This is a genomic window from Variovorax sp. HJSM1_2 (assembly GCF_049316285.1).
GTDB lineage: Bacteria > Pseudomonadota > Gammaproteobacteria > Burkholderiales > Burkholderiaceae_C > Rhodoferax_B.
Genome location: NZ_JBMOXA010000018.1, coordinates 1 through 55184, shown reverse-complemented (window position 1 = coordinate 55184; position 55184 = coordinate 1). Strand labels below are relative to the sequence as shown.

Sequence of the window (55184 nt, the reverse complement as noted above, 5' to 3'; positions counted from 1 at the left end):
CCGGGCGACGCGCCGAGCCGGCCACCATGTCGAAGCGGAACAGGCGGCATTCGATAGGGCCGTTCCACATCGGCACACGCCGGCTTTCCTTCAGGCGCATGCGGCTGGGCAGCTTGAGGTTGGGGGTCAGCACCCAGGCGGTCCAGCCGGCATAGTTTTTCTTCCAATGTGTGGCCAGTTGCGGGAAGAAGTCGCCGCCGTCGTCGGTTTGTGCCTGTTCGCGGCTGACAACTTGCACGGGGGCGGCCGCGCCGCGTCCGGCATCACGGCCGGCGTTGCGCCCTTCACGGGCCACACCGGCGACGGCAATCCGGTCGCCATAAGGCGGGTTGATCATCAACACACCGCTGGCGGTGGGCGGTTGGCGTTGCAAGGCATCGCCGCCGCGGAACTGCACGCAGTCGGCGACACCTGCGCGTTCGGCGTTGCGCATGGCGAAGTCGACCATGCGGTGGGCCACGTCACTGCCAAAAATCTCGGTGCGCGGCTTGTGCTCGGCGGCGCGGGCCTGGCTCAGCAGCGAATCCCATACGTGGGGTTGAAACGGCAGCAGCTTCTCGAATGCAAAGCGGCGTCGGCTGCCTGCGGCAATGTTGCAGGCGATTTGCGCAGCCTCGATGGCAATGGTGCCGCTGCCGCAGCAGGGGTCGTACAGCGGTGTTTCACCATCCCATTCGCTCGCGGCCAGCATGGCGGCGGCCAGGGTTTCCTTGAGCGGCGCTTCGCCCTTGTCTTCGCGCCAGCCACGTTTGAACAGCGGCTCGCCCGAGGTGTCCATGTACAGCGTGGCGCGGTCGGTGGTCAGGTGGGCATAGATGCGCACGCCGGGCCAACGTGTGTCCACATCGGGGCGCACACCGTGTTTGTGGCGGAAACGGTCAGCCACGGCGTCTTTGATCTTCAGCGCCGCAAAATTGAGCGAGGTCAGTGGGCTGTGCTGCGCCGTGACTTCAATCTTGAAGCTTTGTTTGGGCGTGAACCAGATCTCCCAGGCGACCTGGCTGGCCGCTTCGTACAGGTGTTGCTCGTTGCGGTACTCGGTGTTCGACAATTCGATGAGCACACGCTGCGCCAGGCGGCTGTGCAGATTGAGCAGCATGGCATCGCGCCACGAAGCACGCACCAGCACACCGCCACGCAGCACCAGCAGGTCGTCGCCTTGCAGGTTGGTGAGCTGGTGCACCTCTTCGGCGAGAAAGTCTTCAACACCTGCGGCGCAGGGCAAAAATAGCTTGAGCTGGTTCATGGCAAATAGGTTCGCTGTTCGCGGGTTGGGGCAATGCCGTGCGCGCTAGACGCGCATCGACATTAAAGCGCTTTGCGCAGGTTTGTGGGCGCAATACGCAGCGCCTCGCGGTATTTGGCCACCGTGCGGCGGGCACATTCAATACCTTGCTCTTTGAGCATGTCGGAGAGCTGGCTGTCGCTCAGGGGCTTTTTCGGGTCTTCGGACGAGACAAACTGCTTGATCAGCGCGCGCACAGCGGTGCTGGAGGCGTTGCCACCGGTCTCGGTGCCGAGCGACGAGCCAAAGAAGTACTTCAGTTCGAAAGTGCCGTGCGGCGTGGACATGTATTTGGCCGTGGTCACGCGGCTGATGGTGGATTCGTGCAGCCCGAGTTCATCGGCAATTTCACGCAGCACCAGCGGGCGCATGGCCAGCTCACCATGGGTGAAGAAGTTCTTCTGCCGATCAACAATGGCGTTGCTCACGCGCAGTATGGTGTCAAAGCGCTGCTGGATGTTCTTGATGAACCAGCGCGCTTCTTGCAGCCGTTGCTGCAGCGCGGCATTCACCGAGGCATCGCGTCCACCACCTTTGTGCTGTTTCAGCGCGTTGGCATAGATGTCGTGCACCTTCAGGCGCGGCATCACGTCCTGGTTCAGCCGCACCCGGAAATTCGCCTGCGCGCCACGGCCTACCTTGGTCACGATGACGTCGGGTATGACGATGTTGCGCTCCACGTCAACAAAGCGGCGGCCCGGCTTGGGCTCCAGGCTGGCGATCAGGCCCAAGGCGGCTTTGATCACCGTGTCGGAGGTGCGGCACTGGCTGGCCAGGCGCTTCACATCACGCCGGGCCACCAGGTCCATGGGACAGGCGCACATGTTGATGGCGGCGACGCGGATTTGTTCCTGCTCTTCTTCTGCCTCATCATCGGCCAGGGCGCGCAGTTGCAGCGTCAGGCATTCTTCTAGGGTGCGCGCGCCCACGCCTACCGGCTCCAGGCTTTGCAGCAAGCCCAGCGCCATGGTGAAGCGGTGCTGCAGCTCTTCGATTTCTTCGAGCTCGTCGTCTGGCTCGGCCAGGCTTTGGGCCAGCTCTTCGAGGCTGTCTTCCAGGTAGCCGTCTTCGTTCAGCGACTCGATCAGGAAGCGCAGCGCCGCGCGGTCTTCTTCGCTGAGCCGGAGGGCCAGCGCCTGGCGGTGCAGGAACTCGGTGAGCGACATCTGGCTGCGCGCCAGTTCGGTGGCGTCGACTTCGCCGTCACTCTCGTTGTTGTTGGTGCGCGGCGGCGCGTCGCCGCCCCATTCGCTGTCGTCCGGGGCGATTTCCGAGGTGCCGTCGCCTTCCCAGTTCTGGTTGTCGTCCTGGGGGCTCAACGGGCTTTCAGACTCCATCTGGCTGTCTGATCCGGTGTTGTCGGTGCTGCTGGACGTGGTGCTGGTGGCGTATTCGCTTTCGCGGTCTTCGGTGCTGACCTGTGTGTCGGCATGGCTCAGGCCGAATTCTTCGCGCGGCGCCTCGTCAATGCCGACTTCCAGGAACGGGTTGTCGTCGAGCATCTGCTCGACTTCCTGGCTCAGCTCCAGCGTGGACAGCTGCAGCAGGCGAATCGACTGCTGCAGCTGCGGCGTGAGCGCCAAATGCTGCGAAACGCGTAGCGATAAACCTTGTTTCATGCGCGCGCCTCCCGCACCGCCGACAAGGCTGGCGGTAGCAGCAGGCCAAGCTGCGCCCCAAAGCTGTTACGCACGCATTCCATGGGCTTACATCCGGAAATGCTCACCGAGGTAAACCCGGCGCACTTCGGCGTTGTTGACGATTTCAGAGGGCGTTCCTTGTGCCAGCACTTGGCCATCACTGATGATGTAGGCGTGGTCACAAATGCCTAGGGTTTCGCGTACGTTGTGGTCGGTGATGAGCACACCAATGCCGCGCGATTTGAGAAAGCTGATGATGCGCTGGATCTCGATCACCGCGATCGGGTCGATACCGGCAAACGGCTCGTCCAGCAGGATGAAGCGCGGCTGGGTGGCCAGCGCCCGCGCGATTTCCACGCGGCGGCGTTCACCACCCGACAAAGCCAGCGCTGATGAACTGCGCAGATGCTCTACGCGCAAGTCTTGCAGCAGGTCGGTGAGGCGTTGTTCCAGTTCGGCTTTGCTGAAAGGTTTGTCGTCCTCACCGTGCTGCAACTCGAGCACGGCGCGTACGTTTTCTTCTACCGTGAGTTTTCGGAAGATAGAAGCTTCTTGCGGCAAATAACTCAAACCCAGGCGCGAACGGCGGTGGATGGGCATGCCTTCCACCGGCTGGTTGTCGATGAAGATCTGCCCGCTGTCTGCACGCACCAGGCCCACAATCATGTAGAACGAGGTGGTTTTACCGGCGCCGTTGGGGCCGAGCAAACCGACTACCTCACCCTTGCGGACCTTCAAACCCACATCTTTGACCACCTTGCGGCCGCCATAGGCTTTTTGCAGGTGGCGTGCTTCCAGGCAGGACGAATCGTCCACCGGGGATGTGGCGACTTGCGCCGCCGTCACTTGCGCTCCCCGCCGAGCTGCAGGCTGGGGCGCAAGGCCGGTGCCGTCGTGTTGGCGTCTGGCACAGCGGGCGCGGAGGCCGCTGATTTGGGTGTCAACATGGCGCGCACACGCCCGCCAGAGTTAGCGGTGCCCGCGCCGCCCGGCGCGCCAGCCAAGTTGCGTACGCTGCCGTCGACGGTGAACACGCCGGTGGTGTTGTGGTAATTGATTTCGGCACCCGTGGTCTCATCGCTGAGCTTGGTCCCCAAGTAACGACGCATCACCGCGCGGCGCACCAGACGCACGTTGTCGGCCTTGCTGTCGTAGTAGATTTCTTCGGCTTCGCCTTCGATGAACTCATCAACGCCTTCGCGCTTTTGCCGGAAAAACGCCAGCTTGCCGGCCGCTGCGGTAACCACGCCATATTGGTAACCTTCTGGGTCTTGACGTACATCCACCCGCGCGCCGCGCAGGATGATGGTGCCCTTGGTCATGACCACATTGCCGGTGAAGACATTGGTCTGCTTCAGGTCGTCGTAACGCATGGCGTCGGCTTCGACGTTCATGGGCTTGTCTCGGTCCGCCGTTTCGGCGTGCGCAGCCCCGGCCGTGAACGCCAATGCGGCCAGGAGGAGTGCGATGGTGTTGATTTTTTTCATAGAGGCATGAATCTTGCAGATCATTGTAGCGGCGACAACCTCCGCGCCATGAAAAATGCCCGCTGTTGCGGGCATTTAAACGGCAAATTAACGACTCAAGCAGGCATCAAGACTTGGCCGGCCCAGCCTTGCGCTCCTGGGCGACCAGGTAGTCCACGATCGCCAGGGCACGCGGCATGCCTTGCGCCAGCGAACCGTCGGTGTAGAACTTGCCGGCCACGCCCAAGGCGGGCACACCTTCCACCTTGTAGGCTTCTTGCAACTGCGAGGCCTGGCGCACCTTGGCGCTCACGGAGAACGAGTTGTACACCTCGGTGAACTTGGCTTTGTCTATGCCTTGTTTGGCAACCCATTCGATCACGGCGTCGTCGCGGTCGAGTTTTTGGTGGTCGACGTGGATGGCCTGGAACACCTTGCCGTGCATTTGTGGCAACAGGTTCATGGCTTCCAGCGTGTAGAACAGCTTTTGCGGCGGCACGAAGCTGCTCTGGAAGTTGACCGGCACGCGGCGGAAGGCCACATCCTTGGGCAACTGCTTGAGCCAGGACTCCAGCGTAGGCTCGAACGCATTGCAGTGCGGGCAGGCGTACCAGAAGAACTCCACGACCTCGATCTTGCCCTTGCTGGCACCGTCTACGGGCGCCGCGGTTTTCAGCACGTTGTAGTCGGTACCTGCCTTGGGGGCCATGCCCTGTGCTTGTGCCGCACCGAAGGGGGCGAGGGCCAGCGACGAGGCGGCGACTGCCCCAACAGAGGCCAGGGAAAATTCACGACGTTTCATTTACGATCACTCCTTGTGGCCGTTCTGACCAGGGGCGGTTGGAAAAGTTCAGCCACTGCGCAGTGCTTGCGCGAATGGCCTGGGATTTTCGGTTGAAGCCGGTTTGACCTAACGCTGCACGCGCACCAAGGCGCTTTCGTTGCCCAGGTCTTCCAGACGCGTGCGGGCTTTTTCCGCATCGTCTTTTTTGTTGTAGGGCCCCATGCGCACGCGGTAGACGGTGCGACCGGATTGCTCGCGCTCGGTCACTTTGGCCTGCAAGCCGGACATCGCCAGCTTGGCGCGTTGGGCTTCCGCGTCTTCTGGGGTGCGGTAGGCACCGGCTTGCACAAAGTACTCAAACGGATCGGCCGCGTCGTTGTCGGTCTTGGCCGAGGGGGCGGCAGCGGCCGTGGTGGTTGATACGCCTTTGGACTTGGCCCGCGCCAGGTCACCCAGCGGGTCGAAGTTCGGGTCGTTGGCCGGGTTGGGTTTTGTATCGCCCTTCACCGGAGTGGACGCCATCGCTGGCAACGTGGTCACCGGGGAAGGTGCCGCCACTGGCGCAGGTGCGGGTGCAATGCCTGCCACGGCTGGAGCGCCGGGTGTGGCGGGAACCACGGTGCCGGTGGCGGTCGCGGTGGTGGCACCCGCCTCGGCCGTGGCTGGCCGGGCCGGGTTCTTGCCCTGCAGTGGCGTGTTGGGGTCCCAGCTTTTGTTTTTTTGCTGCTCGGCCGCATCGCGCTCGGCGCCAGAGTTGACGCCCTTGCCGGCGACGAAGGGCACCGGCACCTTGGTGACGTAGACGGCCACGGCCAAAGCGGCACCCAGTCCAATCACCAGTCCCAAGATGAACCCGATGGCCGTGCCGCCGCGCTGTTTTTTCTGCTTCATGAAGGTCTTCACATTTTCTTCGGCGCACTCACCCCGAGCACGGCCAAGCCATTGTGCAACACCTGCGCTGTGGCGGCGACCAGGGCCAGGCGTGCCAGTTTCACCTGTTCGTCGTCCACCAGAATGCGCTCGGCATCGTAGTAGCTGTGGTAGCTCGCGGCCAGATCGCGCAGGTAGAAGGTGACGTCGTGCGGCGCAAAGTCGGCACAGGCGCCGGTCAGCATTTCGGGGTAACGCGCGAGTTGCATCATCAGCGCCTGGGCTTGCGGGCTGGTCAACGGCGACAGGTCGACCTTGGCCAGGCTTTCCACTCCAGCGCCGCCTTGTTCCTGCCACGCCGCCAATACCGAGCAAATGCGCGCATGTGCGTACTGCACGTAATAGACCGGGTTGTCGTTGTTCTGCGCCAGGGCCAGGTCGACGTCGAACATGTATTCGGTGTCTGGCTTGCGGCTCAGCAGGAAGAAGCGCACGGCGTCCTTGCTGGTCCAGTCGATCACATCGCGCAGCGTGACGTAGCTGCCGGCACGCTTGGAAATCTTCACTTCTTCGCCGCCGCGCATCACACGCACCATGGTGTGCAGCACGTAGTCGGGGTAGCCTTCGGGAATGCCAACACTGGCGGCTTGCAGGCCGGCGCGCACACGCGCGATGGTGCCGTGGTGGTCGGTGCCCTGGATGTTGACCACGCGGTGGAAGCCGCGCTCCCACTTGGCGATGTGGTAGGCCACGTCAGGCACAAAGTAGGTGTAGCTGCCGTCGGTCTTGCGCATCACACGGTCTTTGTCGTCGCCGTAGTCGGTGGAGCGCAGCCACAGGGCGCCGTCTTGTTCGTAGGTCTTGCCTGCGGCAATCAGCTTGTTGACGGCGGCCTCGACGCGGCCGCTGGTGTAGAGGCTGGACTCGAGGTAGAAGTTGTCGAAGCGCACCTCGAAGGCGCGCAGATCCAGATCCTGCTCGCGGCGCAGGTAGGCCACGGCAAACTCGCGGATCGAATCCATGTCGTTGATGTCGCCGCTGGCGGTGACTTCACGGTCGTCGGCCTTGACAGTCTTCTTGGCCAGGAAGTCGTTGGCGATGTCATTGATGTAGTCGCCGTTGTAGGCGGCGGCTTTTTCGCCGCTAGGCCACTCCGGGTCGCCGGGCTTGAAGCCTTGCGCGCGCAGATGTGTGCTGCTGGCCAAGGTGCCGATCTGCACACCCGCGTCGTTGTAATAAAACTCGCGGTAGACGTTCCATCCCTGGGTTTGGAACAGGTTGCAGATGGCGTCACCCAAAGCCGCTTGTCGGCCGTGGCCCACATGCAACGGGCCGGTGGGGTTGGCCGAGACAAACTCCACCAGCACACGTTCGCCCTTGTCGGGCTGGGTGCCGAAGGCCGTGCCAGCGGTCAGTACTTCGTGCACCACCGCTTGTTTGGCGGCGGGCTTGAGTTTGATGTTGATGAAGCCCGGGCCGGCGATTTCTACCGCATCCACCCACTGCTGAAACGCGGGCGTGGCCAGCAGTTCAGTGCGCAGTTGTTCCCCTAGCGCACGCGGGTTGGCTTTGAGCGGTTTGGCCAGCTGCATGGCGGCGGTGATGGCGAAATCGCCCAGCGCGGCCATCTTCGGCAGCTCGAAAGCGGCTTTTTCACCCGCACCGGGCAGAATCTTTTCCAGCCCGCCGGCCAGGGCCGCGAGCAAATCTTGTTTGACTGAGAGCATGTGGTGATTTTACGGGGCGCAATGTCAAGTCATCCGTTTGGGGACAAGCGGCGTTATAAAGACCAATCTTTCGGGGCGTGTATGACACCAACCGCAGGATCTTCCCATCCATTGGCCTTTTGCCTTGTCACGAGGAGATTCCATGAAACGTCTGATCCCTTTTCTCGCCGCCATCAGCCTGGGCTGCTCCCTGGGCCTGGCCCAAGCCGCCGACACCAAGGCCGATGCCAAGCCTGCAGCCAAGAGCGAAGCGCAGCTGGCCCAGCAAGAAAAAATGAAGTCCTGCAACACCGACGCCAAGGACAAGACCGGCGATGACCGCAAAGCCTTCATGAAACAGTGCTTGAGCGCAAAAGGCGTTACCGCCACACCGACGCAGCAAGAAAAGATGAAGACTTGTAATGCTGATGCCAAGGGCAAGACCGGCGATGACCGCAAGGCCTTCATGAAAGACTGCCTGAGCGCCAAGCCAGCAGCCTGACAAGCGCTTGCGTTCACCAGCCCCGTACGCCGAGCCGGCGGCGGGGCTTTTTTACATCCGTTAGCCCAAGCCGCGTGCGAGAAACACCGCCGCCAGCGGAATCAGCACCAGCAGGTGCGCCTCCACCATCACCAGCTTGCGGGTACTGCGGATTTCGGCTTCCTCGGGCAGGGCGCCACTGGCGTGCAGGGTTTTGCGCCAGCGGATGAAACGCAAGGTTGGCACGATGGACATCAGCCCGACGATGACAAACAGCGTCAGCTTGACGTGCAGCAGCGGTTGGCCCCAATACCAGGCCGAGCCCTTCATGCCCCACCACACCCGCGCCAGCCCGGTGGCCAGCACTGCCACGGCTGCGCCGCCGTACACCGCGTCCAGCCTGGCCAGACGTTCGACCACGGCCGCGTTGAGCCATTCGGGCCGGCACAGCGCGGCCTCGCTGGACAGGAACACCACCATTGTGAGTATGGCCAAGAAGTGGGCGTAGGCCAGCAAGGCTTCTATCGTCATGGTGTTCCTTTTCAAAACGGCTAGCCGCCTTTGGTGGTGAATTCCTTGTCCACCCAGTCGTCCACCAACTGCTTTTCATAACGCAGCGGATCGCCGGGGTAGCGGTCGATGTTGGCCATGAAAGTGTTGTCGCGCAACTGGCGCGGGCCTGAGCGCAGCACCTGACCGTCGGCCGCACGTTGGGTGTATTGCAGGTCGAGGCGCGGCGGGTAGATGTCGCGCACGATGCGCACATCGCCCACTGGCCCGGCGCGCCAGGGCTCGGTACGGCCGGCACGTTCTACATTGGTGATGGACACCTCAACCTGCTGCCCGGGCGGCAGTTTGGCCCCCACTTTGTCGGCCAGGTGTTGGGCCAGAGTGGGCAACCAGGCTTTTTGACCGTTGCCACCATCGCGGCCGAAGTCGTAGGCCGAGCTGTATTGGCTGGGGTCGCTGAAGTGCACCGTGACCGGGCCGCGCACCACGTCGTCCAGGCGTGCGGCGGCCGTGCGTTGGGCGGCGGCTTCAGGGCTGGTGTTGGTGGCGCAGGCGCTCAAAACCCCCACCAGTGTCAGCGCCGCGAGACCTCTCAATAAGACATTAAACGAACCGCTCAACATAAACACTCCCAGAATTCAGTGCGGAAGAATGCCACGCGCCGCGATCACGGTAAATCGCGGCTGAAGAAGCCGGGCTGGCCATAGTGGTGTTTTAAGTAGTCGATCCACAGGCGTACGCGCAGCGGCATGTGTTTGCGTTGCGGAAAGACGGCGTAGATGCCATTCGGCGGCGCGGCAAAGTCTTCCAGCACCGCCACCAGTTGACCGGAGGCGATCCCGGCCTCCACTTCCCAGGTGCTGCGCCAGGCGATGCCCCAGCCACCCAGGCACCAGTCGTGCAGTACCTGGCCGTCGGAGCAATCCAGCCGGCCGGCCACGCGCAGGTGTGTCACACCCGTGCCGCCATCGTCTCGCGGCAGTTGAAACGCCCAGCCGCGTGTTTGCGAGGCTTCGCTGGAAAGTGTCAGGCAGGTGTGCTGTGCCAGCTCACTCGGGTGGCGCGGTGTGCCATGGCGTTGCAGATAGGCCGGGGTGGCGACACACAGGCGGCGGTTGTCGCCAATGCGGGCGCTCACCAGTGTGGAGTCGGGCAGGTCGCCCACCCGCACGGCGCAGTCGTAGCCTTCGCCGGTCAGGTCGACCAGCCGGTCTGACAGGTTGAGCGACACCGCCACGTCCGGGTGGATCTCGCCGAACAAGGGCACCAGCGGCGCGACGTGGCGGCGGCCAAAACCAGCGGGCGCGGTGACGCGCAAATGCCCGCTGACCTTGACGCCGCCGGCGCTGACGCTGGCCTCGGCATTTGCCGCATCGGCCAGCACGCGCTGGCAGTCTTCCAGAAAAGCCGTGCCTTCGTGGGTGAGCGTGAGGCGCCGCGTGGTGCGCACCAGCAGCTTGACGCCCAGGCGTTCTTCCAGTGTGTCGAGCCGGCGGCCAATGATGGCCGGTGCCACACCTTCGGCGCGCGCAGCCGCGGTCAGGCTGCCTTTGGTGGCGACGGAGACAAAGGTTTCGAACTGTTTGAATTTATCCATGGAGCGCTAAGCAAAAAAGGCGTTCTGCGCTTGATGGATCAGCCCAGACAGCTATCTAATTTACAGCAGTTGCGCCCGCCGCCAACATCGCTTCCACCTGCGCTTCGCTGTAACCCACCTCGCGCAGCAAGGCACGCGTGTGTTCGCCCTTGAGCGGCGGCTGCAGGCGAATGCCCGGGCGCTCGCCGCCAATGGTCAGCGGCATCAGCGGCACCTTGGACTGCGAGCCGTCGTTCATGCGCACCGGGGCCAGGCCACCGGTGGCGTTGAGGTGCGGGTCGTCAAACAATTCCTGCGGTTTGGTGATGGGCGCAAACGGCAACTCGTTTTTCTCGAACACCGAGCTCAACTCGGCCGCGCTGTAGGCGGCCAGGCGCTCGCGCAGCACCGGCATCAGCCACTCGCGCGCCAGCACGCGGTCGTTGTTGCTGCGCAGGCGCTCGTCGGCCTGCAGGTCTTGCAGACTCAGTGCCTGGCAGAAGATGGCCCACTGCTTGTCGCTCACCACAGCCAGGAAGATCTGCGCGTCGTCCTTCACGCTGAACACGTCGTAAATGCCCCAGGCCGAAATGCGGCTGGGCATGGGCGCGGCGGCTTTGCCGGTGGCGGCAAACTGCATCATGTGTTGTGCCACCAGGAACACGTTGTTCTCAAACAGTGCGGACTGCACCTCACAGCCCTTGCCGGTCAACTCGCGCTGGCGCAGCGCGGCCATGGCGCCAATGGCGCCGAACATGCCACCCATGATGTCGTTCACGCTGGTGCCCGCGCGCAGCGGGTCGCCGGGGCGGCCGGTCATATAGGCCAGGCCGCCCATCATCTGCACCACTTCGTCGAGCGCGGTGCGGTGGTCGTAGGGGCCGGGCAGAAAACCCTTGTGGCTGACGTAGATCAGGCGCGGGTCTACTTTGGACAAGGTGGCGTAGTCCAGTCCGAGCTTTTGCATGGTGCCGGGTTTGAAGTTTTCGCTCACGATGTCGGCCGTGGCGATGAGTTTGCGCGCGGCCTCTACGCCGTCGGGCGATTTCAAATCCAGCGCAATGCTTTTCTTGTTGCGGTTGAAGGTCGGGAAGAAGCCCGCGCCCGAGCCCAGCAGGCGGCGCGTGGCGTCACCCTCTATGGGCTCGACCTTGATGACCTCGGCCCCCAGGTCGCCCAGCAACAGGCCGCAGGTCGGGCCCATCACCATGTGGGTGAATTCAACAACACGCACACCGGCGTAGGGCAGGGCTTGAGGGGAGGTGGCGGTGGTGGGCATGGGTTAACTTAAAAATTAGATTATCAAAAATGATAGCTACTTGCGCAGATGCAGAAAGCGCTAGAGCACGGGTTGGCCCAAACCCTTGGGCAAGCCCGCCTCGGGCGTCATGCCGTACACCGGCTCGCCCGGCAGCCCGGCCATCAGCGGCGCGCGTGCGGCGATCAGGCGGTTGATGTCGACGCCGGTGCGCACACCCATGGCCTCCAGCATGAACACCAGATCTTCGGTGACCACGTTGCCCGAGGCACCCGGTGCGTAGGGGCAGCCACCCAGGCCGCCCAAAGAGGCATCAAACGTGGTCACACCTTCTTCCAGCGCGGCCAGGCAATTGGCCAGCCCCAGGCCGCGGGTGTTGTGCATGTGGGCGGCGCCGGCCTTGTCGCCTAATTCGGCGCGCAGGCGTTTGAACAGGCGGCGCACCTGGGCCGGGTTGGCGTAGCCCACGGTGTCCGACAGGCCGGACTCATCCGCGCCCGCCGCCACACATTGCACGGCCAGCGCGATGACTTCGTCCTCCGGCACCAGGCCCTGCAGCGTGCAACCAAACGCGGTGGAGATGCCGGCTTCCAGCAAAACCTGGGGTGCCATTTGGCGGCGCAGCTCGGAAATGGCGCGCACCTCGTCCACCATTTCTTCTGGTGTTTTGCGCACGTTGGCCAGCGAGTGGGCGCGGCTGGCCGACACCGGCATGGTGAGCTTGTGTACCCCAGCCTCCAGCGCGGCCTGCGCGCCCTTGCGGTTGGGCACCAGCGCCATCACCACCAGGCCCGGCAGCGTGATGGCGTGGCGCACCACCTCGGCGGCATCGGCCATTTGCGGCAGCAGCTTGGCAGGCACGAAGGATGCGACCTCGATCTCACGCAGGCCGGCGGCATAAAGTGCATCTATCCAGCGCAGCTTGGCAGCCGTGGGCATGCTGGCTTTGACCGATTGCAGGCCGTCGCGCGGGCCAACTTCGCTGATCAGGACTTGGGGGGGTGTGGCTGAAGACATGCAGAGCTTTAAAAAGGGACTGTTCTATCTTATAGAACCATGTTCTAATAAATAGAACGTCGCCCGAATTACACCAGAGCACCGTTCTGCCGTCAATCTTGGCGCCAATCTCCCTGCCTAGCCACTTCAATGCCGCGTAAAGCCCTCACCGCCTCCGTTGCCGACGACCATGCCGCCCCCGGCGGCGCCGCCGCAGTCGATCGCGCCTTGACGCTGCTGGCCGCATTCCGCGCCGGCGACCAGGCGTTGAGCCTGGCCGAATTGGCGGCGCGCACGCAGCTTTATAAAAGCACGGCCTTGCGTTTGCTCGCCTCGCTTGAACATGCGCGCTTCATTCAGCGGCTGGAGGATGGGCGCTACGCGCTGGGTGTGGAAGTTGCCCGGCTGCACGCCATCTACGCCAGGGCAGGCACCGCGCAACTCGACCACCTGGTGCTGCCGGTGTTGCAAGACCTGGTGGCCGCCACCGGCGAAAGCGCGGCGTATCACGTGTTGCGCGGCGACGCGGCCCACCGTAGCCGCCTATGCCTTTACCGCGTCGATTCACCACACCCGATTCGCGACCACGTGAAAGCCGGTGATTTGCTGCCGGCCGACCGCGGGGCTGGCGCGCGGGTGCTGATGGCTTTTGCCGGCCCACAAGCCAAAGTGCCCGCATCCGACCGTGCGCTTTTGGCCCAGGTTAGGGTTGACGGTTACTGCGCCTTGGTGGGCGACCGCAGTGCGGAACTCGCCGGCATCTCCGCCCCGGTGTTTAAATCCGATGGCACGTTAGCTGCTGCGCTCACACTCACCATGCCAGCCCACCGCTACACACTGGACCATCTGGCGCCGGTATTGGCGGCAGCACGCCGGTTGACGGGGCAGATTTAGTATCTTTTTGTCACTTATTAATGGCAATTTCCATCATTAATACGTGTTCAAGGTTCGAATAAAGTAGCACATGCCGCCTGAGCAAGGTGCAGTGCACCGGCTTTGTGCCAGAACAGATTTGTTTTTCTACTTTCGGAAGGTCCTTTCATGAGCACCCGCACCCCCACCGGCGATCTGCAAGTTGCCAGCAACCTCTACAACTTTGTCGAAGAACAAGTGCTGCCCGGCACCGGTGTGGCCAGCGCCACCTTCTGGCAAGGTTTCGACGCCATCGTGCGTGACCTGGCGCCGAAAAACATCGCCCTGCTGGCCGAGCGCGACCGCCTGCAAACCGAGCTGGATGCCTGGCACACGGCGCACCCCGGCCCGATTGCCGACATGCCGGCCTACCGCGCTTTCCTGGAGAAAATTGGCTACCTGGTGCCGCCGCCTGCCTCGTTTACCGCCACCACGGCAAATGTTGATGCCGAATTGGCCGTGCAAGCCGGCCCGCAACTGGTGGTGCCGGTACTGAATGCGCGCTACGCGCTGAACGCCGCCAACGCCCGCTGGGGCTCGCTGTACGACGCGCTTTACGGCACCGACGCCATCTCCGAAGCCAATGGTGCAGAAAAAGGCAGCGGCTACAACCCGGTGCGCGGTGCCAACGTCATCGCCTTCGCGCGCGACGTGCTCGACCAGGCCACGCCCTTGGCCGATGGCTCGCACAAATACTCCACCGCCTACAAAGTGGTCGACGGCCAACTGCTGGTGTCGCTGGGCGACAAAGATGTGGCACTGGCCAACCCGGCGCAGTTCATAGCTTATCTGGGCGATGCGGCGCAGCCCACGTCCATCTTGCTGGTGCATAACGGCTTGCACCTGGACATCCAGATCAACCGCAGCACGCCGATTGGCAAAAGCGACGCGGCCGGTGTCAGCGACATCGTGCTGGAAGCCGCACTCTCGACCATTCTTGACCTCGAAGACTCCGTGGCCGTGGTTGATGCCGATGACAAGGTGCTGGCCTACAGCAACTGGCTGGGTATCCAAAAGGGCACGTTGACCGAGAGCGTGAGCAAGGGCGGCAAAACCTTCACGCGCAGCTTGAACCCGGACCGCGTCTACACGGCAGCCAAGGGCGGCGAGGTCAAGCTGCATGGCCGCTCGCTCATGTTTGTGCGCAACGTCGGCCACCTGATGACCAACCCCGCCGTGTTGTACGGCAACGGCAAGGAAATCCCCGAAGGCATTCTGGACGCCATGGTCACCGTGACCATCGCCATGCACGACCTGCAGCGCAAGGGCAACTCGCGCACGGGCTCGGTCTATATCGTCAAACCCAAGATGCACGGCCCGGCCGAAGTGGCATTTGCCTGCGAACTGTTCACGCGTGTGGAACAAGTGCTGGGCCTGCCCGCCAACACCGTGAAGCTGGGCATCATGGACGAAGAGCGCCGCACCAGCGTCAACCTCAAGGCCTGTATTGCGGCGGCCAGCGCACGTGTGGCCTTCATCAACACCGGCTTCCTGGACCGCACCGGCGACGAGATGCACACCGCCATGTTGGCCGGCCCCATGATCCGCAAGGGTGACATGAAGTCCAGCGCCTGGATTGCCGCCTACGAGAAGAACAATGTGCTGGTGGGCCTGAACTGCGGCCTGCGTGGCCGTGCACAAATTGGCAAGGGCATGTGGGCCATGCCTGATCTGATGGCGGCCATGCTGGAGCAAAAGATTGCCCACCCCAAGGCCGGTGCCAACACCGCCTGGGTGCCCAGCCCCACGGCCGCCACGCTGCACGCCTTGCACTACCACCGCGTGAACGTGGCCGAGGTGCAGAAAGAGCTGGAAAAGACCAACGCCGATGCCGAGCGCGACAACATCTTGAACGCGCTGCTGCAAATTCCGGTGACGGCCGTGCCGACCTGGAGCGACGCCGCCAAGCAGGAAGAGCTGGAGAACAACGCCCAAGGCATTCTGGGCTATGTGGTGCGCTGGATCGACCAGGGCGTGGGCTGCTCCAAGGTGCCCGACATCCACAACGTCGGCCTGATGGAAGACCGCGCCACGCTGCGCATCAGCAGCCAGCACATGGCCAACTGGCTGCACCACGGCGTGGTCAGCGCCGAGCAGGTCAAGGCCACGTTTGAACGCATGGCTGCCGTTGTGGACGAGCAGAATGCCGACGATCCGCTGTACCAAAAAATGGCCGGTCGTTTCGACCAGTCCGCAGCCTACAAGGCCGCCACCGACCTGGTGTTCAAGGGCATGGCCCAGCCTAGCGGCTACACCGAGCCGCTGCTGCACGCCTGGCGCCTCAAGGTCAAGGCCGGGCAGCCGTCATAAGGCTTTAAACGGCGCTTCCAAAAGAACAGCGGCAGCTATTGAATTAATAGCTGCCGCTGCTTTTATGTAGAGCGCTTGAAGTGTTTTAGGCGTGAGATTTTTCAGTGCTGCGTGGGTGTGCCACGTGAGCTGGCGGGAGCCTGGCTGCGGCGGCGTTCATGTTGCCGACGGCGCTCACGTTTTTCGGCCTTGCTGCGGCGGCGAAAAGCCAGCAACAGGCGCAGCGTGTAAAACAACACATACAGCACGCCGGCCGCTACTACCCAGGGGGCCACTTCGTGGAGCAAGGCCTGCAAGAGAAACGCGACCTTGACCTTGTCGCTCGCCATCTCTGCTTCGGTGCGTGGGCGGCCGCCATTTTCCAACTCTGAGGAGCCTTGTGGGCCCTCCCAACTGCGGCGCCGGCCCGCAGCCTCATCACCGGTAGTGCCTTCATCGATCTGATCGTCAGTGGCAAGACCACGCACGGCTTCACCTACAGCTGAGCGCGCCAACTCTTCCCGTAAAGGCTTGGTGGCGTCGCGCACCGCACGGCCAAGGTCCAGATCTACGGGTTTTGCCGGGGTGGCTGCGCTGGCGGTTTCTTTGCTCGCGGGCGAGGTGGGGGTGCTGCTGTTACTCGGCTTGTTGGCGGTGGCAGGGCGGGGGGTGGACATGGCCTCCGTGATGCCATGGGCCGCGGCTGCTGCGTTAGCCGCTTCCTGTGCCGCTTCGTCTCCGGTTTTGAGGTCTAGGGTGCCGGCTGGCGAGTAAACATTGCCTTGTGTGACATCAACGGTGGCGGCCAGGGCCGGACTGGCGAGCGCCGCCATGACCGTTATGGCGGCACACAAAAGTCTTGGTCTCCTCACCGGCTGCAAAAAAAACACGAATTCCTCATTTCGAATCGGCAGGCTACGCTATGTTGCTCACTTGTAACTGGATGCACAAGTCATTGAGTTTAAAGAATGACAAAACAGATCTTGGGATCAGGGAAACTACGCAGGCCTGCGTTGCCCCGTGCGACCGTTTTCTGTCCGGTTTTGGCTTTTTTTTGGGGCCCGTATGTCCACTTACCTTCCAACGCCGCCCGCCGCGCTGTGCCCTATCTGCGGCGAGCAAAACCTCTGTGCACAGGTGAAAGCCCAGGCTACTGGCGAGCCGGCCGAGCCTTGCTGGTGCTTTAGCCAGATCATTTCGGCCGCCGCGCTGGCCCAGGTGCCCGCATCCAAGCGTGGGCTGCAGTGTATTTGCCAGCGTTGTGCCAGCGCGCAGGGCATTACACCAAAAGCGGATGAGTGAACGCGTGGATGCGGTTTGGGCATGAGCGCACCGAAACCTGTGGACTGCTCCTATCATCTGTAAACATGCATCTGCATCCATTTTTGTCACCATCTCTACATCAAGGAGTTAGTCCATGCCCACCTACCACGTCGAAATGATGGAAGGCCGTACCGTCGAGCAGAAGAAAAAGCTGGTCGAAGAAATCACCCGTGTCTCGGTGGAAATTCTCGGCGGCTCGCCCGAGTCGGTAGACATCATCATCACCGACATCCAACGCCACAACTGGGCCACCGGCGGCAAGCTGTGGTCTGAACCGCGCAGCTGAAAAAGCTCTCGCGCTCACTTCATCGGTTTGACTGACACATCACGCGGAAGCTTTGATGCCAGACGCCAGCCAAGCACTCGTTCGTTCGGAACTGCTGTGGTTGGCCGGCATGGCCACGTTGCTGGCTTTGGCCTTGCAGGTGTGGCGCCCCGCATTGCGCAGCGGCCTGCGCGCGAGTTGGGTTTTGTTGCTGCTCACGGTGCTGCTGCAATCCGTGGCCGTGACCGCCGCTGCCTTTAATGCGCCGCTGGCCGCAGAATTGTTGCGCAACGCGAGCACCTTGCTGACGGTGTGGGCGGTCATACAGATCGCCACGCTGGCCCTGTTCCGCTGGATGCTGCCGGGCCTTGGTTTGCAGGTGCCGCGTATCGCGCACGACCTGAGCATGATGGGCCTGTCCCTTGGTTGGCTGCTGCTCTGGTTGCGCCTGCTGGGGGTGGACGCCTCGCAGCTCTTCGCCACCTCGGCCGTGTTAACGGCGGTGCTCGCCTTTGCCATGCAGGACACACTGGGCAACATCATGGGCGGCGTGATGCTGCAGCTCGACCACTCGCTGCGTGTCGGTGAGTGGGTCTACCTGGACGAACTCAGCGGCCGCGTGGTCGATGTGCGCTGGCGCTATACCGAAATCCTGACGCGCAACCGCGAGACCGTGGTGGTGCCCAATAGTTGGCTCATGAAAAACCGCTTTCGTGTGCTGCGCCGCACCGCCGAAGCGCCCTTGGTGTGGCGCCGCTGGGTGTATTTCAACGTGGATAGCCATGCCGCACCCAGCCAGGTGCTGCAAACGCTGGAGAACGCCGTGGTGGACGCTGGCCTGCAGCGCGTGGCCACACAGCCGCCACCGAACGCGGTATTGCTGGACATGTCGCCCGGCTTCGGCCGTTACGGCCTGCGTTATTGGCTGACCGACCCGCAGTTCGATGACCCTAGCGATTCCGCCGTGCGCATACACGCGCTGGCCGCGTTGGCCCGCGAAGGCATACGCCTGGGCATGCCGCTGGAAGAGCGGCTGATGATGAACGAAGACGACAACTGGCGCAGCGCCGGCGAGCGCCGAGAGAACGCCAAACGGCTCGCCGCCATCCGCAGCGTGGCACTGTTTGCCAGCCTGAGCGAAGCCGAACACGCCATGCTGGCCAGCCACCTGGTGCACGCACCGTTTGCTGCGGGTGGCACGATCACGCGCCAGGGCGCGGTGGCGCACTGGCTCTACCTCATCGTGCGCGGCGAGGCCGAAGTGGTGATCGATGGCCCGCAAGGCCGAACCGTGGTGGCGGAATTGCGCGACGGTAACTTCTTCGGTGAAATGGGGCTGCTCACCGGCGCCCCGCGCAGCGCCACGGTGATTGCGCGTACCGATGTGGAGTGTTACCGGCTCGACAAAGAAGGCTTTGCCGAGGTGCTTAATGCCCGCCCCGACCTGGCGCAGGAAGTGGCCCAGGTGCTGGCCCAACGCAAAGCAGCCACTGACGCGCGCCTGGAGCAGAGTGCCGCCAGCAATGGCCAAACACGTCCCGCAGACCTGCTACAGCGCATGCGCGCGTTTTTTGCGTTGAAGGGATGATGCCCGTGACCAGCAGCCTTCGGCCGAAAGTCCTATCATCAGTGCTTTAGCTTTCAGTCTCCTCGCGCCGGCTGGGCCCATGCCGCCGAATACGCCACGCCGCGAGAGCCGCCATTTTTGAGCTCCGTCACCTCATCCACCGCGTCGTCCTCTGTCGAAGCCCTGCGCGCCCGCTACGGCGAGCGTTACCGCTGGCTGCTGTTGATCTCGGTGATGATTGGCACCATGGCGTCCATCATGTCGTCGACCATCGTCAACGTGGCCATTCCCGACATGAGCCATCACTTTTCGTTGGGCCAGTCACGCGCGCAGTGGGTCACCTCGGGTTTCATGGTGGCGATGACGGTGTCCATGCTCACCACACCCTGGTTGTTGGGACGTTTCGGTTATCGCCGCACCTATGTGGGGTGTATGTGGCTGCTGCTCGGGGGTGGCGTGCTCGGCGGCTTGACCAACCATTACGGCATTGTGCTGTTCGCGCGTGTGGCCGAAGGGCTGGCGGCGGGGGTGGTGCAACCGATACCAGCGATCATCATTCTGCGCGCCTTCCAGCCCCACGAGCAGGGGCGCGCCAGCGGCCTGTTTGGCATGGGGGTGGTGCTGGCGCCGGCCATTGGGCCGAGCATTGGGGGCGTGCTGGTGGATTTGTTTGGCTGGCGCTCTATCTTCTTCATGGTGGTGCCGTTTTGCCTGGCGTCTTTCTGGCTGGCCTACAAGTTCGTGCCCACGACCACACCAGGCGGCACTGCCGCCAACCGTGATGGCGCGGGGTTGGACTGGCGCGGCATGCTGCTGGCCACGGCGGGCACCCTGTGTTTGCTCAACGGCATGGTGGCGCTGCGCGACAGTGGTGGCTGGACGGCCGGTCTGCTATTGGCCGGTGCCGTCTGCGCAGTGGTCGGGTTCATCGCCTGGCAGCGCCGCTTGGCAGCACTTGGCGGCACCGCGCTGATGAACCTGCACCTCTTCAGTTACCGCCAGTTCAGCATGGGCAGCATCGTGGCGGTGATCTACGGCACGGCGCTGTTTGGCTCCACCTACCTGCTGCCGGTGTACATGCAGGTGGGCCTGCATTTATCGGCGTCTTATGTGGGCACCACGCTGCTGCCAGCCGGCATCGTGCTGGCCTTCACCATTGCGGGCGTGGGCCGCCTGGCCGACCGTCATCCCACTTATCTGCTGGTGAGTATTGGTGTGGCGCTGTTGGCGTTATCGTTTGCGCTCATGGCCACGGTGACGCTGACCAGTGCCGCCTGGTGGCTGGTGGTTTGGGTGACCTTGGGGCGCATTGGCCTGGGCTTCATCCTGCCATCGCTCAACCTGGGCGCCATGCGGCCGCTGGACAAAGCGCTGATTCCGCAGGCGTCCAGCACCATCAACTTCTTGCGCATGCTGGGTGGCGCCAGCGGGGTGAGCCTTTGCGGCATCGTGCTGGAGTGGCGCCTGGCGGCCCATGGCGATTCGTTTGCCAACCCAGTCACCAGTCCCGAACGCCTGGCCGCCTTCAACGAGACTTTCATGCTACTGGCCGGGCTGTGTGTGGTGGCGCTGGTGGCGGCATTGCAACTGCGTGAAACGGCGCCGGTGGCCAAGAGTTCCACGGGTTAAAGTCGGCGTATGTGTCAACTTCTTGGAATGAACTGCAACACGCCAACCGACGTGATGTTCAGCTTTGCCGGTTTTGCCGAACGCGGCGGCCGTACCGACCACCATGCCGACGGCTGGGGCATCGCCTTCTACGAGGGCAAAGGTGTGCGCCATTTTGTGGACCACGAGGCGGCGTGCAGTTCGCCGGTGGCCGAGCTGATTCGCCGCTACCCGATCAAGAGCCGCAACGTCATCTCGCACATCCGCAAGGCCACGCAAGGTGTGGTGAGCCTGGAGAACTGCCACCCGTTTGTGCGCGAGTTGTGGGGCCGCCATTGGGTGTTTGCGCACAACGGTGACCTCAAGGATTACCAGCCGCGCCTGCATGGCAATTTTCGTCCGGTGGGCAATACCGACAGCGAGCGCGCCTTTTGCTGGATCATGCAGGAGCTGGCCAAATCACATGCCGACGTGCCCAGCGTGGCCGAGCTGACGCTGACATTACGCGAGCTGGCGCCGCAAATCGCCCGCCACGGCACTTTTAACTTCATGCTGACCAATGGCCAAGCCTTGTGGGCGCACGCTTCGACGCTGCTGCACTACGTGGAGCGCAAACATCCGTTTGTACGCGCCCATCTGGCCGATGAAGACCTGAGTGTGGACTTTGCCGAGGCGACCACGCCGAACGACCGTGTGGCCGTCGTTGTGACCACGCCGCTGACCACCAACGAGCAGTGGACGGCGTTTGCGCCGGGTGAGCTGCGGGTGTTTGTTGATGGTGTCGCGCTACCCGCTTGAGGGCCGTTTGGCGGGGCGGGCCGGGCGCTTAGGTTCTCAATTTTGAGAGCTGCGGGCGCTTGCCAGATCAGCGTAAAAGGCTTATCGGGCTGATGAAGCCAAGTTGCTACGCTTCGGCCAGCAGCTTTTCGATCAGCCGATGCAACTCGGCAAAATCGGGTTCGCCGACAAAGCGTTTGACGATTTCGCCGCGTTTGTTCACCAGGAAGGTGGTGGGTGTGAGTTGGATGTCGCCCCAGGCTTTGGCGGCAGCGCCTGTGTTGTCTATGGCGACGTTGAACGGCAACTTGCGTGTTTGCGCGTAGTTCACCACGTAGGCCGGGGGGTCATACGACATGGCCACGGCCAAGGTGTCGAAGCCACGGCTGTTGTACTTGGCATAGGTGTCGATGATGCGCGGCATTTCGGCCACGCAGGTCACGCAGCTGGTTGCCCAGAAGTTCACCAGCGTGACCTTGCCTTTGAAGTCCTGGGTGGTTTTGCGGCTACCGTCCAACAAAACGTAACTTGCAGGCGGTGCGGTCTCGGCTGCGGCGCTCACATAATAGGCAGCACCGCCCACTGCGAGCAGCGCGGCGACAGCCAGGGGAACGTAAGTTTTTTTCATTACAGGAGCGCCTTATGAACCACTCGAACCACTCAAGGGACCGCCGAAATTTTAGTCTGGCCACGGCCGGTCTGCTGGGCCTGCCTTTGCTGGCCGTTTGGCAGCCAGCACAGGCGTTGTCGATTGCCGATCTGACCGACCAGGAAGCCTCGCAGGGACTGCGCACCGCGCTGACACAAGGCGCGCAAGTGGCTGTGGACCTGCTGGGCAAGTCTGGTGGATTCCTGGACAACGAAAAAGTTCGCATAGGTTTGCCCGGCGGGCTGGACAGCGCGGCCAAGCTGATGCGCAAACTCGGCCAGGGCCAGAAGGTGGATGAACTCATCACCAGCATGAACCGCGCCGCCGAAGCCGCCGTGCCCATGGCCAAAGACCTGCTTATCAACGCTGTGAAAAACATGAGTGTGCAGGACGCCAAAGGCATACTCACGGGCGGCGACACCTCGGTCACCGACTTTTTCTCGTCCAAAACCCGGGCGCCGCTGTCGGCGCAGTTTTTGCCCGTGGTGAGCAAGGCGGTTGAAAAAGTAGGCCTAGTAGAGCAATACAACCAGATCGCCGGCAAGGCCTCAGGCATGGGGCTGATGAAAAAGGAAGACGCCAATATTCAGCAGTACGTGACAGGCAAAACTTTGGACGGGCTGTACTTCACCATAGGCGAACAAGAGCGCCAGCTGCGGCAAAACCCCGCAGGTGCGGCCAGCGCCATCGTCAAAAAGGTGTTCGGCGCCATTTGAGTCGCCGCAGCCCAGCCTGTGCTGCGCGATGGGGCGAGCCGGCGCCCCGTGTTGTCAAACCGGGCTACGTTTGCGTGACAGCCCGGTCATCAAGGCGCGTGGCAGCATGGTGCGCAGGTTTTCGGTGTTGACGCGGGTGATGGTGTCGCTCATCCAGGTGGACATCATCAGTGTTTTTGACTCGTCGACGATTTCAATGAACGGAAAGTTCGGGTCGTGCCGGGTGAGCTCGCTTTGCAGCGTCTCCAGCACTTCGTCATTGCAGCGCTCGTCGTAAATCATCAGCGGCGGCCGCTCCTGGGCGCAGTAACGTGCGGCGCGTGTGGAGTTGGCGGCACAGTTCAACTCCAGGCCCATGTTCAGGCAGATGGTTTCCACCGTGCGACGCAGCTTGGGGTCGTCGGTCACCAGCAGCGGTGCCGTGCCATTGATGGCGGATGAGCCGCCCATTTGCCAGGAATCCACGCGCGAACGGGTCTCGGCGTGGTCCAGTGCTTCGAGTGGCGGCGGGGTGCTGCGCTGAAATTCAAGGCTGAGCACGGTTTCTGTGGCCGACACGGTGCGCGTGATCTTCACGCCCATGGTGCGTGTGACTTCCATCAGCAAGTACCAAGAGAGTTTTTCAAACTCGGGCGGTGTTTCTGGCTTGAGTGCAGATTCCGCACGCGGGTTGGCGGTGAAGCGCAACAGGCTGAATTCGGGTGGGTTTTGCAGATTCAGCGCAACATTCAGATGATGCCCACGCAGCGAGATCCAGTCTATGCTGGCATCGATCAGGCTCATCAACAGGCCTGGGTCGAAGATCACGTCTACGGGCTGAATGTGCTGCTGCAGCAGGATGTCTTGCGCTTGCAAACGCGGCAGGTTTTCTGCCAAGGCCTGGGTCAGCAAAATGTCCAGCCGCAGCTTTTCATGAGATTGCCGCAAGCGGCCGTTGGCCAGGCGCGCCAACTGCTGGCTTTGCATGGCGGTTTTGCGCGCGCCCTCGATCATGTAGCCCAATTGCTTGATGTGTCGGCGCGAGATCTTGCCCGACTCCAGAATGCCCGCAACGATTTGCTGCATATGCGACAGCGGGTCGGCTAATTCCGCGCCTATGACGCCAGCGATATCGAGGTGAGCGTAGCCGTTGTTGGTTGGGGCTTGGTCTGTGGGCGACGAGAGCGCGTTGATGAGAGGTGCGGATGGCATCGAAGGTTCTGGGGCCGTGGCGTCTGTGGGGCGTCTAAATGGCTTAAGTGGCGCGTATTCTGAGGCTTGGTAGAGTGAGAGTATCCAAGAATGTATCTTAGTGTTACAGCATTTGCAGTGTATAGGGCGTCGTATGAATGGGACGCCAAAACACTGGATAGTCGATGCGATGACACCAAGACTACCGTTAGGATCAACGCGCGCCATCATCGCCGCTTTGGCTGTTGATAATGCTTGTATGAACGGCATTTTCAAGCCCTTGTTTTCACTACTGCTGTTGGCGCTGGCAGCCTGTCAGCCCGCGCTGAACTGGCGTGAGTCGCGCAGCGACGCCAGTCCGCTGAGTGCGCTATTGCCCTGCAAACCAGACCGAGCCACCCGTGAAGTGCCCATGGCCGGGCAGACGGTGACGCTGGATATGCTGGGCTGCGATGCCGCAGGCGCCACATTTGCGATCTCGCATACGCAGCTCAGCGACCCCATGCAGGCCGGTCCGGCGTTAGCCGGCTGGCGCACGGCGGTGTTGGCAAACATACGAGCGGCTGAGGTGGTTGAAACCCCGTTCGCACTGCCTGGTTCTCTGGGGCTGCCGCAAGCGGTGCGGCTGCGCATGCAGGGCCAGCGGACCGACGGGCGTGCCGTTTCGGCCCAGGCCGTGTGGTTTGCATATGTAAACCGTGGTGCCGTCGATGTTTTTCACGCCGTTGTTTATGCTGATCACCCTGACGAAACGGTGGTGAACACTTTCTTTGATGGCTTGCGGCTACCATGAGGGTCGATGTACCGCTTACTCCTCCAAGCAGGTCGATGTTTCTTGCATGTAAAACCGGAACGCTTTGCCTGGGTTGCGGCTGGCAAACCCCATAATTGCCTTCAATGAATAGTATCCTCATCATTGCCCACGCGCCGTTGGCCCATGCCCTGCGGCAATGTGCATTGCATGTCTTTCCCGATTGCGAGCAAGGGGTGGTGGCGCTGGATGTGCAGCCGAATGTGTCGCCGGAGGAGACCACCGCCACGGCTCGTATCGTGCTGGAGCAGTTGGATACCTCGCATACGCTGATTCTTACCGATGTATTTGGCGCAACCCCGTGCAACGTGGCGCAGCGCCTGGCCGACGGTGTGAAGTGCCGGCTCATCAGTGGCGTCAATCTGCCCATGTTGCTGCGCACCGTGACCTACCGCCACGAACCACTCGATGCCTTGGTGCAGCGGGCGCTGATTGGTGGCACGCAAGGGATCATGCAGGTGGCGATCACCGCACCGCAAAATCAAGTCAGAAAAAAGAATGATTCAAACTACTACGACCATCAGCAATAAGTTGGGTCTGCATGCCCGCGCCTCGGCCAAGTTGACCAAGTTGGCGGGCAGCTTCCCGTGTGAGGTCTGGATGAGCAAGGGTGAGCGGCGCGTCAATGCCAAGAGCATCATGGGTGTGATGATGCTGGCCGCCGGCATTGGTTCCGAAGTCACCATCGACACCGATGGCCCTCAGGAGCAAGAAGCCATGCAGGCTTTGCTCGCCCTGATCGCCGACAAATTTGGCGAAGGTGAATGAAACCCCAGCGGCGCTACTGCGCGCGACCTTTTGAGGGGCTTGGCGCATGACGTTTTCGGTGCACGGCCTTCCCGTCGCCCGTGGCATTGCCATTGGGCGCGCGGTATTGGTGGCGTCCAGCCGGGTGGACGTTGCGCACTATTTCATCGAGTCTGACCAGGTTGCTGCCGAGATTGACCGCGTGCGCATGGGGCGTAATGCGGTGGTTGATGAGATCCAGCGGCTGCAGCAGGATATGCCCAAGGATGCGCCGCACGAGCTCACGGCCTTGCTGGATGTGCATCTGATGCTGCTGGAGGATGAGACGCTGACGCTTGGTGTGAAGCACTGGATCACCGACCGGCTGTACAACGCCGAATGGGCTCTCACCACGCAGCTGGAAATCATCGCACGCCAGTTTGACGAGATGGAAGACGAGTACTTGCGTGAGCGCAAGGCCGATCTTGAGCAGGTGGTGGAGCGCATACTGCGCTACATGAAGGGTGTGGCGTCGCCGGTATCGCCGCCCTCACGGGCACGCGAGGCACAGCGTCAGCAAGACTTGCTTCTGGACGATACGGTGGACGTGCCGCTGGTGCTGATCGCACACGATCTGTCGCCAGCCGACATGCTGCAGTTCAAGCAAAGTGTGTTTGCCGGATTTGTCACCGACGTCGGGGGTAAGACCTCGCACACCGCCATCGTGGCGCGCAGCCTGGATATCCCGGCGGTGGTGGGGGCCCGCAACGCCAGCCAATTGGTGCGCCAGGATGACTGGGTCATCATCGACGGCGATGCGGGTGTGGTCATTGTCGACCCCTCGGCCATCATCCTGGCCGAGTACGGCTTCAAGCAACGCCAGGTCCAGCTGGAGCGCCAGCGCCTGACGCGTCTGCTGCACACTCCGGCAACAACCTTGGATGGCCAGAAAGTTGAGCTGCTGGCCAATATTGAACTCCCAGAAGATGCCGACGAAGCCGTCAAAGCTGGCGCCGTGGGTGTGGGTTTGTTCCGCAGTGAGTTTTTGTTCATGGGGCGCAAGGCCCTGCCGGACGAAGAAGAGCAATACAAGGCCTACCGTCGCGCCGTTGAAGGCATGAAGGGGCTGCCTGTGACCATTCGCACGGTCGATGTGGGCGCAGACAAACCGCTAGAAAAAGGGCTCAAGGAAGACGCGCATCTGAATCCCGCACTCGGACTGCGCGCGATTCGCTGGAGCCTCGCCGACCCGGCGATGTTCCGCACCCAGTTGCGCGCCATCCTGCGCGCCGCAGCGCACGGACCCGTGAACCTGTTGATCCCCATGCTGGCGCACGGCAGCGAAATCCGCCAGACCTTGTCGCTGCTGGACTTTGCGCGGGTTGAACTCGACAACCGCGGAATCCCTTATGGCGATCTGAAGGTCGGCGCCATGATAGAAATTCCAGCGGCTGCCCTCAGCGTCAAGATGTTCTTGCGCTACTTTGACTTCCTGTCTATCGGTACCAACGACCTGATCCAGTACACATTGGCGATCGACCGTGCCGACGAATCGGTGGCCCACCTTTACGACCCCTTGCATCCAGCGGTGCTGATGTTATTGGCCAGCACCATTGCGGAATGCCGCGCACAAGGCAAGGGGGTGAGTGTTTGTGGCGAAATGGCCGGTGATGTCGCCATGACCCGGTTGCTGCTGGGCCTGGGGCTGCGCAGCTTTTCCATGCATCCCACGCAGATTCTTGCGGTCAAGCAGGAAGTGCTGCGAGCCGACGCCGTTCGCTTGACCACCTGGTCGGAAGAAGTTCTGGCCGCCGATGATCCGTCCTTGGTGTTGTCTCTCGTCAGACCCTGAGCGCTAGAGACAACCGCTGTGGCGCGACGCATTGCCTGATTTCCTGGCGAGTACGGTGCGGCGGCTGAAGCCACGCGGTAGCGTGGTGGTCAGTGGCAAGAGGCAAGGACGTGCCATCCACCAGCGTAAAAAAGCCCCCGCCGCAGGATGCTGTGGCGGGGGCTTTTCGGTGGCGCGTAGCGGCCGGCGTTATCCGTACGAGGTTGTTTACACCCCTGCGGCGTGGGCCTGCTGGTCGGCGTGGTAGCTGGAACGCACCATGGCGCCTACTGCGGCGTGGCTGAAGCCCATTTTGTAGGCTTCTTCTTCAAACATCTTGAAGGTGTCGGGGTGCACGTAGCGGCGCACGGGCAAATGGCTGTTGCTGGGCGACAGGTACTGGCCTATGGTCAGCATGTCGATGTTGTGCTCACGCATGTCGCGCATCACTTGCAGGATTTCTTCATCGGTCTCGCCCAGGCCGACCATGATGCCGCTCTTGGTTGGCACATTGGGGTGCAGGGCCTTGAACTTTTTCAGCAGGTTCAGGCTGAACTGGTAGTCGCTGCCGGGGCGGGCTTCTTTGTAGAGGCGCGGCGCGGTTTCCAGGTTGTGGTTCATCACGTCTGGTGGCGCGGCCTTCAGGATTTCGAGTGCGCGGTCGTCGCGGCCACGGAAGTCGGGCACCAGGATTTCGATCTGGGTTTGTGGCGACAGTTCGCGGATGTTCTGAATACACGACACAAAGTGGCCGCTGCCACCGTCGCGCAGATCGTCGCGGTCCACGCTGGTGATCACCACATACTTGAGCTTGAGCTTGGCGATGGTCTTGGCCAGATTTAGCGGCTCATCGGCGTCCAGAGGGTCAGGGCGGCCATGGCCCACGTCGCAGAACGGGCAGCGGCGGGTGCACTTGTCGCCCATGATCATGAACGTGGCCGTGCCCTTGCCGAAACATTCGCCGATGTTGGGGCAGCTGGCTTCCTCACACACGGTGTGCAGGTTGCTCTCGCGCAGGATCTGCTTGATCTCGTAAAAACGTGTGGTCGGGCTGCCGGCTTTGACGCGGATCCAGTCGGGCTTCTTCAGCACTTCGGCCTGAACCACTTTCACGGGGATGCGCGACAGCTTGGCCCCCGCCTTCTGTTTGGCCAGGGGGTTGTAATCTTCAACGGATTGCGCGTCGCGCACAACTTCTACAGTGCTCATGTTCTTTCACGGCGCGAGCTGGGCCGCCAGCTTGTGGGCCAGCAGGTTCGCGACTTCGTCCCAAGTGGTTTGAATGCCGATTGTAGAAAGGTCTACGGTCTTCAGTCCTGCATAACCGCAAGGGTTGATGCGGGAGTAGGGTTCCAGGTCCATGGCCACGTTCAAAGCGAGGCCGTGGTAGGTGCAGTGCCGGCTGACCTTGATGCCCAGCGCGGCGATCTTGCCCAGGCCGATAAACGGGTCAACACCGGGCAGTGCGGGCGCCAGGCGATGATGCGCAAACGGGTCGTCCAGCCGCACGTAAATGCCCGGAGCGCCGCCCACACGGTGGCCGGTCACGCCCAGGTGCGCCAGGCTGCGTATCACCGCTTCTTCGATGCGGTAAACGTATTCCTTGACGAAGTAGCCAGCGCGCTTCAGGTCGATCAGCGGGTAGGCCACCACCTGGCCCGGGCCGTGGTAGGTGACCTGGCCGCCGCGGTTGGTGGAGACGACGGGAATGTCGCCGGGCAGCAGCAAATGCTCTTGTTTGCCCGCCAGGCCTTGGGTGAAAACCGGCGAATGCTCGCAAATCCATAGCTGATCAGGCTCATCTGCTGTGCGCTGAGCCGTGAAATCTTGCATGGCCTGGTAGGTGGGCAGGTAGTCCACCCGGCCCAAGGCCCGGACTTGAAGCGGCATGCTGGCCGCCAGTGTGGCAGCCGTCACAGCACCATCTTCACCATGGGGTGGGTGCTGAGGGTGCGGTACAGCTCGTCGAGCTGCTCGCGCGACGTGGCGGTGATGGTGACCGTCACACCCAGGTAGTTGCCGCCCTTGCTCTCGCGCAGCTCCACCGTGCTGGCGTCATACGTGGGGTCAAACTGTTTGGCGATGGTGGTGATGGCGTTCACAAAGCCGTCGACATGCACACCCATCACCTTGATGGGAAACAGCGAGGGATACTCGATCAGCGAATCTTTGCGCGGATCGACCGGTGCGTCGGCGGGACTGTTGGGGGTATCGGGTGTAGACATGGCTGGCTCCTGTTTAGGCTGTAGGCGTACGCTCAATGGCGTCTTGGTAGGCCGCGTACAAGCTTTGGTAGATGGGGCCGGGTTGGCCGTTTCCAACCGCCAGGCCGTCCAGCTTGGTGACGGCGGTCACCTCCTTGCCAGCGCTGGAGAGCAAGACTTCATCTGCGGTGCGCAGTTCTTCGCTGGCAATGCGGCGCAGGCTGAAGGGAATGCCATGGGCTTGGCACAGCTCTTCAATCAGGCCAAAACGAATGCCTTCCAGCACCAGATTGTCCTTGGGCACGCCGATGACGGCGCCATCTTTCACGATCCACACATTGCTGTGCGAGGCTTCGCTCAGGAAGCCGTTGCGGAACATGATGGTTTCGGCTGCGCCCACGTCAAAACTGATCTGCCGTGCGATCACCGCGCCCAGCAGGCTGGTGGCCTTGATGTGCGCCTTTTCCCAGCGGAAGTCGTCGGCCGTCACGGCGGCCACGCCTGCTGCACGCTGTTCTGCGCTGGCCGGCTTGACGGTCGTGGCCATGACAAACACCGTCGGCGTCAGGCCCGCGGGCATGGGGTGGTCGCGCAGGGCCACGCCACGGCTGATCTGGATGTAGACCGACTGCAGGTGTGTGGCCGGGTCGGCGCCCACGTGTTCGGTGTGGGCCTTCAGCACTTTGCGGATGATGGCCTTCCACTCTTCACGGGTGTGCGGGTTGGCGATGCGTAATTCGGCCAGGCTGCGCTCCAGGCGCGCCATGTGCTGGTCGAAACGGAACAGGCGGCCAGCGGCGTAGACCGGCACCACTTCGTAGATGCCGTCACCAAAGATGAAGCCACGGTCCATGACGCTGATCTTGGCGTCGCACAACGGGGTGTAGGCGCCGTTGAGGTAGCAGGGGAAGTCGGGCAGAACGCTGGGCTGAGAGGAAGAAGTCATGCGGTAATTATCGGACGGTTGTTTTTGTTTGGGTTTTTACGGCTGCGGTTTCAGGAAGCGCGTTTCACCGATGGCGAGCAAAAAGAACTGGTCATCGGTGACGCCTTGCGCTGCGCGGGCCTTGGCCAGATCGTTTGGAGGCTGGTCGAGTGGCTCGTCGGTCAGATTAAAGGTACCCCAGTGCACACCGACACTTTGTTTGGCGCCCAGGTCGCGTTGCACTTGCAGGGCCTGGGTCGGGTTCATGTGCTGGGGTTGCATAAACCATTCGGGTTCATAGGCGCCCACCGGTATCAGCGCCAGATCAAAGCCGCCGCGCGTGGCCAGGCGCGGCGCGAGCCGCGTGGCGGTATCTTTGAAGTCCGCGCTGTAGCCCGAGTCGCCGCCAAAATACCAGTTGAATGCTGGCCCCATCACGGCCCAGCCGCCCCATAGGGTTTTGTGGCGGTCGTTGATGCCGCGTGCCGACCAGTGCTGCACCGGCGTGAGCATGAAATCGACACCCGCCACCGCGTGCGACTGCCACCAGTCCAGCTCCACCACGTTCTGGATGCCTTCATCGGCAAACCAGGCCTTCAGGCCCTGGGGCACGATGAAGAGTGTTTTGCCGGCGGAGCGGGTGTTTAACGCCCGCACGCTGGCCACGTCCAGGTGGTCGTAATGGTTGTGCGAAATCACCACCACGTCGATGGGCGGCAGGTCGGCCAAGGCGACGCCTGGCGCCTGGTTACGCTTGGGGCCAATCCATTGCACCGGCGAGGCGCGCTCACTGAAGATCGGGTCGGTCAACACATTCAGGCCATTGGCCTGCACCAGCATGCTGGCGTGGCCCACCCAGGTGATGGCGGGCCGCATGGCGCTGCCGGCCACAGCGTTGGCGCTGATGGCGGGCAGGTCGGGGGCCACGACCGGAATCGGCGTGCGCGGTGGTGGAGGCAGGTTGTTGCGCCAGGCGTTCCATTGCCAACGCAGCAGGTCGGACAGCGGGCCCGGAAGGGTGTCAACGTAGTTGTTGTGGAACTTGCCGTCTTGGAAATGGGTTGGGGTGTTGCCGCCGGCCTGCGTCGCGCTGGTTTGAGGAGGCTGCGGCGCACAGCCTGCCAAAGACAGGAAAACCGCGCAAAACGCCCAAGCAAGACTCAGCCTCACGGGCTTGCATGGCGTGTGCATGGCTTAGGCGCGCAACAGCAGAATCGCCAGCACGGCGGCCCAGCCCAGGCCCAGGTTCGCCAGCACCCACGGGTGCATGCGGGCCAGTTGCCGACCAGCTGAGGCCCAGTCGCTCGCGGCGATGGCGCGGCGCAGCTTTTGGTAGGGACCAAAAAACAGATGCGCAAAGATCAGCGTCATCATCACGCCCAAGGCGGCCATGACGTGCCAGCCAGGGGGCGCGGCCGCCATGCCGACCCGGGCCAAGGTGACAAAGCCGCTCAGCAGCAGTGCGGCAATGCAGATCCAGACGATGGGAAAAAATTTGTTCAGGACCGCTGCCATCAAGGGAAGACGCTCTGGCGGGGCAAGCAGTCGTGCCGCCGCGGGGCGCAGCATGTAAACCAGAAATGTCATGCCGCCCAGCCAAACAATGGCTGCAACCAGGTGAAACAACTTAAGCCAAGGTGTCATGAATAGCCCGATATGGAGGCTGGAATTGTTTCCAGCAGGTAAAGTGCGTCCGGCGCGTGCGGGACACACTTGCGCCCGAGCATTATGGATGCTCTGGGTTTCTACGTATAATCAAGAGCTTTGCTGAATTGTCGAGGGTGTAGCCCGGTTGTAATTTGACGGGGACACAATGGCTTACCAAGCTGAAGATAGCGCTGAAGAAAACGATTTCAAGCCCCTTACCGCCGAAGAAGCGCGGCAGTGGAGGGCCAAGAATCCGCCGCTGTCGCTTTGGTGGGTTTGGCGATGGCAACTGGTAGTGGGCGGGCTGGTGGCTTTGGCTGCGGGCCTGGTGTCCGGGCAGGTCGCCATGGCCATGTCGGCAGGATACGGAGCGCTGGCAGTGGTGATACCGGGGGCTGTTTACGCTCGCGGGCTCTCCAGTCGCATGATGCGCCTCTTTCCCGGTGCTGCCATGTTGGGGTTTTTTGTATGGGAGTTGGTCAAGATCATCTTGACGGTGGCCATTTTGTTTGCGGCACCGCGGATGGTTCAGGGGCTGAGCTGGCTGGTATTGCTGCTTGGCTTTGTGCTGACCATGAAAGTTTATTGGGTGATGTTGGTGCTGCATTCTCGGCGCCAGCATTCGGTTAAGTGAATAAGGCACAGGTAGATATGGCGACTGAAAACGTTGGTGCAGAAGGTCCAAACGCAGGCGACTACATTGTTCACCACTTGCAGCATTTGCAACGAGACTTCTCGTTCGGATCTGTCAAGCAAACCAGCATTGTGGATTTCAGCCTCTTTAACCTGGACTCGCTGATCTATTCCGTGATTTTGGGTGTGGTGGGTTGCTTCTTGCTTTGGCGCGCTGCGCGCAAGGCCACCTCCGGCGTTCCTGGTCGCTTCCAGGCTGCGGTGGAGATCATGGCTGAAATGGTCGAGAACCAGGCCAAGGGCGTGATCCATAACGCCACCAGCCGCAAGCTGGTGTCGCCGCTGGCGCTCACCGTGTTCTTCTGGATTTTTGCCATGAACGCCATGGACATGCTGCCCGTGGACTTGCTGCCCAATCTGTGGCAACTGGCTTACGGCGCTGCTGGTCATGATCCACACCACGCTTACATGCGTGTGGTGCCTACTGCCGACCTGTCCACCACTCTGGGTTTGTCGGTCAGCGTCTTGTTTGTTTGCTTGGTGTACAACGTCAAGATCAAGGGCGTTGGCGGCTGGGCGCACGAAATGGTGGCGGCACCGTTTGGTGACCACTGGTTCCTGTATCCGATCAACTTCCTGATGCAAGTGATCGAATACCTGGCCAAAACAATTTCCCACGGCATGCGACTCTTCGGCAACATGTTTGCCGGTGAGCTGGTGTTCATGCTGATCGCCCTGATGGGCGGCGTGTGGGCCTGGCAGTTCAACCCCCTTGAAGGTGGTTTCTGGCTGGGCGTCGGGCACGTTATCGCTGGATCTGTGTGGAGTATCTTCCACATTCTGGTGATCACCTTGCAAGCCTTCATCTTCATGATGTTGACATTGATCTACGTGGGACAGGCTCACGAGTCTCACTAAGTTTCGTTTCTCTTTTTTCTTTTTTCTTTACCTGTAATCTCTAGGAGCAATCATGGAAAACATTCTCGGTCTCGTCGCTCTGGCTTGTGGTTTGATCGTCGGTCTGGGCGCAATGGGCGCATCTATCGGTATCGCTTTGATGGGCGGCAAGTTCCTGGAATCGTCGGCTCGTCAACCTGAGTTGATGAACGAACTGCAAACCAAGATGTTCATCTTGGCTGGTCTGATCGATGCGGCCTTCCTGATCGGCGTGGCTATTGCTCTGCTGTTCGCTTTTGCCAAGCCCTTCGCAATCTAATTTCTGGCGACCTTTCACGACCGAAAGGAAATAAGCCGTGAACATTAATTCGACCCTGTTCCTGCAAGCCGTCGTTTTTGCGATTTTGGTTTGGTTCACGATGAAGTTCGTGTGGCCACCCATCACCAAAGCACTCGACGAGCGGGCACAGAAGATCTCTGATGGCCTGGCGGCCGCAGACAAAGCTAAGACCGAGTTGGCCGTGGCCAACAAGCGTGTGGAAGCCGAGCTGACCAGCTCGCGCAACGAAACCGCTTCTCGTCTGGCCGATGCTGAGCGCCGTGCCCAAGCCATCATTGAAGAAGCTAAAACCCGCGCAAGCGAAGAGGCCGCCAAGATCGTTGCTGCTGCGCAAGCAGAAGCCGCGCAGCAGGTTGTCAAGGCCCGTGAAGCCCTGCGTGAGCAGGTGGCTACGTTGGCCGTGAAGGGTGCAGAGCAGATTCTCCGCAAGGAAGTCAATGCTGGTGTCCACGCCGATTTGCTGAACCGTCTCAAAACCGAACTCTAGGCTGTAAGAACACGACCATGGCTGAAATAGCAACCATTGCCCGTCCGTATGCTGATGCCTTGTTCAAGGCGTCGGCCAACGATGTCGCCGGTGCTGCGGCATGGCTCGATGAGCTGGCTGCGATCGCGGCCAATGCACAACTTCAGCAGTTTGCTGGCAATCCAAATGCTGGCGTTGACCAGGTGTTTGATGTGATCGCGGGCGTCGCTAAAACGGCGCTCCCCGATGCAGCCAAAAACTTCTTGCGCACCGTGCTCGAAAACGGTCGCCTGCAAGCTTTGCCTGAGATCGCCAACCAGTTCCGTGCGCTGAAAAACGCACAGGGCGGGTTGTCCGACGCCACCGTCTTCAGCGCGTTCCCTATGGATGCGTCTGCGCTGGCCGATGTGTCCTCAATGCTCGAAAAGCGTTTTGGCCGCAAGCTGAATTTTGTCATTGCATTACAGCCAGAGCTGATCGGTGGCATTCGCGTTGTGGTGGGTGATGAGGTGCTCGACACCTCCATCAAAGCCCGCCTGGAACAAATGAAATTGGCATTGACCGCTTAAGGTTGGGCCTGTGTCTTCAGCCTGAGCCCATGGCTCTGGTTGTTTGCTAACCAAAGAAAGAGAAGGAAAGAGTCATGCAACTCAATCCCGCAGAAATTTCTGAGCTGATCAAGAGCCGTATTGAGGGCTTGGCAGCCAGCGCCGACATTCGCAACCAAGGTACCGTGGTCTCCGTGACCGACGGTATCGTGCGCATCCACGGCTTGTCCGATGTGATGCAGGGCGAAATGCTTGAATTCCCGTCCACCGCCGATGGCACGCCAACCTTTGGCCTGGCATTGAACCTCGAGCGCGACTCCGTCGGCGCCGTGATTCTGGGTGAATACGAACATATATCCGAAGGCGATACCGTGAAGTGCACGGGCCGCATTCTGGAAGTGCCAGTTGGTCCCGAACTGATTGGCCGCGTGGTGAACGCCTTAGGTCAGCCTATCGACGGCAAGGGCCCGATCAACGCCAAGATGACCGACGTGATCGAAAAGGTCGCTCCCGGCGTGATCGCGCGTAAGTCTGTTGACCAACCCGTGCAAACCGGCCTGAAGTCTATCGACTCCATGGTGCCCGTGGGCCGTGGTCAGCGCGAACTGATCATTGGTGACCGCCAGACCGGTAAGACGGCCGTGGCCATCGACGCGATCATCAACCAAAAGGGTCAGAACATGACCTGCGTTTACGTCGCGATTGGCCAAAAGGCTTCGTCGATCAAGAACGTGGTGCGCGCCCTGGAACAAGCTGGCGCGATGGAATACACCATCGTTGTCGCAGCTTCGGCTTCCGAATCCGCTGCGATGCAATACGTGTCGGCCTACTCTGGCTGCACCATGGGCGAATACTTCCGTGACCGCGGCGAAGACGCGCTGATCGTCTATGACGATCTGTCCAAGCAAGCCGTGGCTTACCGCCAAGTGTCGTTGCTGCTGCGCCGTCCACCAGGCCGTGAAGCCTACCCTGGCGACGTGTTCTATCTGCACAGCCGTCTGCTGGAACGTGCCGCGCGTGTGAACGCCGAGTACGTTGAAGCCTTCACCAAGGGTGAAGTCAAGGGTAAGACCGGTTCGTTGACCGCATTGCCTATCATCGAAACGCAAGCTGGCGACGTGTCTGCTTTCGTGCCAACCAACGTGATTTCGATCACCGACGGCCAGATCTTCCTGGAAACCAGCCTGTTCAACGCCGGTATCCGTCCTGCGATCAACGCTGGTATTTCCGTGTCCCGCGTGGGTAGCTCGGCGCAAACCAAGATCATCAAGGGCCAGTCCGGCGGTATCCGTACCGACTTGGCACAGTACCGTGAATTGGCGGCTTTCGCCCAGTTCGCATCTGACCTCGACGAATCGACCCGCAAGCAACTCGACCGCGGCGCACGTGTGACCGAACTGTTGAAGCAAGCGCAATACAGCCCACTGCCTATCAGCTTGATGGGTGCGACGCTGTTTGCCGTCAACAAGGGTTTCATGGACGACGTCGAAGTCAAGAAGATCCTGGCTTTCGAACACGGCCTGCACGGTTACCTGAAGGACAAGCACGCTGCGCTGCTGTCCAAGCTCGAAACCACCAAGGCTTTGGACAAGGACGCTGAGGCTGAATTGACTGCCGCTGTGGGCGCGTTCAAAAAGACCTTTGCTTAATTTCTACCTGATCACAAGGAGCCACTGATGGCATCAGGCAAGGAACTACGCACCAAGATCAAATCGGTGGAAAACACCAAGAAGATCACCAAGGCGATGGAGATGATTTCCGTATCCAAGATGCGTAAGGCGCAGGACCGCATGCGGGCTGCTCGTCCTTACAGCGAAAAGGTACGCAACATCGCCAGCCACCTTGGCCAAGCGAACCCAGAGTACGTGCACAGCTTCATGAAGTCCAACGACGGTAAGTCCGTGGGCTACATCGTGGTGAGCACCGACAAGGGCTTGTGCGGTGGGTTGAACACGAACTTGTTCCGTGCATTGACAACCCAGTTGCGCGACAACCAGGCCGCTGGCAAGTCGGCGCAAGCTGTGGCTGTCGGCGGTAAGGGGCTTGGTTTCCTGAACCGTATTGGCGCCAAGGTGGTGTCGCACGTCACGCAACTCGGCGACAAGCCGCACCTCGACAAGCTCATCGGCCCGGTCAAGGTGTTGTTGGATGCTTTCACCGCTGGTGAAGTCAGCGCTGTGTACGTCTGCTACAACAAGTTTGTCAGCACGATGAGCCAGACGCCTGTCGTCGAGCAGCTGCTGCCCCTGGTTGCGACCAAGATGGACGCAGAAACCAAGGCCAGCAACACGCAACACGCCTGGGACTACATCTATGAGCCAGACGCGCAAACCGTGATCGACGACTTGCTGGTTCGCTATGTGGAAGCACTGGTGTACCAGGCTGTTGTTGAAAACATGGCCTCCGAGCATGCAGCCCGTATGGTGGCGATGAAGGCCGCAACGGACAACGCCGGCAACGTGATTGGTGAACTGAAGCTGGTCTACAACAAGACCCGCCAAGCAGCGATCACCAAAGAGTTGTCGGAAATCGTTTCCGGTGCAGCGGCCATCAGCGGCTAAGGCCTGCTTCATCGCACATCGGCACAGCAAGATTCAAATTTATTGGAGCAAAAGATAATGGCTCAAGAAAATACCCAAGGGAACGTTGGCGTTCAGGGCAAGATTGTTCAGTGTATTGGCGCCGTGGTGGACGTGGAGTTTCCACGTGACCGCATGCCTCGCGTGTACGACGCGCTCAAGATGGAAGGCTCTGCGCTGACCCTCGAAGTGCAACAACAGTTGGGCGATGGCGTGGTGCGTACCATTGCGCTGGGCTCCTCCGACGGTCTGCGTCGTGGCCTGATGGTGACCAACACCGGTCTGCCTATCACCGTGCCAGTTGGCAAGGCGACGCTGGGCCGCATCATGGACGTGCTGGGTGCGCCTATCGACGAGCGCGGCCCGGTTGCCCAAGACCTGACGGCTTCCATCCACCGTAAAGCGCCTGCTTACGACGAACTCAACCCATCTCAAGACCTGCTGGAAACCGGCATCAAGGTGATTGACTTGGTTTGCCCGTTTGCCAAGGGCGGTAAGGTTGGCCTGTTCGGCGGCGCCGGCGTGGGCAAGACCGTGAACATGATGGAACTCATCAACAACATTGCCAAGGCGCACAGCGGCTTGTCCGTGTTTGCTGGTGTGGGTGAGCGTACCCGTGAAGGGAACGACTTCTATCACGAAATGGCCGACTCCGGCGTGGTGAACCTCGAGAAGCTCGAAGACTCGAAGGTGGCCATGGTCTACGGTCAGATGAACGAGCCTCCAGGCAACCGTTTGCGCGTGGCGCTGACCGGCCTGACCATTGCCGAGTCGTTCCGCGACGAAGGCAAGGACGTGCTGTTCTTCGTGGACAACATCTACCGCTACACGCTGGCCGGTACCGAAGTGTCCGCTCTGCTGGGCCGTATGCCTTCCGCCGTGGGCTACCAGCCTACACTGGCCGAAGAAATGGGCCGTCTGCAAGAGCGTATTACGTCGACCAAGGTTGGTTCCATCACCTCCATCCAGGCCGTTTACGTGCCAGCGGATGACTTGACCGATCCATCGCCTGCGACCACCTTCGCTCACTTGGACTCCACCGTGGTGTTGAGCCGTGACATCGCTTCGCTGGGTATCTACCCTGCGATCGATCCACTCGACTCCACCAGCCGCCAGCTGGATCCGCTGGTCGTGGGCCAAGACCACTACGAAACCGCGCGCGCCGTGCAAGGCACGCTGCAACGCTACCGTGAACTGCGTGACATCATCGCGATCATGGGCATGGACGACCTGGCACCTGAAGACAAGCTGGCCGTGGCCCGCGCGCGGAAGATCCAGCGTTTCCTGAGCCAGCCTTTCCACGTGGCTGAAGTGTTTACCGGCAGCCCTGGCAAGTACGTGCCTCTGGCCGAAACCATCCGTGGTTTCAAGATGATTGTGTCCGGCGAATGCGACCACCTGCCAGAACAAGCGTTCTACATGGTTGGCGGCATTGACGAAGCCTTCGAGAAGGCCAAGAAGGTCTAAACCCCATGGACACCACACACACCATGCACGTTGATGTGGTCAGTGCCGAGGCGTCCATCTTCTCGGGCGAAGCCAAGTTTGTGGCTTTGCCTGGTGAAGCTGGTGAACTGGGCATTTACCCACGTCACACGCCGCTGATCACGCGCATCAAACCCGGTTCGGTGCGCATCGAGCTGGCCGACGGCAAGGAAGAGTTCGTCTTTGTGGCGGGTGGCATTCTGGAAGTTCAGCCCACGGGCGTCACCGTTCTGTCCGATACCGCGATCCGCGGCAAGGACCTGGACGATGAAAAGGCCAACGCTGCCAAACTCGCTGCTGAGGAAGCCGTGAAGAACGCCAAGAGCGATCTGGACCTGTCCAAGGCGCAGTCGGAATTGGCCGTGATGGCTGCCCAACTGGCCGCACTGCGCAAGTTCCGCCAACAGAAGTAAGCCTCGAACTGATTGTTCATGCTGCCAAAAATAGCCACCCTGGGGTGGCTATTTTTTTGCCCGGCGCGCGGCGCCAGCTGCGCGGCTTCACGCCCTCGTTAGCTTTGTCACCAAGGGCTGCGCGGGACGCCGGACGCAGGTTGCAAATGCGGCGTCGACTGCGCGTCATGGTTTGCGTTGTAAAAACAGCTCGGCGCAGATGCTGCGCAACCAGCGGTTGGCCGCATCGTGGTGGTAGCGGGCATGCCAGTACTGCTTCACGGAGAACGAAGGAATGTTCAGCGGGCATGGCAGGATGCGCAGGCCCGCCGCCTCTGCCAGGCTGCTGCCGATATGCCGTGGCAATGTGGCCACCAGGTCACTGCTAGACAGAATCGCCGGCAGGCCCAGAAAACCGGGCAGTTCGAGCAAGACGCGGCGTGCGGCATCCAGGTGTTTTAGGGTCGCGTCCAGCAATTGGTAGCCGGTGCCAGAGACGATGGCCACGTGGGCTTCGGCCAGGTAGTGGTCCAAGCTGAAGTTGTCGGGCGCGGCCTTGCCGCCGAGCCGCGGGTGGCGCGGGTTGCACAGGCAGATCCAGTCCTGGTCGAACAGCGTCTGCTGGTAGAAGCCCGCCTCGGCGCCGGTTTCCAGGCCACGCACCAAACCCAGGGCCAAATCGGCTTCGCCGGTTTGCAAGGCTGGCACCAGCCTGGCGTCCATGGTGGCGGCTTCGAGTCGAATCGATGGCGCCAGTGCGCGTACGTGGGCGTAAAGCCGGGGTAGCAGGGTGACATGGCTGGCGTCTGTCATGAAGATGCGGAACTCGCGTTTCGACGCTGCGGGCTCAAACACCGCCTGTGATTCAGACAGCCGCTTCATGCCCTCCAGAACCTCGCGCACCGTGCCGATCAACGCGTCGGTGCGTGGCGTGGGTTGCATGCCCTCGGGGGTACGCACAAACAAGGGGTCGCTGAGTGTCAGCCGCAGGCGCCCCAGCCAGATGCTGACGGTAGGTTGGCTTTGCCCCAGCAGTTCGGCGGCACGTGTGACGCTGCGGGTGGTGTAGAGCAGATCCAGCAGGCGCAGCAGCTTGGGGTCGAGCAGGGGGGTATCGAGGTCGGTCATGTGCGCAGCCACATAAGAAAATTAAATAAAGTGTATTGCGCGCATTGCCTTTTCGAAATGAGGACGACTCACTAGGATGCGCCGCTATGTCCACCCATCAGGAAACCACATGAGCAAAACCATTCGCTGGGGCGTGTTAGGTGCCGCAGCCATCGCCACGCAGCGCACCATGCCGGCGCTGAACCTGGCGCCCAGCGCCACGCTGCTGGCCTTGGCTTCGCGTGACGCAGCCAAGGGCCAAGCGGCTGCACAGGCGGCCGCTGTGCCACGTGTCTACAACAGTTATGCGGCGCTGCTGGCCGATGCCGACATCGACGCGGTTTATATCCCGCTGCCGAACCAGCTGCACTTTGAGTGGGCGGTGCGCGCCATGGAGGCCGGCAAACACGTGTTGTGTGAAAAGCCGCTATGCCTCACGGCCGCCCAGGTGGCCGAGCTGTGTCTGGTGCGCGAGCGCACCGGCCGCCACATCGAAGAAGGTTTTGCATTTCGCAACCACCCGCAGTGGGCGGAGTTTGATGCCTTGATGGCGGCCAACAGCATAGGCCCGGTGCGCGCAGCACATGTCACGCTGGCCAAGCAGTTTCTCGACCCGGCAGACGTGCGCAACAACCCCGCAGCCGGCGGCGGTGCGCTGTACGACCTGGGTTCGTATGCCATCAGTGCCTGCAATCTGGTCTTTAAACGCAGGCCGCAGCGGGTGGTGGCGGCGCTTGAATTCGACCCGGTGTTTGGCATTGACCGCCTCTCCAGCGCGCTGCTCGATTATGGCGAAGCCCATGCCGCCTTCACCGTGGCCACGCAGGGCGGCCCTTCGGGCTGGGGCACACACCAGCATTTGTCGGTGCTGGGTGGCAACGGTTGGCTGCGCTTTGACTTTCCCTGCGCCCATGCGCGCCCCACCGAATGCCATATCCATGTGGGCGACGCCAGCAGCGTGGGCGCCTTTGCCACCACCCAGCACAGCTTTGAACCCGTGAACCAATACGTGCTGCAGGTCGAACGTTTCTCGCGCCTGCTGCTGGGCGAGGCCGTGCCGAGCTGGCCGATAGAAGACGCGCTGGGCACACTGCAAACCATAGAGGCGTTGTTCGCCTCGGGCCGTAGCGGCAGCTGGGTGGCGTTGCCCTGAGTCCAACAGCCTGTCTGCGATCTATTGGGGCCCCTCATGGATCGTGAACAGGCCCCTACACAAAACCGAACAAGCGTTTTGGCGTGTCCCAAAGGATCGCCTGGCGCGCGCCGGTGTCGGGCACCAGTTGGCCAAACAGATCCAGCAGGGGGCCGTAGTCTATACGTGCGGGCGCGCGCAGAAACGGCCAGTCCGAGCCCCACATCAGCTGCTGCGGGCCAAAGGCGGCTATCAGCGCCTGGACGTAGGGCCAGGCATCACGGTGAGGAAAGGCCTGGGCAGAAGACTTCACCAGGCTGGAAAGTTTGACCGAGACCCGCCCGGTTTGCGCCAGGTCCAACAGGGCCGCAAAGCCTGGCTGATCCACACCTGCGGCGGGGTTGGGACGAGCGCAATGGTCAACAACGATCTGCACGCCGCTGTCGAGCAGCATAGGTTTCACGGTCAGCAACTCGTCAAACTGCACCTGCACACAGGCCCACATGCCAAGCTCGCGCAGATGTGCCAGCAAGGGTGCTGCGTCACGGTAATAGTCGGTGCCCAGCAGCGCCACATTCAGCGTGACACCCACCACGCCGCTGGCTTGCAGCGCTTGCAGTTCCTCTCGGCCGGTGTGGTTGGGCACCACGGCCGCACCCTTGAAGCGGCCCTTGCCGCGTTGCAGCGCATCGAGCAGGCAACGGTTGTCAAAGCCATAACCCGAGTTGGGCCCAACGATCAGCGCGTGTTGAACACCGTGGGCATCCATTAGTGCGCCGAGCTGCTCGGTGGTGGCGATCTCATGCCCGGTCGGGCGGTAGAAGGTGTCGTCGGCGTAGGGAAAGCGCAACGGGTCGAACACATGCACATGGCAGTCGATCTTGGGCTGCGTTTTCGGAATCGGTGGCGCGGTAAAGAGAGCTTGCATCAAGCGTATTCCTGGGAACGAAGTTTGAAGTGGGGGCGCAATGGTGTGGGTTTTGGCGCGAGCTGTCCATGTTGCACAAGCCATAACTGGTATTGCCATCTGCAATGTAACTATTAAGACCATTGCATTTACGACATGGCCCTGGGTTTCTACGATTCGGCTCCAACCAGCAAGGAGACGAATTGAAGATTTGCATACTGGGCGCGGGAGCCTTGGGCAGTGCCATCGGTGGGGTGTTGAGCGAGGGCGGGCACGAGGTCTGGCTCGTCAACCGTGGCCAGGCGCATGTGGATGCGATACGCCAACACGGCTTGCTGCTGCGCGAAGACGGCGTGGACCGCAAGGTGCGGGTGCATGCGGCCACACACAGCCAAGGCATTGGGGTGGTCGACCTGGTGCTGGTGTTGGTGAAGTCCTTCCACACCCGCGAAGTGATGTTGTCCGCGAAGAACATCGTGGGGCCAGATACGGTGGTGCTGTCGCTGCAAAACGGCCTGGGCCACGAAGACGTGTTGGCCGAGGTGGTGGGGGCTGGGCAGGTGATTGCGGGCAAGACCTACGCCGGCGGTGTGCTGCTTGCGCCGGGCCACATTCTGGCCGGCACCAAGGGCAAGGAAACGCTGATCGGTGAGCTGGATGGCCGCGTCTCGTCACGCGTGCTGGCCATTGCCCAAGCCTTTAATGCCGCCGGACTGAGCACCCAGGTCAGCCGCAACATGCTGAGCGAGATGTGGGACAAGCTGCTGGTCAACGTGGCCACCGGCGCCCTGGGCGCCATCACACACCTGAGTTATGGCGACCTTTATGCCGTGCCCGAAATCGAGGCCTGCGCACTGGCCGCCGTGTATGAGGCCATGGCGGTGGCGCAGGCGGCCGGCATCAGGCTTGGCACCACCGAGCCACGCCAGGCCTGGGACAAGGCTGCGGCCGGTTTGCCACCCGAGTTCAAGGTGTCGATGCTGCAGAGCCTGGAGAAAGGCTCGATCACGGAAATCGATTACGTCAACGGCGCCGTCGTGCGCTGGGGGCAGAAATACGGCGTGCCCACACCCACCAACCTGGCCCTGGTGGCCTGTGTGAAAGGGGTGGAGCGTGCACTCCTGAAGCAAACACAAACGAGACAAAGCGCATGAAACAAGACAAGACACCTTACGTGCAAAAGGCCTACGTGGAGCACGTGGCGGTACGCGTGAAAGACATCCAGTGGCACATCGATTTCTTCTACGAAGTGCTGGGCATGGATGTGCGCGAGATCGATGGCCCCACCGATGCGCCGCGCCAGTACTGGACCATAGGCGGCATGCAGCTCATGAGCACGCCCGACTTCGAGGCGCCGCCCAGCAACGACGCTGGCTGGCTGGCGCACCTGGGCATCATGGTGCAAGACCTGTCGAGCGCGCTGGAGGCCGCGCGCGCCTGGGGTGTGAAGCCCCTGCCGCAGGGCAGCAACTGGCTGCAATTGCCCGACGGCCTGGCGATAGAACTCATACAGGCCAGCGGCAACAGCGTGGCCCAAGTGCTGGCCATCAACCCGCGCGCCTGAACCACATCACGACCGAACGGAGACAAACCTGTGAGCTATTCCAAACCGCACTTCACCACCCCCGAGAAATACTGGGACGACGCCCAGATCGGCGACGAGGCCGTGAGTCCGAGCTATACCGTGACGGCCGAGCGCATAGACGCCTATGCCGAACTCACCGGTGATTTCACGCCCGTGCACGTGGACGAGGCGTATGCCAAGGCCTCGCACTTCGGCTGCCGCGTGGCGCATGGTTTGATGGGCCTGTCGGTGGCCGACGGGCTGAAGACCCAAACCGAATACCGCTTCCTGCCCGGCATGTCGCTGGGCTGGACCTGGGACTTCCTGTTGCCCATCAAGATCGGTGACGTGTTGCACGTGAAGTTTCGCGTGGGCAGCATGCGTGCGAGCCAAAGCAAGCCCGGCTGGGGCATTGTGGTGCTGCCGTCGGAGCTGTTCAATCAGCACGGTGAAGTGGTGCAAAAGGGTGAACATCGACTGATGATTCCGCGCCGTCCCGGCCACTTTTGAGCCCGCGTCGCGGTGCCGACCTGGGGCGCCTAGCCCTAGAGATAACCCTTAAAACGTTCGTTAATCGCTCGAATTCGGCTAATTAACGAACTGGTTAGTTTTGAAAAACGTTGTTTTCGCGCTGGCGATCGCTACAGTGCCGTCTGATTTCAACAGTTTGAGCGATCAGCGATCGTAAAACCGCTCCAGAGCTTGCACACCATGGCCTTTGGCTGCGGCGCGGGTGAGGGGGCTGCTACGACGCACAAACTGCTGCAAAAAATATAGCTGCTCTCGCTGCAAACGTGAGCGCTTGAAGGGCATTTGATGCAAACCAAGAACGACAAGAATAACCAGCCGCTGCCGCTGCAGGGTATTCGCGTCATCGATTACAGCCACTTTCTCGCCGGCCCCTACATGGGGCGGTGTTTGGCTGCGCTCGGCGCCGAAGTGATCAAAGTCGAACGCCCCACGGCGGGCGACGCCGGGCGTGCCCACGCCTTCATGGTCGACGGCCAAAGCGGCTACTTCCTGCAGCAGAACATGGGCAAGAAAGGCCTGTGTATCAACCTCAAAGACCCGCGTGGTCTGGCCCTGATGCACAAGCTCACCGACAGCGCGGACGTGTTCCTGGAGAACTACCGCCCCGGTGCACTCGACAAACTGGGTCTGGGCTACAAGGCGCTGGCCGAGCGCAACCCCGGCCTGGTGTACTGCTCGGTCTCGGCCTACGGCCATACCGGGCCGGACGCGCGCCGCGCCGGTTTCGGCCTGATCGCCGAGGCCAAGAGCGGCATCATGGCCATGGTTGGCACACCCGGCGAGCCGCCGCCGCTGTTACGCATTGCATTGGGTGACATGTACACCGGCATCCACGGTGTGGCCGCCATCTGCGCCGCATTGTTCGGCCGCGTGCGCAGCGGGCAAGGCCAGCACATCGACATGGCGCTATACGACTGCCTGGTGTCCATGCACGAATATGCGGTACAGAGCTACACCCTCTCGGGCGGAGCCGAGCTGCCGGTGCAGACCGGCCATGATCTGCCGCAGTCCACGCTGTACGGCGTGTTTACCGCCACCGATGGTTATGTGGTGATCGCAGCGCAAGTGGACGACGCCTGGAAACGCCTGGCGCTGCGCATAGGCACCGACCTCGGCCAACCCGGACTGGAAGACGATAGCCGCTTCCACAGCCTGGCCGGGCGCAATACCCACCGCCTGGAGTTGCTCCAGCCGGTGCGGGCCTGGGTGGCCAGCCGCAGTGTTGCGGATTGCCTGGCAGCGCTGGATGCGATCGACGTGCCCGCTGCCAAGGTGCAGAACATAGACGAGGTGCTGGCCGACCCGCAGATCCAGGCGCGCGGCATGCTGATCGAGCAAGACCACCCGGTGCTGGGCAAGGTGCGTCTGCCCAATCTGCCGTTCCATTTCTCGGCCTACAACACCACGGTGCTGCAAGCCGCACCGCTGATGGGCCAACACAACCGCAGCATTGCCCAAAGCCTGGGCTACGGCGCCGACGACATCGCCCAACTGGAGCGTGACGGGGTGTTGTACGCCGAAGCCGCCGTGGCGACCGCCGAGGCTTGAGGAGACACCAACATGACCGACCGTTATGCCGTCATCGGCAACCCCATTCAGCAGAGTAAGTCGCCGTTGATCCACGGCATGTTCGCCGAGGCCACAGGGCAAGACATCGCATACAGCAAGATCGAAGGACCGCTAGGTGGTTTTGCCGGCGCGGTGGACGTGTTCCGTGCCGCCGGTGGCCGCGGCATGAACATTACCGCACCCTTCAAGCTCGACGCCTTTGCCTATGCCACCGAACGCTCCGAGCGTGCACAACTGGCCGGTGCGGTCAACGCCATGAAGTTCGAGGGCGCGCGCATCATGGCGGAGAACTTTGATGGCGTGGGCCTGGTGCGCGACGTGGTGCACAACCTGGGCTGCGCACTCGCCGGCAAACGGGTATTGATTCTGGGCGCGGGCGGCGCCACACGGGGTGCGCTGTTGCCCTTCCTGGCTGAGAAGCCTGCGCTGCTGTGCATCGCCAACCGCACGCTGGACAAGGCCCATGCCCTGGCCGCGGCGGTGGCGCCACACGGCGCGGTGCAGGCGGGCGGTTATGCCGAGCTCGAAGGGCAGTCGTTTGACGTGGTTTTCAATGCCACCTCTGCCAGCCTGTATGCCGAGTTGCCGCCGGTGCCTGCCAGCGCCTTCAGCCAAGCGGTATTGGCCTATGAGCTGGCTTACGGCAAGGGCTTGACACCATTTCTGCGCCTGGCGCAAAACGCCGGTGTGCAGCAACTCGCGGATGGTGTGGGCATGCTGGCCGAGCAGGCTGCCGAAGCTTTTGAGTGGTGGCGCGGGGTGCGCCCGGACACCCGTGGGGTGATTGAGAAGCTGACGGTGCCCTTGGTCTAGCTCGCATCTTTCCACCCGCTTTTTTTCATTCGGTCATTTGGTATTGAGTGCACGTCAGCCCAGCCGACCACCAGACGCAAACAACAACATAAGGAGGTCCTTAAAAATGCAAAAAGTACTCGATGGATATTGCCGCTTGCTCGGCATCATCATGGTGGCCTTCCTGGCCATCATGGTGGTGCTGGTGTTCGGCAACGTGGTGCTACGTTACGGCTTCAACTCGGGCATTACCGTGTCCGAAGAGCTGTCGCGCTGGCTTTTCGTCTGGATCACTTTTCTGGGGGCGGTTGTGGCGCTGAACGAGGGCTCGCATCTGGGCACCGACATGCTGGTGTCGCGCCTGCCTGTTTTTGGCAAGAAGGTGTGCCTGGGGCTGACCCATCTGCTGATGCTGTTCATCTGCTGGCTGTTGTTCAAGGGCTCGCTTGATCAAGTCAAGGTCAACATCGACAGCACCAGTGCCGTCATGGAAGTCTCTATGGCGGTGTTCTACAGCGCCGGCATGGTGTGTGCGATCTCGGCTGCGGTGATTTTGCTGAACCAGTTGTGGCGTCTCGTCACCGGCCAACTCACGGAGGAGCAGTTGATCGCCATCCGCGAGTCGGAAGAAGAACCGATCGACGTTCCCCAACCTTTGCGCTGAGACTCTCATGACCATCTTTGTATTCCTGGGCTCCTTGCTGGCCGCCATGGCGTTGGGCGTGCCCATCGCGTTCTCCCTGCTGCTGTGTGGTGCCGCGCTGATGTGGCACATGAACATGTTCGATGGCCAGATCCTGGCGCAGAACATCCTGGAAGGCGCCAACAGCTTTCCGCTGCTGGCCGTGCCGTTTTTCATGCTGGCCGGCGAGGTGATGAACACCGGCGGCCTGTCGCGCCGGATTGTCGACTTCGCGCTGGCGCTGGTTGGCCATATCCGTGGCGGCCTGGGTTATGTGACCATCGTGGCGGCGTGTATTTTGTCGGCACTGTCGGGCTCGGCCGTGGCCGATGCGGCGGCGTTGACTGCGCTGCTGCTGCCCATGATGGTCAAGGCCGGTCACGACAAGGCGCGCAGCGGTGGCCTGATCGCAGCGTGCGGCGTCATCGGTCCCATCATTCCGCCGTCGATTGGCTTTGTGATTTTTGGTGTGTCGGCCAACGTGTCGATCACCAAGCTGTTCCTGGCCGGCATCTTCCCCGGCATCTTGCTCGCCGGTGGCCTGTGGGCCACCTGGTGGTGGACCACACGCCGCGAAAAGCTGGAGCCGCCACCACGCAAAACAAAGGCTGAAGTGTGGCAGGCGTTCCGCAAAGCCGGCTGGGCGCTGGCGCTGCCACTGATCATCCTGGTCGGCCTGCGCATGGGTGTGTTCACACCAACCGAAGCCGCTGTGGTGGCCGCCGTGTTTGCGCTGTTTGTGGCCTCGGTGATCTACCGCGAGCTGAGCTGGAAGCAGCTCTACGAAGTGTTCCACGCCGCCGCCAAAACCACCGCCGTGGTGATGTTCCTGGTGGCCGCCGCCATGGTCTCGGCCTGGCTCATCACCGTGGCGCAACTGCCCGACCAGGTGGTGCAACTGCTGAAGCCGCTGCTCGACAGCCCGGTGCTGCTGATGGCCGCCATCATGGTGCTGGTGATGGTGGTGGGCACGGCCATGGACATGACGCCGACCATCCTGATCCTGACGCCGGTGCTGATGCCACTGGTCAAGGCCGCAGGCATTGACCCGGTCTACTTCGGCGTGCTGTTCATCATCAACAACTCGATTGGCCTGGTGACCCCGCCCGTGGGCACGGTGCTTAACGTGGTGGCGGGTGTGGGCCGCATGAAGATGGACGACGTCACGCGCGGCGTGATGCCTTTCATGATCGTGCAGTTCGTCGTGATGTTCCTGATGGTGCTGTTCCCGTCCCTGGTGATGGTGCCGGCGAAGTTGCTCTACGGTTAAAGCTAAAACAAAAAACCAATGCGAGGGTGACTGGTGCGCCACGCCTCGTATTCAGAAAAGCGTGCCTTTCAATTCTTTTTTATTCTGAGGAGACATTCATGAAACGTCTGATGATCAAGTCCATCGTTGCCGCCATCGCGCTGACGTCCTTTGGTTTTGCCACCGCGCAAGACATCAAGGACCGCACCATCAAGATGAATTTGAACGGCCCCGAGAACCATCCCGCAGGTCCCGGCATGCGCAAGTTCGCCGAAGTGGTGGCCGCCAAGTCGGGTGGCAAGATGAAGGTCAACCTGTTCTACAACAGCACGCTGGGCAGCGACCAGGCCGTGGTCTCGTCCATGAAGGGCGGCACGGTGGAAGCCGCTGTGATGAACACCGGCATCCTGGCCACCGAAGCCAAGGAACTGGCGATCTTCGACTTCCCATTCCTGTTCGGCAACGAGAAAGAAGCCGATGCGCTGGTGGATGGCCCCGTTGGCAAAAAAATGCACGCCAAGCTGGAAGAAAAAGGCCTGGTCGGCATCACCTACTTTGAACTCGGCTTCCGTCAAATCACCAACAGCAAGCGCCCGCTGCTGAAGGTGGAAGACATCGACGGCCTGAAGCTGCGCGTCATCCCCAACCCGATCAACGTCGCCTGGGTGAAGGCCTTGGGCGCCAACCCCACACCCATGCCTTTCCCCGAGGTGTACGGTGGCCTGGAGCAAAAGGCCATTGACGGTCAGGAAAACCCGGTCTCGGTGATCGCGGCGAACAAGTTCTGGGAAGTGCAGAAGAACATCGCGCTGACCAACCACCAGTACAACCCGCAGTCGGTGATCTTCAGCAAGAAGGTCTGGGACAGCTACAGCGCCGCCGAGAAGAAGATCATTGAGGAAGCTGCCGCCGAAGCCACCGTGGTGCAGCGCAAGGAAGCGCGTGCCTCGGTTGCCGCCAACCTCGAACTGCTGAAGAAAAACGGCATGGCGGTGAGCGAGTTCTCGCCGGCTGAAGTGGCCAAGCTGCGCGACAAGATGAAGCCAGTGATCGCCCAGTTCAGCGCCAGCGTGGGCCAACCCACGGTGGACGAAGTGATGGCCGAACTGGCCAAGGCGCGCAAGTAAGCAGACTGCTGTAGGCACACACCGCGACACGGACACGCAGCGCTGGCCGCGTCCCGGTGAGTGCATCGCCCCAGGCTTCAAAATCAAACACATGACCAAGCTCCGTATCGCTGTTGCAGGCGCTGGCTACATCGGCCAGGCGCACATGCAGGCCGCCCGCGCCAGCGCGAGCTGCAGCTTGTGCGCCGTCATCGATCCCTCGCCCGCTGCCGTGCCGCTGGCGGCGGCTGCGGGTGTGCCGCTGTACCCCTCGCTCGAGGCCTTGCTGGCCGCGGATAGGCCTGACGGCGTGATCCTGGCAACACCAAACCAGTTGCATGTGCCCCACGCCATGGCCTGTATCGCGGCCGGTTTGCCGATGTTGCTGGAGAAGCCCATCGCGCCCACCGTGGCCGAAGCCCAGGCTTTGGCCGATGCGGTGGAGCGCAGCGGCGCCAGGATGTTGATCGGCCACCACCGCGCGCACAGCCCCATCATGGCCAAGGCACGCGAAGTGGTGGCGTCGGGCCAGCTCGGCCGGGTGGTGGCGGTGGTGGGCAGCGCCACGTTTTTCAAGCCGAGTGAGTATTTTGACGATGCGCCCTGGCGGCGTGAAATCGGCGGCGGCCCCATCCTCATCAACATGATCCACGAGGTGCACAACCTGCGCATGTTGTGCGGCGACATCGTGGCCGTGCAAGCCTTTGCCTCGAACGCGGTGCGTGGCCATGTGGTCGAAGACACGGTGGCCATCAACCTGCGATTTGCCAGCGGCGCGTTGGGCACCTTCATGTTGTCCGACACCGCCGCCAGCCCACGCAGCTGGGAACAGACTTCACAAGAGAACAAGGCTTACGCCACGGCAGACGACGAAGACTGCTACGTCATCTCGGGCACCAACGGCAGCTTGTCGGTGCCCACCATGCGGCTCAAGACCTACCCGCGCCCGCAAGACCGCTCGTGGTGGAAACCCTTTGAATCGGGTGTGGTCGGTTTGGTGCGCGACGACCCCATCCAGCACCAGATGACACATTTCGGCGCGGTGATTCGCGGCGAAGTGGCGCCCCTGGTCAGCGCCCGCGACGGCCTGCAAAATCTGCGCGTGACCGAGGCCATTGCCAACGCCGCCAAGAGCGGCCGGATCGTTGAGATCTAGGCCGCACCCAATCGTTTCTACACCCTCCTTTCAAAGAGAACTGCATATGAAAATCCTCGTCCTGCACGGCATCAACCTGAACATGTTCGGCAAACGTGACCCCAAGCAATACGGTACCGCCACACTGGCGCAAATCAACAGCAGCGTGATCGCCCTGGGTGAAGAGCTGGGCGCGGAAGTCGAGGCTTTCCAGACCAACCACGAAGGTGAGATGGTGGAGCGCATCCACAAGGCGCACATCGAAGGCATAGACGCCATCATCATCAACGCCGGCGCGTGGACACACTACAGCTATGGCATACGCGATGCATTGGCGATTCTGAGCGCGCCCATCATAGAAGTGCATATGTCCAACATCCATGCGCGTGAACAGTTCCGCCACCTGTCGGTGCTGGCCGAAATCGCCAAGGGCCAGATCGCTGGTTTTGGTGTGGACAGCTACCTGCTGGGCCTGCGCGCCGCCGTATCGGCTGTTCATGCCGCCAAGGCCTGATTCACCACCTGACCGGAGTTTTTGGATGCGCCGTTGTATCGCCACTGTTTCGTTGTCTGGCATGTTGCGCGAAAAGCTGCAGGCCGCGGCAGCGGCGCGCTTTGATGGCGTGGAGATCTTTGAGAACGACTTGCTGCAGTTCCCCGGTTCGCCGCGCGAGGTGCGCCGTATCGCCGAAGACCTGGGCCTGACGATAGACCTGTTCCAGCCGTTCCGTGATTTTGATGGTGTGAGCCCGGAGCAACTGGCGCGCAACCTGGAGCGTGCCGAGCGCAAGTTCGACGTGATGCAGGAGTTGGGCGCGCCGCTGATTCTGGTGTGTACCAACGCCCAGCCCTCGGCCTCGGGCGACATCGAGCTGCTGGCCGACCAGATGCACCAGCTGGCCGAACGCGCGGCGGCACGCGGCCTGCGTGTGGGCTACGAAGCCTTGGCTTGGGCGCCGAAAATCAGCCGCTACCGCCAGGCCTGGCAAGTCGTGGAAAAAGTCAACCATCCACACCTGGGCCTGGTGCTCGACAGCTTTCACACGCTGGCGTTGCGTGACGACCCTTTGCCGATTGCCGACCTGCCGGGCGAGAAGATCTTCTTCCTGCAACTGGCCGATGCGCCATGGGTTGACATCGACGTGCTGAGTCACAGCCGCCACTACCGTTGCTTCCCCGGTCAGGGCGAGTTCGAGATGGCCAAGTTCACCGCCGCCGTGCTCGATGCGGGCTACACCGGCCCGCTGTCGCTGGAGATTTTCAACGACGAGTTCCGCGCCGCACCGGCCCGTCCCACGGCCGCCGACGCCATGCGTTCGCTGTTGTGGCTGGAAGAGCAGATGCGCAGCGTGCCCTCGCTCAAGACCGGTATTCCCCATGGCGAAAGCCGCCGCGTGCCGCTGTTCGATCCGCCGGCACCGCCCAAGCTGCAAGGCTGGTCGTTTGTCGAGTTTGCGGTGGATGCGGGCAGCGCCGCACGCCTGGCCAGCTTCTTGAAGACGATTGGTTTCCAACGCATTGGCCGCCACCGCTCCAAAGCGGTAGACCTCTATGGCCAAGGCGAGGTGCGCGTGATCCTGAACCTCGAAGAAGACTCCTTTGCACGCGCCTACTTCGAGGCGCATGGTGTCTCGGCCTGCGCCACGGCCTTGGCGACGACGGATGCACTGGCCGCACTCGGCCGTGCCGAAGCTTTGGGCTGCACCCGCATGGCTGGCCGCGTGGGGCAAAACGAGCTGACTATTCCCGCCGTGCGCGCGCCTGACGGCAGCCTGCTGTATTTCTTCGATGTGCACAGTGGCGGCGAACACGGCTTCGAGGCCGACTTCATCCTCGACACCCCTGTGGACGCGGGGGCCAGCGCCGGCACCGCCTTTGGCGACAAGGCCCGCATCGACCACCTGGTGCAGGTATTGCCCACCGGCCAGGTGGAGCCGTGGACACTGTTCTACCGCGCCGTGCTGGGCCTGAAGCCGGCCTCCAGCCCGGTGGTGATGCACGACCCCTACGGCATCATCAAGAGCCGCGTGATGGAATCCAGCCAGCGCGAAGTGCGTTATGCCTTGAATGTTTCTGAGCGCGCCAGCACCTCGACGGCGCGCACCGTGTCACGCTTTGGCGGTGCCGGTGTGCAGCAAATCGCTGTGGCCGTGCCCGACCTGGTGGCCACCGCGCGCAAGCTGCAACGCCTGGGGGCCAGCCTGCTGCCGGTGCCCGGCAACTACTACGACGACCTGGCCGCCAAATACGACATAGCGCCCGCGTTGCTGGCCACGCTGCGGGAGTGCAATATCTTCTACGACCGCACGGCCGACGGCGAGCTGCTGCAGCTCTACACCACGCCATTTGAAGACCGTTTTTTCTTCGGCCTTGTCGAGCGCCGCGGCAACTACCAGGACTACGGCGTGGTCAACGCGCCATTTCATTTGGCCGCTCTGGCCCAGTGGCGGGATTTGTGAGCACCCCCAGTCTTCGCGCACTGCCCCGACATTGGTGTTTGACGCCGATGGCGCAAGTCGCTTCGCCAACCCCCTTGCAGGGGGCGCTGCCAGCGGTCTGGCAAAGCCAGTCCCGCGGCAGCTTGGCTTAAAACCGATCGCAGTATTCCATTCAGATTTAGACAGAGGACCCCACACCATGATTCGCGGCACTACCACCGTCATCGCCCACATCGGTTTTCCCACTTTCGCCTTCAAGGCGCCGATGATCTACAACCCGTACTTTGAACACGCCGGCATCGACGCCGTGGTCGTGCCCATGGGCAGCAAGCCGGAAGACTTCCCGACGTTTTTGCGTGCGGTGTTCAAGCTGTCGAACATAGGCGGCGCCTTGATCACCATGCCACACAAGGTCAGCACCGTGGCCCTGCTGGATGAGGCCTCGCCCACGGTGCAGATTGCCGGCTCGTGCAATGCCGTGCGTGTGAGCGCCGACGGCGAGCTGCAAGGCGATATGTTCGACGGTGAAGGTTTTGTGCGTGGTGTGCAGCGCAAGGGGCTCAATCTCAAGGGCAAACGCGCGCTGGTGGTGGGCAGTGGCGGTGTGGGTTCGGCGATTGCCGCATCGCTGGCGGCAGCGGGCCTGGGCGGCATTGCACTGTTCGACTCGCATGAAGCCTCGGCCACGGCGCTGGGCGGCCGGCTGAAGAAGCATTACCCGAATCTTGAAGTGCTCACCGGCTCCAACGACCCTGCTGGCTTCGACCTGGTGGTCAACGCCACACCCATGGGCATGAACGAAGGCGACCCGCTGCCGGTCGACGTGTCGCGCATCGCCTCCAGCACTTTTGTCGGCGAAGTGGTGATGAAGAGCGAAACCACCGCCTTCCTCGCCGCTGCCCAGGCGCGTGGCTGCCAAACACAGGTGGGCACCGACATGTTGTTCGAGCAGATCCCGGCCTACCTCGAATTCTTCGGCCTGCCGACGACCACGCCCGAAACACTGCGTTCCTTGGCCAAGCTGAGTTACTAAGTAACCGTTCGGCCCGGTCAGGGTTGGCGCGCCCCTCACGCGCCAAATGGGCACCGGCCTCACACTCTGCGCATGCTGCACATCCTGAACATCACCGCCCCGATCTACCTGATCATTGCCGCCGGTTTTCTGGCCGTGCGCCTGGGGCTGTTCAGCAAAGACGACACGCGGGTGCTGGGCCGCTTCGTAATCCAGTTCTGTGTGCCGGCGCTGATCTTCCATGCGCTGTCGCAGCGTTCGTTTGGCGAAATCCTCAACGCGTCTTTTCTCATTGCTTACGCCGGGGCGGCGGTCGCCTTGTCGCTCGGCATGATGTTTTACGCGCGCCGCGTGCGCGGCCACGGCATGCCCATGGCCGCGCTGCATGGGTTGGGGGTATCGGCTTCCAACAGCGCCTTCATCGGCTACCCCATACTGGCGCAAACCATTGGCCCCGCAGCGGCCGGTGTGGGCCTGGCGCTGGCCATGATTGTGGAGAACCTGATCGCGCTGCCGCTGGCATTGGTGATGGCCGACAGCGGTGCGGGCGGCGCAGCCCAGCGCTGGCATTCCACCTTGCTGCGCAACCTGCGCGGGCTGCTGAAGAACCCGATGATCGCCGCCATCT

General features: G+C 61.8%; 59 protein-coding genes (1 of these 59 running past the window's edge). 36 read left to right on the top strand and 23 right to left on the bottom strand.

The window, feature by feature from the left end; translation table 11 throughout:
* The 7 genes from ACFQ95_RS18355 to argS all read right to left on the bottom strand — a co-directional run.
* On the bottom strand, window positions 1–1246 hold the 5' portion of the coding sequence (locus tag ACFQ95_RS18355; protein WP_422833268.1) for a THUMP domain-containing class I SAM-dependent RNA methyltransferase. It extends 23 nt beyond the left edge of the window; the window shows 1246 of its 1269 coding nt (coding positions 1–1246); its start codon is at window positions 1244–1246; its stop codon lies beyond the left edge, outside the window.
* A 62-nt stretch (window positions 1247–1308) separates the two neighbouring features.
* Window positions 1309–2904: an RNA polymerase factor sigma-54 gene (locus tag ACFQ95_RS18350; protein WP_422833266.1), complete on the bottom strand. Its 1596-nt coding sequence runs from the start codon at window positions 2902–2904 to the stop codon at window positions 1309–1311.
* Between the two features lie 87 nt (window positions 2905–2991).
* Window positions 2992–3771, bottom strand: a complete 780-nt coding sequence (gene lptB / locus ACFQ95_RS18345; RefSeq protein WP_422833264.1) for an LPS export ABC transporter ATP-binding protein — start codon at window positions 3769–3771, stop codon at window positions 2992–2994.
* Complete coding sequence (gene lptA / locus ACFQ95_RS18340; RefSeq protein WP_422833262.1) at window positions 3768–4412, bottom strand: lipopolysaccharide transport periplasmic protein LptA; 645 nt, start codon at window positions 4410–4412, stop codon at window positions 3768–3770. The genes lptB and lptA overlap by 4 nt, the downstream gene beginning before the upstream one ends.
* A gap of 106 nt (window positions 4413–4518) precedes the next feature.
* Window positions 4519–5193: a thiol:disulfide interchange protein DsbA/DsbL gene (locus tag ACFQ95_RS18335; RefSeq protein ID WP_422833261.1), complete on the bottom strand. Its 675-nt coding sequence runs from the start codon at window positions 5191–5193 to the stop codon at window positions 4519–4521.
* Window positions 5194–5301: 108 nt separating this feature from the next.
* Window positions 5302–6066: an SPOR domain-containing protein gene (locus ACFQ95_RS18330; protein WP_422833260.1), complete on the bottom strand. Its 765-nt coding sequence runs from the start codon at window positions 6064–6066 to the stop codon at window positions 5302–5304.
* A gap of 8 nt (window positions 6067–6074) precedes the next feature.
* Window positions 6075–7772 carry an arginine--tRNA ligase gene (gene argS / locus ACFQ95_RS18325; RefSeq protein WP_422833258.1) on the bottom strand — a complete coding sequence of 566 codons (1698 nt, stop codon included), beginning with the start codon at window positions 7770–7772 and terminating at the stop codon, window positions 6075–6077.
* A gap of 142 nt (window positions 7773–7914) precedes the next feature.
* Between argS and ACFQ95_RS18320 the strand changes: the two genes are divergently transcribed.
* A complete protein-coding gene (locus ACFQ95_RS18320; protein ID WP_422833257.1) occupies window positions 7915–8253 on the top strand; it encodes a PsiF family protein in 339 nt (112 codons plus the stop codon).
* Between the two features lie 60 nt (window positions 8254–8313).
* On the opposite strand, the gene ACFQ95_RS18315 is transcribed toward ACFQ95_RS18320, so the two are convergent.
* Genes ACFQ95_RS18315 through ACFQ95_RS18295 form a run of 5 tightly spaced genes read right to left on the bottom strand, consistent with a single transcriptional unit; the run spans window position 8314 to window position 12593 of the window.
* Window positions 8314–8763, bottom strand: coding sequence for a DUF2214 family protein (locus ACFQ95_RS18315; protein WP_422833255.1), 450 nt, complete (start codon window positions 8761–8763; stop codon window positions 8314–8316).
* A 20-nt stretch (window positions 8764–8783) separates the two neighbouring features.
* Window positions 8784–9365 (bottom strand): DUF3016 domain-containing protein, encoded by a 582-nt coding sequence (locus tag ACFQ95_RS18310; RefSeq protein WP_422833253.1) that lies wholly within the window; start codon window positions 9363–9365, stop codon window positions 8784–8786.
* Between the two features lie 44 nt (window positions 9366–9409).
* Window positions 9410–10339 (bottom strand): LysR family transcriptional regulator, encoded by a 930-nt coding sequence (locus ACFQ95_RS18305; protein WP_422833251.1) that lies wholly within the window; start codon window positions 10337–10339, stop codon window positions 9410–9412.
* 55 nt (window positions 10340–10394) lie between these two features.
* Window positions 10395–11597, bottom strand: coding sequence for a CaiB/BaiF CoA transferase family protein (locus ACFQ95_RS18300; RefSeq protein WP_422833249.1), 1203 nt, complete (start codon window positions 11595–11597; stop codon window positions 10395–10397).
* A gap of 60 nt (window positions 11598–11657) precedes the next feature.
* Window positions 11658–12593, bottom strand: a complete 936-nt coding sequence (locus tag ACFQ95_RS18295) for a hydroxymethylglutaryl-CoA lyase (RefSeq protein WP_422833248.1) — start codon at window positions 12591–12593, stop codon at window positions 11658–11660.
* Window positions 12594–12722: 129 nt separating this feature from the next.
* Here ACFQ95_RS18295 and ACFQ95_RS18290 point away from each other — a divergent pair, with 129 nt between their 5' ends.
* Both ACFQ95_RS18290 and ACFQ95_RS18285 read left to right on the top strand, forming a co-directional pair.
* The gene (locus ACFQ95_RS18290; RefSeq protein ID WP_422833246.1) at window positions 12723–13466 is read left to right on the top strand and encodes an IclR family transcriptional regulator; all 744 of its coding nucleotides are present in this window, start codon (window positions 12723–12725) and stop codon (window positions 13464–13466) included.
* Between the two features lie 147 nt (window positions 13467–13613).
* Window positions 13614–15794 carry a malate synthase G gene (locus ACFQ95_RS18285; protein ID WP_422833245.1) on the top strand — a complete coding sequence of 727 codons (2181 nt, stop codon included), beginning with the start codon at window positions 13614–13616 and terminating at the stop codon, window positions 15792–15794.
* Window positions 15795–15895: 101 nt separating this feature from the next.
* Here ACFQ95_RS18285 and ACFQ95_RS18280 read toward each other — a convergent pair whose 3' ends face one another.
* Entirely contained in the window at window positions 15896–16627 is a 732-nt protein-coding gene (locus tag ACFQ95_RS18280) for a hypothetical protein (protein ID WP_422833243.1), read from the bottom strand.
* Between the two features lie 211 nt (window positions 16628–16838).
* Between ACFQ95_RS18280 and ACFQ95_RS18275 the strand changes: the two genes are divergently transcribed.
* The 5 genes from ACFQ95_RS18275 (at window position 16839) to ACFQ95_RS18255 (ending at window position 21334) form a co-directional block, all read left to right on the top strand.
* A complete protein-coding gene (locus tag ACFQ95_RS18275; RefSeq protein WP_422833241.1) occupies window positions 16839–17075 on the top strand; it encodes a cysteine-rich CWC family protein in 237 nt (78 codons plus the stop codon).
* Window positions 17076–17190: 115 nt separating this feature from the next.
* A complete protein-coding gene (locus ACFQ95_RS18270) occupies window positions 17191–17382 on the top strand; it encodes a 4-oxalocrotonate tautomerase (RefSeq protein ID WP_422833239.1) in 192 nt (63 codons plus the stop codon).
* Window positions 17383–17437: 55 nt separating this feature from the next.
* The gene (locus tag ACFQ95_RS18265) at window positions 17438–18949 is read left to right on the top strand and encodes a cyclic nucleotide-binding domain-containing protein (protein WP_422833237.1); all 1512 of its coding nucleotides are present in this window, start codon (window positions 17438–17440) and stop codon (window positions 18947–18949) included.
* A gap of 117 nt (window positions 18950–19066) precedes the next feature.
* The gene (locus tag ACFQ95_RS18260) at window positions 19067–20557 is read left to right on the top strand and encodes an MFS transporter (protein WP_422833235.1); all 1491 of its coding nucleotides are present in this window, start codon (window positions 19067–19069) and stop codon (window positions 20555–20557) included.
* A 9-nt stretch (window positions 20558–20566) separates the two neighbouring features.
* Window positions 20567–21334, top strand: coding sequence for a class II glutamine amidotransferase (locus tag ACFQ95_RS18255; protein ID WP_422833234.1), 768 nt, complete (start codon window positions 20567–20569; stop codon window positions 21332–21334).
* A gap of 106 nt (window positions 21335–21440) precedes the next feature.
* Here ACFQ95_RS18255 and ACFQ95_RS18250 read toward each other — a convergent pair whose 3' ends face one another.
* Window positions 21441–21941 (bottom strand): TlpA family protein disulfide reductase, encoded by a 501-nt coding sequence (locus ACFQ95_RS18250; protein WP_422833232.1) that lies wholly within the window; start codon window positions 21939–21941, stop codon window positions 21441–21443.
* A gap of 14 nt (window positions 21942–21955) precedes the next feature.
* Between ACFQ95_RS18250 and ACFQ95_RS18245 the strand changes: the two genes are divergently transcribed.
* A complete protein-coding gene (locus tag ACFQ95_RS18245) occupies window positions 21956–22678 on the top strand; it encodes a DUF4197 domain-containing protein (protein ID WP_422833230.1) in 723 nt (240 codons plus the stop codon).
* 54 nt (window positions 22679–22732) lie between these two features.
* On the opposite strand, the gene ACFQ95_RS18240 is transcribed toward ACFQ95_RS18245, so the two are convergent.
* A complete protein-coding gene (locus ACFQ95_RS18240) occupies window positions 22733–23869 on the bottom strand; it encodes a hypothetical protein (RefSeq protein WP_422833228.1) in 1137 nt (378 codons plus the stop codon).
* A 238-nt stretch (window positions 23870–24107) separates the two neighbouring features.
* Between ACFQ95_RS18240 and ACFQ95_RS18235 the strand changes: the two genes are divergently transcribed.
* The 4 genes from ACFQ95_RS18235 to ptsP all read left to right on the top strand — a co-directional run bounded on the left by ACFQ95_RS18235 (window position 24108) and on the right by ptsP (window position 27237).
* Complete coding sequence (locus ACFQ95_RS18235; protein WP_422833227.1) at window positions 24108–24641, top strand: hypothetical protein; 534 nt, start codon at window positions 24108–24110, stop codon at window positions 24639–24641.
* 104 nt (window positions 24642–24745) lie between these two features.
* Window positions 24746–25189: a PTS sugar transporter subunit IIA gene (locus ACFQ95_RS18230; RefSeq protein WP_422833226.1), complete on the top strand. Its 444-nt coding sequence runs from the start codon at window positions 24746–24748 to the stop codon at window positions 25187–25189.
* A complete protein-coding gene (locus ACFQ95_RS18225) occupies window positions 25158–25427 on the top strand; it encodes an HPr family phosphocarrier protein (RefSeq protein ID WP_422833225.1) in 270 nt (89 codons plus the stop codon). Before ACFQ95_RS18230 ends, ACFQ95_RS18225 begins: the two co-directional genes overlap by 32 nt.
* Window positions 25428–25473: 46 nt before the next feature.
* Entirely contained in the window at window positions 25474–27237 is a 1764-nt protein-coding gene (gene ptsP, locus ACFQ95_RS18220) for a phosphoenolpyruvate--protein phosphotransferase (RefSeq protein ID WP_422833224.1), read from the top strand.
* 207 nt (window positions 27238–27444) lie between these two features.
* Here the strand turns inward: ptsP and lipA are convergent, their stop codons facing one another.
* Genes lipA through ACFQ95_RS18190 form a run of 6 tightly spaced genes read right to left on the bottom strand, consistent with a single transcriptional unit; the run spans window position 27445 to window position 31932 of the window.
* Window positions 27445–28425 (bottom strand): lipoyl synthase, encoded by a 981-nt coding sequence (lipA, locus tag ACFQ95_RS18215; protein ID WP_422833223.1) that lies wholly within the window; start codon window positions 28423–28425, stop codon window positions 27445–27447.
* A gap of 6 nt (window positions 28426–28431) precedes the next feature.
* The gene (lipB, locus tag ACFQ95_RS18210) at window positions 28432–29118 is read right to left on the bottom strand and encodes a lipoyl(octanoyl) transferase LipB (RefSeq protein WP_422833328.1); all 687 of its coding nucleotides are present in this window, start codon (window positions 29116–29118) and stop codon (window positions 28432–28434) included.
* An 11-nt stretch (window positions 29119–29129) separates the two neighbouring features.
* A complete protein-coding gene (locus ACFQ95_RS18205) occupies window positions 29130–29441 on the bottom strand; it encodes a YbeD family protein (protein ID WP_422833222.1) in 312 nt (103 codons plus the stop codon).
* Window positions 29442–29454: 13 nt separating this feature from the next.
* The gene (locus tag ACFQ95_RS18200) at window positions 29455–30366 is read right to left on the bottom strand and encodes a D-amino acid aminotransferase (RefSeq protein ID WP_422833221.1); all 912 of its coding nucleotides are present in this window, start codon (window positions 30364–30366) and stop codon (window positions 29455–29457) included.
* A 36-nt stretch (window positions 30367–30402) separates the two neighbouring features.
* Complete coding sequence (locus tag ACFQ95_RS18195) at window positions 30403–31536, bottom strand: MBL fold metallo-hydrolase (RefSeq protein ID WP_422833220.1); 1134 nt, start codon at window positions 31534–31536, stop codon at window positions 30403–30405.
* Window positions 31537–31539: 3 nt separating this feature from the next.
* The gene (locus tag ACFQ95_RS18190; RefSeq protein ID WP_422833219.1) at window positions 31540–31932 is read right to left on the bottom strand and encodes a CopD family protein; all 393 of its coding nucleotides are present in this window, start codon (window positions 31930–31932) and stop codon (window positions 31540–31542) included.
* Between the two features lie 226 nt (window positions 31933–32158).
* Here ACFQ95_RS18190 and ACFQ95_RS18185 point away from each other — a divergent pair, with 226 nt between their 5' ends.
* The 9 genes from ACFQ95_RS18185 to ACFQ95_RS18145 all read left to right on the top strand — a co-directional run bounded on the left by ACFQ95_RS18185 (window position 32159) and on the right by ACFQ95_RS18145 (window position 39353).
* Window positions 32159–32626 carry an ATP synthase subunit I gene (locus ACFQ95_RS18185; RefSeq protein WP_422833217.1) on the top strand — a complete coding sequence of 156 codons (468 nt, stop codon included), beginning with the start codon at window positions 32159–32161 and terminating at the stop codon, window positions 32624–32626.
* 17 nt (window positions 32627–32643) lie between these two features.
* On the top strand, window positions 32644–33543 hold the full coding sequence (gene atpB / locus ACFQ95_RS18180) for a F0F1 ATP synthase subunit A (protein WP_422833215.1): 900 nt from the start codon (window positions 32644–32646) through the stop codon (window positions 33541–33543).
* A gap of 52 nt (window positions 33544–33595) precedes the next feature.
* Window positions 33596–33841 carry a F0F1 ATP synthase subunit C gene (gene atpE / locus ACFQ95_RS18175; protein ID WP_076196444.1) on the top strand — a complete coding sequence of 82 codons (246 nt, stop codon included), beginning with the start codon at window positions 33596–33598 and terminating at the stop codon, window positions 33839–33841.
* 37 nt (window positions 33842–33878) lie between these two features.
* Window positions 33879–34349, top strand: a complete 471-nt coding sequence (locus ACFQ95_RS18170; RefSeq protein WP_422833213.1) for a F0F1 ATP synthase subunit B — start codon at window positions 33879–33881, stop codon at window positions 34347–34349.
* Between the two features lie 17 nt (window positions 34350–34366).
* Window positions 34367–34897, top strand: a complete 531-nt coding sequence (locus ACFQ95_RS18165) for a F0F1 ATP synthase subunit delta (RefSeq protein ID WP_422833212.1) — start codon at window positions 34367–34369, stop codon at window positions 34895–34897.
* A 74-nt stretch (window positions 34898–34971) separates the two neighbouring features.
* On the top strand, window positions 34972–36525 hold the full coding sequence (gene atpA, locus ACFQ95_RS18160) for a F0F1 ATP synthase subunit alpha (RefSeq protein WP_422833211.1): 1554 nt from the start codon (window positions 34972–34974) through the stop codon (window positions 36523–36525).
* Window positions 36526–36552: 27 nt separating this feature from the next.
* Window positions 36553–37437: a F0F1 ATP synthase subunit gamma gene (gene atpG, locus ACFQ95_RS18155; RefSeq protein ID WP_422833209.1), complete on the top strand. Its 885-nt coding sequence runs from the start codon at window positions 36553–36555 to the stop codon at window positions 37435–37437.
* Window positions 37438–37494: 57 nt separating this feature from the next.
* Window positions 37495–38922: a F0F1 ATP synthase subunit beta gene (gene atpD / locus ACFQ95_RS18150; protein WP_422833208.1), complete on the top strand. Its 1428-nt coding sequence runs from the start codon at window positions 37495–37497 to the stop codon at window positions 38920–38922.
* Window positions 38923–38927: 5 nt separating this feature from the next.
* The gene (locus ACFQ95_RS18145) at window positions 38928–39353 is read left to right on the top strand and encodes a F0F1 ATP synthase subunit epsilon (RefSeq protein ID WP_422833207.1); all 426 of its coding nucleotides are present in this window, start codon (window positions 38928–38930) and stop codon (window positions 39351–39353) included.
* Between the two features lie 165 nt (window positions 39354–39518).
* Here ACFQ95_RS18145 and ACFQ95_RS18140 read toward each other — a convergent pair whose 3' ends face one another.
* Window positions 39519–40460 (bottom strand): LysR family transcriptional regulator, encoded by a 942-nt coding sequence (locus tag ACFQ95_RS18140; RefSeq protein ID WP_422833205.1) that lies wholly within the window; start codon window positions 40458–40460, stop codon window positions 39519–39521.
* Window positions 40461–40569: 109 nt separating this feature from the next.
* On the opposite strand from ACFQ95_RS18140, the gene ACFQ95_RS18135 reads away from it, so the two are divergent.
* A complete protein-coding gene (locus ACFQ95_RS18135; RefSeq protein ID WP_422833204.1) occupies window positions 40570–41592 on the top strand; it encodes a Gfo/Idh/MocA family protein in 1023 nt (340 codons plus the stop codon).
* A gap of 55 nt (window positions 41593–41647) precedes the next feature.
* On the opposite strand, the gene ACFQ95_RS18130 is transcribed toward ACFQ95_RS18135, so the two are convergent.
* Window positions 41648–42499, bottom strand: a complete 852-nt coding sequence (locus tag ACFQ95_RS18130) for an amidohydrolase family protein (RefSeq protein ID WP_422833203.1) — start codon at window positions 42497–42499, stop codon at window positions 41648–41650.
* A 182-nt stretch (window positions 42500–42681) separates the two neighbouring features.
* On the opposite strand from ACFQ95_RS18130, the gene ACFQ95_RS18125 reads away from it, so the two are divergent.
* From ACFQ95_RS18125 to ACFQ95_RS18065, 13 genes are all read left to right on the top strand, one after another.
* On the top strand, window positions 42682–43632 hold the full coding sequence (locus ACFQ95_RS18125; protein ID WP_422833202.1) for a ketopantoate reductase family protein: 951 nt from the start codon (window positions 42682–42684) through the stop codon (window positions 43630–43632).
* Entirely contained in the window at window positions 43629–44042 is a 414-nt protein-coding gene (locus ACFQ95_RS18120) for a VOC family protein (RefSeq protein ID WP_422833200.1), read from the top strand. The genes ACFQ95_RS18125 and ACFQ95_RS18120 overlap by 4 nt, the downstream gene beginning before the upstream one ends.
* Before the next feature lie 30 nt (window positions 44043–44072).
* Window positions 44073–44552, top strand: a complete 480-nt coding sequence (locus tag ACFQ95_RS18115) for a MaoC family dehydratase (RefSeq protein WP_422833199.1) — start codon at window positions 44073–44075, stop codon at window positions 44550–44552.
* A 306-nt stretch (window positions 44553–44858) separates the two neighbouring features.
* Window positions 44859–46121, top strand: coding sequence for a CaiB/BaiF CoA transferase family protein (locus ACFQ95_RS18110; protein ID WP_422833197.1), 1263 nt, complete (start codon window positions 44859–44861; stop codon window positions 46119–46121).
* Window positions 46122–46133: 12 nt separating this feature from the next.
* Entirely contained in the window at window positions 46134–46955 is an 822-nt protein-coding gene (gene aroE, locus ACFQ95_RS18105) for a shikimate dehydrogenase (RefSeq protein WP_422833196.1), read from the top strand.
* 106 nt (window positions 46956–47061) lie between these two features.
* Entirely contained in the window at window positions 47062–47598 is a 537-nt protein-coding gene (locus ACFQ95_RS18100) for a TRAP transporter small permease (RefSeq protein ID WP_422833193.1), read from the top strand.
* Between the two features lie 7 nt (window positions 47599–47605).
* The gene (locus ACFQ95_RS18095; protein WP_422833192.1) at window positions 47606–48886 is read left to right on the top strand and encodes a TRAP transporter large permease subunit; all 1281 of its coding nucleotides are present in this window, start codon (window positions 47606–47608) and stop codon (window positions 48884–48886) included.
* A gap of 98 nt (window positions 48887–48984) precedes the next feature.
* Window positions 48985–49992, top strand: a complete 1008-nt coding sequence (locus ACFQ95_RS18090) for a TRAP transporter substrate-binding protein (protein WP_422833191.1) — start codon at window positions 48985–48987, stop codon at window positions 49990–49992.
* 91 nt (window positions 49993–50083) lie between these two features.
* Window positions 50084–51127, top strand: coding sequence for a Gfo/Idh/MocA family protein (locus ACFQ95_RS18085; RefSeq protein ID WP_422833190.1), 1044 nt, complete (start codon window positions 50084–50086; stop codon window positions 51125–51127).
* A gap of 46 nt (window positions 51128–51173) precedes the next feature.
* Complete coding sequence (gene aroQ, locus ACFQ95_RS18080) at window positions 51174–51620, top strand: type II 3-dehydroquinate dehydratase (RefSeq protein ID WP_422833188.1); 447 nt, start codon at window positions 51174–51176, stop codon at window positions 51618–51620.
* A gap of 25 nt (window positions 51621–51645) precedes the next feature.
* Window positions 51646–53565: a bifunctional sugar phosphate isomerase/epimerase/4-hydroxyphenylpyruvate dioxygenase family protein gene (locus ACFQ95_RS18075; protein ID WP_422833187.1), complete on the top strand. Its 1920-nt coding sequence runs from the start codon at window positions 51646–51648 to the stop codon at window positions 53563–53565.
* Window positions 53566–53743: 178 nt separating this feature from the next.
* Window positions 53744–54577, top strand: a complete 834-nt coding sequence (locus ACFQ95_RS18070) for a shikimate dehydrogenase family protein (RefSeq protein ID WP_422833185.1) — start codon at window positions 53744–53746, stop codon at window positions 54575–54577.
* Window positions 54578–54649: 72 nt separating this feature from the next.
* Window positions 54650–55184, top strand: a 535-nt coding sequence (locus tag ACFQ95_RS18065; protein WP_422833184.1) for an AEC family transporter, incomplete at its 3' end; no start/stop codon positions are given.

Excerpts from the sequence above, each read along its gene's own strand:
- ACFQ95_RS18335 (WP_422833261.1), bottom strand. The coding sequence starts at position 5,193 with ATGAAACGTCGTGAATTTTCCCTGGCCTCTGTTGGGGCAGTCGCCGCC.
- ACFQ95_RS18200 (WP_422833221.1), bottom strand. The coding sequence starts at position 30,366 with ATGACTTCTTCCTCTCAGCCCAGCGTTCTGCCCGACTTCCCCTGCTAC.
- ptsP (WP_422833224.1), top strand. The coding sequence starts at position 25,474 with ATGACGTTTTCGGTGCACGGCCTTCCCGTCGCCCGTGGCATTGCCATT.
- ACFQ95_RS18320 (WP_422833257.1), top strand. The coding sequence starts at position 7,915 with ATGAAACGTCTGATCCCTTTTCTCGCCGCCATCAGCCTGGGCTGCTCC.
- ACFQ95_RS18140 (WP_422833205.1), bottom strand. The coding sequence starts at position 40,460 with ATGACCGACCTCGATACCCCCCTGCTCGACCCCAAGCTGCTGCGCCTG.
- ACFQ95_RS18315 (WP_422833255.1), bottom strand. The coding sequence starts at position 8,763 with ATGACGATAGAAGCCTTGCTGGCCTACGCCCACTTCTTGGCCATACTC.
- ACFQ95_RS18290 (WP_422833246.1), top strand. The coding sequence starts at position 12,723 with ATGCCGCGTAAAGCCCTCACCGCCTCCGTTGCCGACGACCATGCCGCC.
- aroE (WP_422833196.1), top strand. The coding sequence starts at position 46,134 with ATGACCGACCGTTATGCCGTCATCGGCAACCCCATTCAGCAGAGTAAG.
- ACFQ95_RS18225 (WP_422833225.1), top strand. The coding sequence starts at position 25,158 with ATGATTCAAACTACTACGACCATCAGCAATAAGTTGGGTCTGCATGCC.
- ACFQ95_RS18275 (WP_422833241.1), top strand. The coding sequence starts at position 16,839 with ATGTCCACTTACCTTCCAACGCCGCCCGCCGCGCTGTGCCCTATCTGC.
- ACFQ95_RS18075 (WP_422833187.1), top strand. The coding sequence starts at position 51,646 with ATGCGCCGTTGTATCGCCACTGTTTCGTTGTCTGGCATGTTGCGCGAA.
- ACFQ95_RS18265 (WP_422833237.1), top strand. The coding sequence starts at position 17,438 with ATGCCAGACGCCAGCCAAGCACTCGTTCGTTCGGAACTGCTGTGGTTG.
- ACFQ95_RS18300 (WP_422833249.1), bottom strand. The coding sequence starts at position 11,597 with ATGCCCACCACCGCCACCTCCCCTCAAGCCCTGCCCTACGCCGGTGTG.
- atpE (WP_076196444.1), top strand. The coding sequence starts at position 33,596 with ATGGAAAACATTCTCGGTCTCGTCGCTCTGGCTTGTGGTTTGATCGTC.
- ACFQ95_RS18235 (WP_422833227.1), top strand. The coding sequence starts at position 24,108 with ATGAACGGCATTTTCAAGCCCTTGTTTTCACTACTGCTGTTGGCGCTG.
- ACFQ95_RS18195 (WP_422833220.1), bottom strand. The coding sequence starts at position 31,536 with ATGCACACGCCATGCAAGCCCGTGAGGCTGAGTCTTGCTTGGGCGTTT.
- ACFQ95_RS18250 (WP_422833232.1), bottom strand. The coding sequence starts at position 21,941 with ATGAAAAAAACTTACGTTCCCCTGGCTGTCGCCGCGCTGCTCGCAGTG.
- ACFQ95_RS18090 (WP_422833191.1), top strand. The coding sequence starts at position 48,985 with ATGAAACGTCTGATGATCAAGTCCATCGTTGCCGCCATCGCGCTGACG.
- ACFQ95_RS18270 (WP_422833239.1), top strand. The coding sequence starts at position 17,191 with ATGCCCACCTACCACGTCGAAATGATGGAAGGCCGTACCGTCGAGCAG.
- ACFQ95_RS18310 (WP_422833253.1), bottom strand. The coding sequence starts at position 9,365 with ATGTTGAGCGGTTCGTTTAATGTCTTATTGAGAGGTCTCGCGGCGCTG.
- ACFQ95_RS18205 (WP_422833222.1), bottom strand. The coding sequence starts at position 29,441 with ATGTCTACACCCGATACCCCCAACAGTCCCGCCGACGCACCGGTCGAT.
- ACFQ95_RS18135 (WP_422833204.1), top strand. The coding sequence starts at position 40,570 with ATGAGCAAAACCATTCGCTGGGGCGTGTTAGGTGCCGCAGCCATCGCC.
- ACFQ95_RS18255 (WP_422833234.1), top strand. The coding sequence starts at position 20,567 with ATGTGTCAACTTCTTGGAATGAACTGCAACACGCCAACCGACGTGATG.
- ACFQ95_RS18070 (WP_422833185.1), top strand. The coding sequence starts at position 53,744 with ATGATTCGCGGCACTACCACCGTCATCGCCCACATCGGTTTTCCCACT.
- ACFQ95_RS18095 (WP_422833192.1), top strand. The coding sequence starts at position 47,606 with ATGACCATCTTTGTATTCCTGGGCTCCTTGCTGGCCGCCATGGCGTTG.
- atpD (WP_422833208.1), top strand. The coding sequence starts at position 37,495 with ATGGCTCAAGAAAATACCCAAGGGAACGTTGGCGTTCAGGGCAAGATT.
- ACFQ95_RS18100 (WP_422833193.1), top strand. The coding sequence starts at position 47,062 with ATGCAAAAAGTACTCGATGGATATTGCCGCTTGCTCGGCATCATCATG.
- argS (WP_422833258.1), bottom strand. The coding sequence starts at position 7,772 with ATGCTCTCAGTCAAACAAGATTTGCTCGCGGCCCTGGCCGGCGGGCTG.
- aroQ (WP_422833188.1), top strand. The coding sequence starts at position 51,174 with ATGAAAATCCTCGTCCTGCACGGCATCAACCTGAACATGTTCGGCAAA.
- ACFQ95_RS18085 (WP_422833190.1), top strand. The coding sequence starts at position 50,084 with ATGACCAAGCTCCGTATCGCTGTTGCAGGCGCTGGCTACATCGGCCAG.
- ACFQ95_RS18245 (WP_422833230.1), top strand. The coding sequence starts at position 21,956 with ATGAACCACTCGAACCACTCAAGGGACCGCCGAAATTTTAGTCTGGCC.
- ACFQ95_RS18110 (WP_422833197.1), top strand. The coding sequence starts at position 44,859 with ATGCAAACCAAGAACGACAAGAATAACCAGCCGCTGCCGCTGCAGGGT.
- ACFQ95_RS18185 (WP_422833217.1), top strand. The coding sequence starts at position 32,159 with ATGGCTTACCAAGCTGAAGATAGCGCTGAAGAAAACGATTTCAAGCCC.
- atpB (WP_422833215.1), top strand. The coding sequence starts at position 32,644 with ATGGCGACTGAAAACGTTGGTGCAGAAGGTCCAAACGCAGGCGACTAC.
- ACFQ95_RS18145 (WP_422833207.1), top strand. The coding sequence starts at position 38,928 with ATGGACACCACACACACCATGCACGTTGATGTGGTCAGTGCCGAGGCG.
- lptA (WP_422833262.1), bottom strand. The coding sequence starts at position 4,412 with ATGAAAAAAATCAACACCATCGCACTCCTCCTGGCCGCATTGGCGTTC.
- atpA (WP_422833211.1), top strand. The coding sequence starts at position 34,972 with ATGCAACTCAATCCCGCAGAAATTTCTGAGCTGATCAAGAGCCGTATT.
- ACFQ95_RS18120 (WP_422833200.1), top strand. The coding sequence starts at position 43,629 with ATGAAACAAGACAAGACACCTTACGTGCAAAAGGCCTACGTGGAGCAC.
- ACFQ95_RS18130 (WP_422833203.1), bottom strand. The coding sequence starts at position 42,499 with ATGCAAGCTCTCTTTACCGCGCCACCGATTCCGAAAACGCAGCCCAAG.
- atpG (WP_422833209.1), top strand. The coding sequence starts at position 36,553 with ATGGCATCAGGCAAGGAACTACGCACCAAGATCAAATCGGTGGAAAAC.
- ACFQ95_RS18305 (WP_422833251.1), bottom strand. The coding sequence starts at position 10,339 with ATGGATAAATTCAAACAGTTCGAAACCTTTGTCTCCGTCGCCACCAAA.
- ACFQ95_RS18350 (WP_422833266.1), bottom strand. The coding sequence starts at position 2,904 with ATGAAACAAGGTTTATCGCTACGCGTTTCGCAGCATTTGGCGCTCACG.
- ACFQ95_RS18165 (WP_422833212.1), top strand. The coding sequence starts at position 34,367 with ATGGCTGAAATAGCAACCATTGCCCGTCCGTATGCTGATGCCTTGTTC.
- ACFQ95_RS18295 (WP_422833248.1), bottom strand. The coding sequence starts at position 12,593 with ATGTCTTCAGCCACACCCCCCCAAGTCCTGATCAGCGAAGTTGGCCCG.
- lipA (WP_422833223.1), bottom strand. The coding sequence starts at position 28,425 with ATGAGCACTGTAGAAGTTGTGCGCGACGCGCAATCCGTTGAAGATTAC.
- ACFQ95_RS18240 (WP_422833228.1), bottom strand. The coding sequence starts at position 23,869 with ATGCCATCCGCACCTCTCATCAACGCGCTCTCGTCGCCCACAGACCAA.
- ACFQ95_RS18285 (WP_422833245.1), top strand. The coding sequence starts at position 13,614 with ATGAGCACCCGCACCCCCACCGGCGATCTGCAAGTTGCCAGCAACCTC.
- ACFQ95_RS18230 (WP_422833226.1), top strand. The coding sequence starts at position 24,746 with ATGAATAGTATCCTCATCATTGCCCACGCGCCGTTGGCCCATGCCCTG.
- ACFQ95_RS18330 (WP_422833260.1), bottom strand. The coding sequence starts at position 6,066 with ATGAAGCAGAAAAAACAGCGCGGCGGCACGGCCATCGGGTTCATCTTG.
- ACFQ95_RS18190 (WP_422833219.1), bottom strand. The coding sequence starts at position 31,932 with ATGACATTTCTGGTTTACATGCTGCGCCCCGCGGCGGCACGACTGCTT.